Annotated in this window: 55 protein-coding genes and 1 riboswitch (1 of these 56 running past the window's edge); of the genes, 27 read left to right on the plus strand and 28 right to left on the minus strand. The window is 57.7% G+C overall.

The window, feature by feature from the left end; genetic code table 11:
- The 4 genes from galT to modE all read right to left on the minus strand — a co-directional run.
- A protein-coding gene (gene galT, locus ACJ69_RS02290) for a galactose-1-phosphate uridylyltransferase (RefSeq protein WP_059346359.1) crosses the window boundary here: on the minus strand, positions 1-262 show its 5' end (the start). 785 nt of this gene lie to the left of the window's left edge; the window shows 262 of its 1,047 coding nt (coding positions 1-262); the start codon lies at positions 260-262; its stop codon lies off the left edge, out of view.
- A gap of 9 nt (positions 263-271) precedes the next feature.
- Positions 272-1,288 (minus strand): UDP-glucose 4-epimerase GalE, encoded by a 1,017-nt coding sequence (galE, locus tag ACJ69_RS02295; RefSeq protein WP_023334950.1) that lies wholly within the window; start codon positions 1,286-1,288, stop codon positions 272-274.
- A gap of 201 nt (positions 1,289-1,489) precedes the next feature.
- On the minus strand, positions 1,490-2,962 hold the full coding sequence (gene modF / locus ACJ69_RS02300) for a molybdate ABC transporter ATP-binding protein ModF (RefSeq protein ID WP_059346360.1): 1,473 nt from the start codon (positions 2,960-2,962) through the stop codon (positions 1,490-1,492).
- Between the two features lie 67 nt (positions 2,963-3,029).
- Positions 3,030-3,818, minus strand: a complete 789-nt coding sequence (gene modE, locus ACJ69_RS02305; protein WP_054830225.1) for a molybdenum-dependent transcriptional regulator — start codon at positions 3,816-3,818, stop codon at positions 3,030-3,032.
- Between the two features lie 127 nt (positions 3,819-3,945).
- Here modE and ACJ69_RS02310 point away from each other — a divergent pair, with 127 nt between their 5' ends.
- The 4 genes from ACJ69_RS02310 (at position 3,946) to modC (ending at position 6,797) form a co-directional block, all read left to right on the plus strand.
- Complete coding sequence (locus tag ACJ69_RS02310; protein WP_023310811.1) at positions 3,946-4,095, plus strand: AcrZ family multidrug efflux pump-associated protein; 150 nt, start codon at positions 3,946-3,948, stop codon at positions 4,093-4,095.
- Between the two features lie 178 nt (positions 4,096-4,273).
- The gene (gene modA / locus ACJ69_RS02315; RefSeq protein WP_059346361.1) at positions 4,274-5,047 is read left to right on the plus strand and encodes a molybdate ABC transporter substrate-binding protein; all 774 of its coding nucleotides are present in this window, start codon (positions 4,274-4,276) and stop codon (positions 5,045-5,047) included.
- Positions 5,047-5,736: a molybdate ABC transporter permease subunit gene (modB, locus tag ACJ69_RS02320; protein ID WP_033144966.1), complete on the plus strand. Its 690-nt coding sequence runs from the start codon at positions 5,047-5,049 to the stop codon at positions 5,734-5,736. Before modA ends, modB begins: the two co-directional genes overlap by 1 nt.
- A gap of 2 nt (positions 5,737-5,738) precedes the next feature.
- Positions 5,739-6,797, plus strand: a complete 1,059-nt coding sequence (gene modC / locus ACJ69_RS02325; protein WP_045403804.1) for a molybdenum ABC transporter ATP-binding protein ModC — start codon at positions 5,739-5,741, stop codon at positions 6,795-6,797.
- Here modC and ACJ69_RS02330 read toward each other — a convergent pair whose 3' ends face one another.
- On the minus strand, positions 6,798-7,616 hold the full coding sequence (locus tag ACJ69_RS02330; RefSeq protein WP_059346362.1) for a pyridoxal phosphatase: 819 nt from the start codon (positions 7,614-7,616) through the stop codon (positions 6,798-6,800).
- A 140-nt stretch (positions 7,617-7,756) separates the two neighbouring features.
- Here ACJ69_RS02330 and pgl point away from each other — a divergent pair, with 140 nt between their 5' ends.
- Positions 7,757-8,752 (plus strand): 6-phosphogluconolactonase, encoded by a 996-nt coding sequence (gene pgl, locus ACJ69_RS02335; RefSeq protein WP_059346363.1) that lies wholly within the window; start codon positions 7,757-7,759, stop codon positions 8,750-8,752.
- Positions 8,753-8,839: 87 nt separating this feature from the next.
- Here pgl and ACJ69_RS02340 read toward each other — a convergent pair whose 3' ends face one another.
- Positions 8,840-10,123, minus strand: a complete 1,284-nt coding sequence (locus tag ACJ69_RS02340) for a putative acyl-CoA thioester hydrolase (protein WP_029741919.1) — start codon at positions 10,121-10,123, stop codon at positions 8,840-8,842.
- A gap of 226 nt (positions 10,124-10,349) precedes the next feature.
- Here ACJ69_RS02340 and hutI point away from each other — a divergent pair, with 226 nt between their 5' ends.
- From hutI to hutH, 5 genes are all read left to right on the plus strand, one after another.
- Complete coding sequence (gene hutI / locus ACJ69_RS02345; RefSeq protein WP_059346364.1) at positions 10,350-11,573, plus strand: imidazolonepropionase; 1,224 nt, start codon at positions 10,350-10,352, stop codon at positions 11,571-11,573.
- Positions 11,570-12,508: a formimidoylglutamase gene (hutG, locus tag ACJ69_RS02350; RefSeq protein ID WP_059346365.1), complete on the plus strand. Its 939-nt coding sequence runs from the start codon at positions 11,570-11,572 to the stop codon at positions 12,506-12,508. Before hutI ends, hutG begins: the two co-directional genes overlap by 4 nt.
- Positions 12,509-12,527: 19 nt before the next feature.
- The gene (locus tag ACJ69_RS02355) at positions 12,528-13,262 is read left to right on the plus strand and encodes a histidine utilization repressor (RefSeq protein ID WP_023310841.1); all 735 of its coding nucleotides are present in this window, start codon (positions 12,528-12,530) and stop codon (positions 13,260-13,262) included.
- A 127-nt stretch (positions 13,263-13,389) separates the two neighbouring features.
- Positions 13,390-15,075, plus strand: a complete 1,686-nt coding sequence (gene hutU, locus ACJ69_RS02360) for a urocanate hydratase (RefSeq protein WP_059346366.1) — start codon at positions 13,390-13,392, stop codon at positions 15,073-15,075.
- Positions 15,075-16,595: a histidine ammonia-lyase gene (gene hutH / locus ACJ69_RS02365; protein WP_059346367.1), complete on the plus strand. Its 1,521-nt coding sequence runs from the start codon at positions 15,075-15,077 to the stop codon at positions 16,593-16,595. The genes hutU and hutH overlap by 1 nt, the downstream gene beginning before the upstream one ends.
- 103 nt (positions 16,596-16,698) lie before the next feature.
- Here hutH and ACJ69_RS02370 read toward each other — a convergent pair whose 3' ends face one another.
- Both ACJ69_RS02370 and bioA read right to left on the minus strand, forming a co-directional pair.
- Complete coding sequence (locus ACJ69_RS02370) at positions 16,699-17,175, minus strand: kinase inhibitor (protein WP_029742175.1); 477 nt, start codon at positions 17,173-17,175, stop codon at positions 16,699-16,701.
- 48 nt (positions 17,176-17,223) lie between these two features.
- On the minus strand, positions 17,224-18,513 hold the full coding sequence (gene bioA / locus ACJ69_RS02375; RefSeq protein WP_032665221.1) for an adenosylmethionine--8-amino-7-oxononanoate transaminase: 1,290 nt from the start codon (positions 18,511-18,513) through the stop codon (positions 17,224-17,226).
- An 86-nt stretch (positions 18,514-18,599) separates the two neighbouring features.
- Between bioA and bioB the strand changes: the two genes are divergently transcribed.
- The 4 genes from bioB to bioD are packed head-to-tail and all read left to right on the plus strand — an operon-like array spanning position 18,600 to position 22,227.
- Entirely contained in the window at positions 18,600-19,640 is a 1,041-nt protein-coding gene (gene bioB / locus ACJ69_RS02380) for a biotin synthase BioB (protein WP_029742173.1), read from the plus strand.
- Positions 19,637-20,794 (plus strand): 8-amino-7-oxononanoate synthase, encoded by a 1,158-nt coding sequence (gene bioF, locus ACJ69_RS02385; protein WP_059346368.1) that lies wholly within the window; start codon positions 19,637-19,639, stop codon positions 20,792-20,794. Before bioB ends, bioF begins: the two co-directional genes overlap by 4 nt.
- The gene (gene bioC, locus ACJ69_RS02390) at positions 20,778-21,533 is read left to right on the plus strand and encodes a malonyl-ACP O-methyltransferase BioC (protein WP_059346369.1); all 756 of its coding nucleotides are present in this window, start codon (positions 20,778-20,780) and stop codon (positions 21,531-21,533) included. Before bioF ends, bioC begins: the two co-directional genes overlap by 17 nt.
- Entirely contained in the window at positions 21,526-22,227 is a 702-nt protein-coding gene (gene bioD, locus ACJ69_RS02395; RefSeq protein ID WP_167347070.1) for a dethiobiotin synthase, read from the plus strand. The genes bioC and bioD overlap by 8 nt, the downstream gene beginning before the upstream one ends.
- Here the strand turns inward: bioD and ACJ69_RS02400 are convergent.
- Positions 22,190-22,912 (minus strand): ABC transporter ATP-binding protein, encoded by a 723-nt coding sequence (locus ACJ69_RS02400; protein ID WP_054830221.1) that lies wholly within the window; start codon positions 22,910-22,912, stop codon positions 22,190-22,192. The genes bioD and ACJ69_RS02400 overlap by 38 nt on opposite strands.
- Positions 22,913-23,664: 752 nt before the next feature.
- Between ACJ69_RS02400 and uvrB the strand changes: the two genes are divergently transcribed.
- Positions 23,665-25,680 carry an excinuclease ABC subunit UvrB gene (uvrB, locus tag ACJ69_RS02405; RefSeq protein ID WP_059346370.1) on the plus strand — a complete coding sequence of 672 codons (2,016 nt, stop codon included), beginning with the start codon at positions 23,665-23,667 and terminating at the stop codon, positions 25,678-25,680.
- A 72-nt stretch (positions 25,681-25,752) separates the two neighbouring features.
- Here the strand turns inward: uvrB and yvcK are convergent, their stop codons facing one another.
- Positions 25,753-26,661: a uridine diphosphate-N-acetylglucosamine-binding protein YvcK gene (gene yvcK, locus ACJ69_RS02410; RefSeq protein WP_023310851.1), complete on the minus strand. Its 909-nt coding sequence runs from the start codon at positions 26,659-26,661 to the stop codon at positions 25,753-25,755.
- Between the two features lie 225 nt (positions 26,662-26,886).
- Positions 26,887-27,020: riboswitch (molybdenum cofactor riboswitch) on the plus strand.
- Here yvcK and moaA point away from each other — a divergent pair.
- From moaA to ACJ69_RS02440, 6 genes are all read left to right on the plus strand, one after another.
- Entirely contained in the window at positions 27,008-27,997 is a 990-nt protein-coding gene (gene moaA / locus ACJ69_RS02415) for a GTP 3',8-cyclase MoaA (RefSeq protein WP_059346371.1), read from the plus strand. It overlaps the preceding riboswitch by 13 nt.
- 24 nt (positions 27,998-28,021) lie before the next feature.
- Positions 28,022-28,534 (plus strand): molybdenum cofactor biosynthesis protein B, encoded by a 513-nt coding sequence (moaB, locus tag ACJ69_RS02420; protein ID WP_024908761.1) that lies wholly within the window; start codon positions 28,022-28,024, stop codon positions 28,532-28,534.
- A gap of 3 nt (positions 28,535-28,537) precedes the next feature.
- Positions 28,538-29,023, plus strand: coding sequence for a cyclic pyranopterin monophosphate synthase MoaC (gene moaC / locus ACJ69_RS02425; RefSeq protein WP_047650631.1), 486 nt, complete (start codon positions 28,538-28,540; stop codon positions 29,021-29,023).
- Positions 29,016-29,261 carry a molybdopterin synthase sulfur carrier subunit gene (gene moaD / locus ACJ69_RS02430; protein WP_023334974.1) on the plus strand — a complete coding sequence of 82 codons (246 nt, stop codon included), beginning with the start codon at positions 29,016-29,018 and terminating at the stop codon, positions 29,259-29,261. Before moaC ends, moaD begins: the two co-directional genes overlap by 8 nt.
- Before the next feature lies 1 nt (position 29,262).
- Positions 29,263-29,715, plus strand: a complete 453-nt coding sequence (gene moaE, locus ACJ69_RS02435) for a molybdopterin synthase catalytic subunit MoaE (RefSeq protein ID WP_059346372.1) — start codon at positions 29,263-29,265, stop codon at positions 29,713-29,715.
- A 64-nt stretch (positions 29,716-29,779) separates the two neighbouring features.
- Positions 29,780-30,487, plus strand: a complete 708-nt coding sequence (locus tag ACJ69_RS02440) for a Bax inhibitor-1/YccA family protein (RefSeq protein WP_029742164.1) — start codon at positions 29,780-29,782, stop codon at positions 30,485-30,487.
- 105 nt (positions 30,488-30,592) lie between these two features.
- On the opposite strand, the gene ACJ69_RS02445 is transcribed toward ACJ69_RS02440, so the two are convergent.
- The 3 genes from ACJ69_RS02445 to ACJ69_RS02455 are packed head-to-tail and all read right to left on the minus strand — an operon-like array spanning position 30,593 to position 33,551.
- Entirely contained in the window at positions 30,593-31,555 is a 963-nt protein-coding gene (locus ACJ69_RS02445) for a lysylphosphatidylglycerol synthase domain-containing protein (protein ID WP_023310857.1), read from the minus strand.
- On the minus strand, positions 31,555-32,793 hold the full coding sequence (clsB, locus tag ACJ69_RS02450; protein ID WP_047648324.1) for a cardiolipin synthase ClsB: 1,239 nt from the start codon (positions 32,791-32,793) through the stop codon (positions 31,555-31,557). The genes ACJ69_RS02445 and clsB overlap by 1 nt, the downstream gene beginning before the upstream one ends.
- Positions 32,790-33,551, minus strand: coding sequence for an endonuclease/exonuclease/phosphatase family protein (locus ACJ69_RS02455; protein WP_023334979.1), 762 nt, complete (start codon positions 33,549-33,551; stop codon positions 32,790-32,792). Before ACJ69_RS02455 ends, clsB begins: the two co-directional genes overlap by 4 nt.
- A 133-nt stretch (positions 33,552-33,684) precedes the next feature.
- On the opposite strand from ACJ69_RS02455, the gene ACJ69_RS02460 reads away from it, so the two are divergent.
- Positions 33,685-34,095: a YbhQ family protein gene (locus tag ACJ69_RS02460; RefSeq protein ID WP_014883088.1), complete on the plus strand. Its 411-nt coding sequence runs from the start codon at positions 33,685-33,687 to the stop codon at positions 34,093-34,095.
- Here ACJ69_RS02460 and ACJ69_RS02465 read toward each other — a convergent pair.
- Genes ACJ69_RS02465 through cecR form a run of 5 tightly spaced genes read right to left on the minus strand, consistent with a single transcriptional unit; the run spans position 34,057 to position 39,697 of the window.
- On the minus strand, positions 34,057-35,163 hold the full coding sequence (locus ACJ69_RS02465; RefSeq protein ID WP_023310860.1) for an ABC transporter permease: 1,107 nt from the start codon (positions 35,161-35,163) through the stop codon (positions 34,057-34,059). The two genes, ACJ69_RS02460 and ACJ69_RS02465, sit on opposite strands and share 39 nt — an antisense overlap.
- 9 nt (positions 35,164-35,172) lie before the next feature.
- Positions 35,173-36,306 (minus strand): ABC transporter permease, encoded by a 1,134-nt coding sequence (locus ACJ69_RS02470; RefSeq protein WP_059346373.1) that lies wholly within the window; start codon positions 36,304-36,306, stop codon positions 35,173-35,175.
- Positions 36,296-38,035 (minus strand): ATP-binding cassette domain-containing protein, encoded by a 1,740-nt coding sequence (locus ACJ69_RS02475; RefSeq protein WP_059346374.1) that lies wholly within the window; start codon positions 38,033-38,035, stop codon positions 36,296-36,298. The genes ACJ69_RS02470 and ACJ69_RS02475 overlap by 11 nt, the downstream gene beginning before the upstream one ends.
- Positions 38,028-39,023 carry a secretion protein HlyD gene (gene hlyD, locus ACJ69_RS02480; protein ID WP_059346375.1) on the minus strand — a complete coding sequence of 332 codons (996 nt, stop codon included), beginning with the start codon at positions 39,021-39,023 and terminating at the stop codon, positions 38,028-38,030. The genes ACJ69_RS02475 and hlyD overlap by 8 nt, the downstream gene beginning before the upstream one ends.
- Positions 39,020-39,697 carry a transcriptional regulator CecR gene (gene cecR / locus ACJ69_RS02485; protein ID WP_029739819.1) on the minus strand — a complete coding sequence of 226 codons (678 nt, stop codon included), beginning with the start codon at positions 39,695-39,697 and terminating at the stop codon, positions 39,020-39,022. Before cecR ends, hlyD begins: the two co-directional genes overlap by 4 nt.
- Positions 39,698-39,904: 207 nt before the next feature.
- Between cecR and rhlE the strand changes: the two genes are divergently transcribed.
- Together rhlE and dinG are read left to right on the plus strand one after the other, a co-directional pair.
- Entirely contained in the window at positions 39,905-41,290 is a 1,386-nt protein-coding gene (gene rhlE, locus ACJ69_RS02490) for an ATP-dependent RNA helicase RhlE (RefSeq protein ID WP_029739818.1), read from the plus strand.
- Positions 41,291-41,387: 97 nt separating this feature from the next.
- Complete coding sequence (gene dinG / locus ACJ69_RS02495) at positions 41,388-43,565, plus strand: ATP-dependent DNA helicase DinG (protein WP_059346376.1); 2,178 nt, start codon at positions 41,388-41,390, stop codon at positions 43,563-43,565.
- Here the strand turns inward: dinG and ACJ69_RS02500 are convergent.
- Genes ACJ69_RS02500 through ACJ69_RS02510 form a run of 3 tightly spaced genes read right to left on the minus strand, consistent with a single transcriptional unit; the run spans position 43,552 to position 47,281 of the window.
- On the minus strand, positions 43,552-44,055 hold the full coding sequence (locus tag ACJ69_RS02500; protein WP_054830384.1) for a fimbrial protein: 504 nt from the start codon (positions 44,053-44,055) through the stop codon (positions 43,552-43,554). The two genes, dinG and ACJ69_RS02500, sit on opposite strands and share 14 nt — an antisense overlap.
- Positions 44,052-45,047: a fimbrial protein gene (locus ACJ69_RS02505; protein WP_309487057.1), complete on the minus strand. Its 996-nt coding sequence runs from the start codon at positions 45,045-45,047 to the stop codon at positions 44,052-44,054. The genes ACJ69_RS02500 and ACJ69_RS02505 overlap by 4 nt, the downstream gene beginning before the upstream one ends.
- Positions 45,048-45,064: 17 nt before the next feature.
- Entirely contained in the window at positions 45,065-47,281 is a 2,217-nt protein-coding gene (locus tag ACJ69_RS02510) for a fimbria/pilus outer membrane usher protein (RefSeq protein ID WP_081051409.1), read from the minus strand.
- A gap of 80 nt (positions 47,282-47,361) precedes the next feature.
- Here ACJ69_RS02510 and ACJ69_RS02515 point away from each other — a divergent pair, with 80 nt between their 5' ends.
- A complete protein-coding gene (locus ACJ69_RS02515) occupies positions 47,362-48,285 on the plus strand; it encodes an IS5-like element IS903B family transposase (protein ID WP_001118619.1) in 924 nt (307 codons plus the stop codon).
- 41 nt (positions 48,286-48,326) lie between these two features.
- On the opposite strand, the gene ACJ69_RS02520 is transcribed toward ACJ69_RS02515, so the two are convergent.
- From ACJ69_RS02520 to ACJ69_RS02530, 3 genes are all read right to left on the minus strand, one after another.
- Entirely contained in the window at positions 48,327-48,674 is a 348-nt protein-coding gene (locus ACJ69_RS02520; RefSeq protein WP_081051410.1) for a FimD/PapC N-terminal domain-containing protein, read from the minus strand.
- A 25-nt stretch (positions 48,675-48,699) separates the two neighbouring features.
- Positions 48,700-49,374: a fimbrial biogenesis chaperone gene (locus tag ACJ69_RS02525; RefSeq protein ID WP_047648315.1), complete on the minus strand. Its 675-nt coding sequence runs from the start codon at positions 49,372-49,374 to the stop codon at positions 48,700-48,702.
- A gap of 68 nt (positions 49,375-49,442) precedes the next feature.
- Entirely contained in the window at positions 49,443-49,979 is a 537-nt protein-coding gene (locus ACJ69_RS02530; RefSeq protein ID WP_054830167.1) for a fimbrial protein, read from the minus strand.
- 266 nt (positions 49,980-50,245) lie between these two features.
- Here ACJ69_RS02530 and ybiB point away from each other — a divergent pair, with 266 nt between their 5' ends.
- Positions 50,246-51,208 carry a DNA-binding protein YbiB gene (gene ybiB, locus ACJ69_RS02535; protein WP_059346378.1) on the plus strand — a complete coding sequence of 321 codons (963 nt, stop codon included), beginning with the start codon at positions 50,246-50,248 and terminating at the stop codon, positions 51,206-51,208.
- A gap of 116 nt (positions 51,209-51,324) precedes the next feature.
- On the opposite strand, the gene ybiJ is transcribed toward ybiB, so the two are convergent.
- From ybiJ to mcbA, 3 genes are all read right to left on the minus strand, one after another.
- Positions 51,325-51,585 (minus strand): DUF1471 family protein YbiJ, encoded by a 261-nt coding sequence (ybiJ, locus tag ACJ69_RS02540; RefSeq protein WP_023310874.1) that lies wholly within the window; start codon positions 51,583-51,585, stop codon positions 51,325-51,327.
- A gap of 285 nt (positions 51,586-51,870) precedes the next feature.
- Positions 51,871-52,137, minus strand: a complete 267-nt coding sequence (locus ACJ69_RS02545; protein ID WP_033144995.1) for a DksA/TraR family C4-type zinc finger protein — start codon at positions 52,135-52,137, stop codon at positions 51,871-51,873.
- Positions 52,138-52,259: 122 nt separating this feature from the next.
- Entirely contained in the window at positions 52,260-52,526 is a 267-nt protein-coding gene (gene mcbA, locus ACJ69_RS02550; RefSeq protein WP_029739809.1) for a DUF1471 family periplasmic protein McbA, read from the minus strand.
- A 243-nt stretch (positions 52,527-52,769) separates the two neighbouring features.
- Here mcbA and rlmF point away from each other — a divergent pair, with 243 nt between their 5' ends.
- Complete coding sequence (rlmF, locus tag ACJ69_RS02560) at positions 52,770-53,681, plus strand: 23S rRNA (adenine(1618)-N(6))-methyltransferase RlmF (RefSeq protein ID WP_054830168.1); 912 nt, start codon at positions 52,770-52,772, stop codon at positions 53,679-53,681.
- A gap of 48 nt (positions 53,682-53,729) precedes the next feature.
- On the opposite strand, the gene ybiO is transcribed toward rlmF, so the two are convergent.
- Positions 53,730-55,943, minus strand: coding sequence for a mechanosensitive channel protein (gene ybiO / locus ACJ69_RS02565; protein ID WP_059346380.1), 2,214 nt, complete (start codon positions 55,941-55,943; stop codon positions 53,730-53,732).
- Positions 55,944-55,973 lie beyond the last annotated feature (30 nt).

Genomic DNA, 55,973 nt, shown 5'->3' on the forward strand with positions numbered 1-55,973 from the left:
CCGGCGTGTCGGTCATCAGGGCGGCAAAATCGTTGGTGAAGACGAAGGTGCCTTTGTAGTCAGGGTTTTTGTCTCCGGTGACGCGCGTGTTGCCCGGACAGAGGAAGCAGTCCGGGTCGTGCTGTGGCAGCGTCTGTTTTGCAGGCGTCTCCTGCGCCCCCTGCCAGGGGCGCTTGGCGCGATGCGGAGAAACCAAAATCCATTGCCCGCTTAACGGGTTAAAACGACGATGCGGATGATCGACGGGATTAAATTGCGTCATGACGGATCCTTAGTCCGGATAGCCTTGCGGGTGGCGTGACTGCCAGTGCCAGGTATCCTGTGCCATTTCATCAAGCGTGCGCGTCACACGCCAGTTAAGCTCTTTGTCGGCTTTGGTGGCATCGGCCCAGTAAGCAGGCAGGTCGCCATCACGACGCGGAGCGAAGTGGTAGTTCACCGGCTTACCGCAGGCTTTGCTGAAAGCGTTAACCACGTCCAGCACGCTGCTGCCGACCCCGGCGCCGAGGTTGTAAATATGTACGCCCGGTTTGTTGGCCAGCTGCTGCATGGCCGCAACGTGACCGTCGGCCAAATCCATCACGTGGATGTAGTCGCGCACGCCGGTGCCGTCTTCGGTAGGGTAGTCATTGCCAAAAATTGCCAGCGAGTCGCGGCGACCCACTGCAACCTGCGCGATATACGGCATCAGGTTGTTCGGGATGCCCTGCGGATCTTCACCCATGTCTCCAGAAGGATGCGCGCCGACCGGGTTGAAGTAGCGCAGCAGCGCGATGCTCCACTCCGGCTGCGCTTTTTGCAGGTCGGTCAGGATCTGCTCCACCATCAGCTTGCTTTTGCCGTACGGGCTTTGCGGTGTACCGGTCGGGAAGCTTTCAACGTAAGGGATTTTGGGCTGATCGCCGTAGACGGTGGCGGAGGAGCTAAAGATAAAGTTTTTGACGTTGGCCGCACGCATGGCGGAGATGAGACGCAGGGTACCATTGACGTTGTTGTCGTAATACTCAAGCGGCTTCGCAACGGATTCACCGACCGCTTTCAGACCCGCGAAGTGGATCACCGCTTCGATGGCATGGTCGTGAAGGATCTCGGTCATCAGCGCTTCGTTGCGGATGTCGCCTTCCACGAAAGTCGGTTGTTTACCGCCAAGACGTTCAATCACCGGCAGCACGCTGCGCTTACTGTTGCACAGGTTGTCGAGGATGATGACGTCGTGACCATTTTGCAGCAGTTGCACGCAGGTATGACTACCTATGTAACCGCTACCACCTGTTACCAGAACTCGCATATTTCGCTCCATTGGGCTTATGGTATGTAATAACCATAGCATAACAGAGACGCGAAAAGTGTGACATGGGATAAAATAGTGGAATCGTTTACACTCGTTTTCACACTCGCTTTTACAATGACTCCGAGCATTCTAGATCAAAGAGATAGCGATGTATTGATGCAAGTTATCTGAAAAAGAGGAGGGCAGAGCCCTCCACGGTTAATCGACGTTGCTGAGAAGGTAGCGATAACCCTCACCGTCGGGAACAAACTCCAGGCGATGCGTGATGCAGGCGGGGGCATCTTCGGCATGGTGTGAAACGAACAGCAGCTGCGTTTCACCTTCGCTAATCAGCACGTCCACAAAGCGGCGGATAAGCTGTCGATTCAGCGGATCGAGTCCCTGCAGCGGTTCGTCGAGGATCAGAAGCGTAGGGTGTTTCACCAGCGCGCGAACGATCAGGGCCAGGCGCTGCTGCCCCCACGACAGACTATGAAACGGCGCGTCAGCGACCCGGTTGTCCATGCCCAGGATATCCAGCCACTGCTGGGCCAGCTTGTGCTGTTTGTCCGACACCGCCTGATAAATACCGATGGAATCAAAATACCCGGAAAGGATCACGTTGCGTACCGTGGTACTGACCCGGTAATCCAGATGCAGGCTGCTGCTGACGTAGCCGATATGTTTTTTAATATCCCAGATGGTTTCGCCGCTGCCGCGACGCCGACCAAACAGCGTCAGATCGTTGCTATAGCCCTGCGGGTGATCGCCGGTGATAAGGCTCAGCAGCGTGGATTTTCCCGCGCCGTTAGGGCCGACAATCTGCCAGTGTTCGCCGGGATTGACCGTCCAGCTAAGACGGTTGAGGATCGGGCGATCGTCATAAGAGACAATCCCATCCCGCAGCACGATGCGCGGCTGGTGGGGATCGAGCGCATGGCGGGCCGAAGGGGCGTCAGGTTCCGGTAGGGTTATACCGTCGAGTTGTTCACTGTGCGCGAGCTGGGCAATGAGCGCCTGCTTGAGCAGCGCTGTTTTTTCACCGGTCTCGGTCAGGTTACAGTCAGCCAGTACGCCTGCGTGCTGAATAAAGTCCGGAATTTCATCGAAGCGGTTAAGCACCAAAACCAGGGTATATCCCTGCTGATTAAGCGATTCCAGCAGGGCCGCCAGCTGCGCACGGGACTGCACGTCAAGACCGTCAAACGGTTCGTCGAGGATAAGCAGCTCGGGCTCGCTCATCAGCGCCTGGCAAAGCAGCGTTTTTCGCGTCTCGCCGGTAGAAAGGTATTTAAAGCGCCGGTTCAGCAGGGCGGTGATGCCGAACCGTTCTGCCAGGCGCTGACAGCGGGCGGGATCTTTCACCTCATCCTGAATAATTTCCGCCGTCGTACGGCCGGTATCTTCTTCGCCAGGGCTGAGTAAATCGGTGTTGTTGCGCTGCCACTCGTCGCTTACCAGCTTTTGCAGTTGTTCAAATGACAGGCGCGTCAGGCGCGTAAAATCGCTCTGGTATTCGCCCTTGAGGAGGGGGAGCTCGCCGGCCAGCGCGCGGGCCAGCGCGGATTTACCGCTGCCGTTAGTGCCGACAAACGCCCAGCTTTCACCCGCGCGTATCGTCAAATCAGCAATCGTCAGCGTTCGGGTATCGCTAAGACGAAACGTGCCTTGCGAAATATGCAATGATGACATGATTTATCCCTGTTTTTGCAGCAATAGATATCAGGGATACGCACTGTCGGCGCGATTGTCAATGCGCTCAGCACAATGTGGCGATAATCACCCGGTCTGCGTTGAACCAGGCGGTAACGACAGAACCTTCTTCTAAACCTTCCGCTTCGCTAAGCGGTATCGTCGCGCAAAGCTGTTGCCCGTCTGCCAGGGTCATCAGCACTTCGCACTGCGCCTGGCCGCGTTCGATATGGCTAATTGCGCCCTGGAGCTGGTTATCGGCCGCCTTTGCGGCGTCGGGATCGCGCGTGATATTGACCCACGGCGCTTTCAGCAGCACCAGCACCTCTTTACCTTCATCGAGCTCAAGCCGCTCTGCGCTCTGCGCCGTTATTGCGGCTTTCAGACGGGTGGTGCCATCGGCAAGCAGGATCTCAATATGCTCCTGTACCTGGTGATTGTCGCGCGCCGTCACCGTACCAAACCACTGGTTGCGGGCGCTGGTTTGTAACGAGAAGCGGGAAATGGCGGCCAGCAAGCTGTCCAGCGGAACGTTATCGTCGTCGCTCAACGCGTCAAACGCCTTTTGCTGGATCTGGGCCAGCAGATCGTAAAGCTGAATAAGGCGCTGGCCATAGCGCGTCACGATCGCACCGCCGCCGCCTTTGCCGCCTGTGGCTCTGTCCACCAGCGGTTGTTCGCTCAGGGTGTTCATTTCGTTGATGGCGTCCCATGCACTTTTGTAGCTGATGCCCGCGTTTTTCGCCCCCTGGCTAATCGAGCCCGTTTGTTCTATTTGTTTAAGCAGGGCGATACGTCGCGGATCGGCGAAAAGCTTTTGCTGAAGTCGTAGAGTGAGGAGAATTTCGGCCTGCATAACAGTGTCCTGGCAAAAAGAGTATTGTGACCCAAATGGTGCAGGGCGCAAAGGGTACCGCACAAAAGGGGATGCTTTTCTCACTTGAAAAGGTAGAATGAGTCATTCACAATATCTGGAGAAAACCATGTTAGAGTTGTTGAAAAGTCTGGTATTCGCCGTGATCATGGTACCAGTAGTGATGGCCATCATCCTCGGTGCCATCTACGGCCTGGGTGAAGTGTTCAACGTCTTTTCGAACATTGGTCACAAAGACCAGGCTAAAAAGCAGCATTGATTCCCCACAAAACGCCCGGCGAGTCCGGGCGTTTTGCTCTCAAGATTTTCCCGTTTACGCCGATATTATTTAACGCATCACGCCGGTTTACCCCTTGAGCGGTACGATTAAACGCTGGGATCTCCCTGACGTTACCGTTATATTAATATGTATATAACGCTACTCACAGGAGTTACAGATGGCACGTTCATGGGTACGCCTTTTCGCAGGGGCAACGCTGACGCTTTCACTTACCGGACACGCGCTGGCGGACGAAGGTAAAATCACGGTCTTCGCCGCGGCGTCGCTGACCAACGCGCTGCAGGACATCGCGGCGGCGTATAAAAAAGAGAAAAACGTCGAGGTGGTCTCCTCTTTTGCCTCTTCCTCGACGCTGGCGCGCCAGATAGAAGCGGGCGCACCGGCGGATCTGTTCATCTCGGCTGACCAGAAGTGGATGGATTACGCGGCGGAGAAGAAATCGATTGATGAGACAACCCGCGAAACGCTGCTTGGGAATAGCCTGGTTGTCGTGGCGCCAAAAACCAGCGCGCAGGCAGACATCACCATCAATAAAGAGACCAACTGGACGAGCCTGCTGAACGGTGGCCGTCTGGCGGTGGGCGACCCGGAGCACGTTCCGGCCGGGATTTATGCCAAAGAAGCGCTGCAAAAGCTGGGTGCATGGGAGACATTGTCACCGAAGCTGGCCCCGGCGGAAGACGTGCGCGGCGCGCTGGCGCTGGTTGAGCGCAACGAAGCCCCGCTGGGCATTGTGTATGGCTCTGATGCCGTTGCCAGTAAAGGTGTAAAAGTGGTCGCAACGTTCCCGGAAGACTCCCACAAGAAAGTGGAATATCCTGTTGCGATTGTTGATGGACATAAAAATGCGGCCGTGACGGCCTTCCGCGATTACCTGAAAGGGCCGGAGGCGTCCGCAATCTTTAAACGTTATGGATTTACGACTCACTGATGATATTGACCGATCCTGAATGGCAGGCTGTTCTGCTGAGCCTAAAAGTCTCTTCCCTGGCGGTTGCGCTGAGTTTGCCCTTTGGGATCTTTTTTGCCTGGCTACTGGTTCGCTGTCAGTTTCCCGGCAAAACGCTGCTCGACAGCGTGCTGCATCTTCCGCTCGTTTTGCCGCCCGTGGTGGTCGGTTACCTGCTGCTGATTTCGATGGGGCGACGCGGTTTTATCGGCGAGAAGCTCTACGACTGGTTTGGGCTGACGTTTGCGTTTAGCTGGCGCGGTGCGGTGCTGGCGGCGGCGGTGATGTCATTCCCGCTGATGGTGAGGGCGATACGCCTCGCGCTGGAAGGCGTGGACATGAAGCTCGAACAGGCGGCCCGTACGCTGGGCGCAGGGCGCTGGCGCGTCTTTTTCACCATCACGCTCCCGCTTACGCTACCGGGCATTATTGTCGGGACGGTGCTGGCCTTTGCCCGCTCGCTGGGCGAGTTTGGCGCGACGATCACGTTTGTGTCGAACATCCCCGGCGAGACGCGAACCATCCCGTCGGCAATGTACACTCTGATTCAAACGCCGGGCGGTGAAGGCGCGGCGGCGCGGCTGTGTATTATTTCAATTGTGCTGGCGCTGGTATCGCTGATGGTGTCTGAATGGCTGGCGCGGCTCAGCCGCGAGCGGATGGGGAAATAAGCATGCTGGAACTCCATTTCACCCAGACGCTGGGAAACCATACCCTGACGCTTAACGAGACGCTGCCGGCAAGCGGTATCACCGCCATCTTTGGCGTGTCGGGGGCGGGAAAAACGTCGCTGATTAATGCCATCAGCGGCCTGACCCGCCCGCAGTCTGGCCGTATTGTCCTGAATGACCGCGTCCTGAATGACGTGGAGAACAAAATTTACCTCTCGCCGGATAAACGCCGCATCGGCTATGTTTTCCAGGACGCGCGCCTGTTCCCGCACTACAGCGTGCGCGGCAACCTGCGTTACGGCATGGCGAAAAGCATGGCCGGGCAGTTTGACAAGCTGGTGACGCTGTTAGGCATTGAGCCTCTGCTTGACAGGCTGCCATCGTCGCTCTCCGGCGGAGAAAAACAGCGTGTGGCCATTGGCCGCGCGTTGCTCACCGCCCCCGAGCTGCTGCTGCTCGACGAACCGCTGGCCTCGCTCGATATTCCGCGTAAACGCGAACTTCTGCCTTATCTACAGCGCCTGACGCGCGAAATTAATATTCCGATGCTCTACGTCAGCCATTCGCTGGATGAGATCCTCCATCTGGCCGACAGGGTGCTGGTGCTGGAAGAGGGCAGCGTGAAGGCCTTCGGCAACCTGGAAGAGGTGTGGGGCAGCAGCGTAATGCACCCGTGGCTACCCAGGGAGCAGCAGAGCAGCATCCTGAAAGTGAGCGTTCTGGAACACCATCCACACTACGCAATGACCGCCCTGGCGCTGGGCGACCAGCATCTGTGGGTCAATAAGATCGACAAACCGCTACAGTCCGCGCTGCGGATCCGCATCCAGGCGTCGGACGTCTCGCTGGTGCTGCAGCCGCCGCTGCAAACCAGTATTCGAAATATTCTGCGCGCCAAAGTCGCGGAGTGTTTTGATGATAACGGTCAGGTGGAAGTGAAGCTTGAAGTCGGCAGCAGGACGCTCTGGGCGCGCATCAGCCCGTGGGCAAGGGATGAGTTAGGGATCAAACCCGGCCTGTGGCTTTACGCGCAAATTAAGAGCGTCTCGATCACCGCCTGATTACAGCAGGTGGGTGTAAATGTACTGTGCGATGCTGTCGGTGGTGTTGTCACCAATCACCACGTTGGCGCGGGCTTTTACCGCGTCGTCGGCATTGCCCATCGCCACGCCGGTACCGGCGGCTTCCAGCATGCTGATGTCGTTGTAGTTGTCGCCGAAGGCGATCACGTCACGCATCGACCCGCCCTGTGATTCCACATACTGCGTCAGGCCCTTGCCTTTGCTGTTGCCTTTGCGGGCAATGTCCACCTGGTCATGCCAGGACCATTCGCACTCCAGACCCAGCGTTTGTTCCACGTGTTTTGCGAAGGTATTCAGTTTGGCGGTGTCTTCATCCGTCAGGGCAAATTTCCAGATGGCCTCAACGTCCTGGGCGGCCTGACGCAGGGAGGAAACCTGGGTAAAGACCGGACGCTGCGCTTCAGGCAGGGACAACGCCCAGTTGCTGGTGCGCACCACATGGCCAGTAGGGCGCTCGTACACCATCGCGTTATCCACGTACATCAGGCCGTGAACGGAATGCTCATCCAGCAGCTCGATCAGCTGCAGCGCCTGGGGAACCGGCAGCGGGTCGGAGGCTAAAACCTTTTTTGCCTGATAATCATACAAATAAGTGCCATTACAACAAATTGCAGGTGTATCTAAAGCCAGTGCCTGATAAAAAGGGTGAATGGCAACGTGATGTCGACCCGTTACGATAAGGAGTTGATATCCCACTTCCTGCGCGCGTTTAAGCGCCTCAAGGGAGGAGGGGAGAAGGGTTTTTTGCGGCGTCAGTAAGGTACCGTCTAAATCCAGAGCAATCACACGCGAGGTCATCTGTTTTCCAGGGTTAATATTGAATTTACGTTTTGATGGGATGGTACACCGAGAGGCGAACGCTTCAAAATTCCTGTCGACAATTCAGCATTCACCGTCAAAAGTTAACTACTTTCATGCGCAGTGAGGAGTGAATATTCATGAAACAAACCGTTTATACCGCCAGTCCTGAAAGCCAGCAGATCCACGTCTGGCGTTTAAATACCGAAGGGACACTCACGCTGGTTCAGGTTGTTGACGTGCCAGGCCAGGTGCAACCGATGGTCATCAGCCCGGATAAACGTTTCTTGTACGTGGGTGTGCGCCCGGAGTTCCGCGTGCTGGCCTATCGCATTTCTCCGGACGATGGCGCGCTGACGTACACTGCCGAAGCACCACTGCCGGGCAGCCCAACCCATATCTCGACCGATCGTAAAGGCAACTTTGTCTTCAGCGGCTCTTATAACGCGGGCTGCGTCAGCGTAACGCGTCTGGAAGATGGCATTCCGATCGAAACCGTGGATGTGGTGGAAGGGCTTGAAGGCTGCCACTCGGCGAATATCACGCCGGATAACCGCACGCTGTGGGTGCCTGCGCTGAAGCAGGATCGTATCTGCCTGTTCACCCTGAGCGACGATGGTCACCTGGTGGCGCAGAATCCTGCCGAAGTGACCACCGTTGAAGGCGCCGGTCCGCGCCATATGGTCTTCCATCCGAACCAGCAGTACGCCTACGTGGTCAATGAGCTGAACAGCTCTGTGGACGTATGGGAGCTGAAAGATCCAAACGGTCAGATTGAGTGCGTGCAGACGCTGGACATGATGCCGTCTGATTTCTCCGATACCCGCTGGGCGGCGGATATCCACATTACGCCAAATGGCCGCCATCTGTACGCCTGCGACCGTACCTCCAGCCTGATTACCGTCTTTAGCGTCTCTGAAGACGGCAGCGTGCTGGCGATTGAAGGGTTCCAGCCAACGGAAACCCAGCCGCGCGGCTTTAATATCGATCACAGCGGTAAATACCTGATTGCGGCGGGGCAGAAATCCCACCATATCGCGCTGTATGAAATTAAAGGCGAGCAGGGGCTGCTGGAAGAGAAAGGGCGTTATGCCGTAGGCCAGGGGCCAATGTGGGTCGTGGTAAACGCTCACTAAGCGGCTAAAAATAAAAAACCTCGCGAATGCGAGGTTTTTTTATCTCTGTAAGCCGGGTAAGGCGAAGCCGCCACCCGGCAAAACAGCTTACTGCTTCGGCTCAGCAACCACTTTGCTACCCAGACCGCGGTTGTTGTATTCCCACATGCGGTTGAAGTTAGCGTCGTTCAGGTTGCGCTGCACGTTCCCTTTATCATCCACCGCACCGGTATTGCCGGAGAATGGACGTTTGGAGATCGCGGCATCAGCCCACGGCTTCGCCATGTTGAAGCCTTCGTTGATCACGCTGTCGCGAATCACGACCTGGCCGTTGGTCGCAGAGTCCACGTCCAGGGAGCGTCCCAGCTGCGCTACGCCGTCACCGGCAGCATTAAAGCGGCTGTTCACGGCCAGGAAGCCGTAGAAGAGGTTAGACTGGGTTGCCGGAGCAAACACGTAACCTTCCTGCTGAGTGCGTGAGTTCACCACGCGGAAATCGGTATTATCAAACACCACCGCGCCGCGACCGGACACCAGATCCACGTCACCTTCAACGTAGCTGTTGGTCACCAGGGTACGGGTCAGGCGGTTGTTCTGCAGGGTATTCTGCACGCCGCTGTTGGTCACGAAGAAGGTGTTCTGACGACCCAGAATATTGACGTTGTTAATCTGCACCTGATCGCCATCGCTACGCAGCGCAACGGCCTGGTGGTTACCTGCATCAACGCTGTCGCCCAGGGTATTCTGAATGGTCAGGTTCTGCAGCTGCAGACCGTTATTCTGAGACCAGAACACCGCCGAGCACATCACGCCAATGGTGGCGGAACGCTTGCTCTGGCAGTTATCAAACATATACCACGCCGGTTTACCCGGCATATATTTACCGGCCGGGTTCACCAGGTGACGCCAGGTGTTGCTGTCGATTTCGGAATCAATCGCCAGGCCAATTTTTACGTCGATCGCTTTTTCGCCCAGACCGTAAAGCGTAATGCTGCCAGGGGCCGCCGGAACATACACGGTGCCTTCATATTCACCCGGCAGGATCGCGATGTACTGGCGAGACGCGCTGTGTTTAGTGATGGCCGCATCAACCGCAGCCTGAATAGAGGTATGCGTTACGCCCTGCGCACCCGCCGGGCCAACCACGAAGTCAGGCTGTTTAGGCAGGTTAATAGAAGACGGTGTCCACGGCGCAGCGTTAGGATCCATCGCCGAGAAGTAGTGCGCACGATCGAAGTTCTTCGCTTCATCAGCGGACAAAATCGGGCGGGAGGCGGTACCGGGCGCAACCTGCTCAGATGGACGCTGATCCGGTGGTGTTGAACTGCATGCGGATAAGGTCACTCCAAAGGCGAGTGCTAACGCCAGACGGGAAATCCTGGAAATGTTCAAGGTAGAGCTCCTGGGTATGCAAGTCTTAAACGGGATAGACGAAATAGCCTGCTTTTTTATACTAAGTTGAGCGAAACGGGAAGATAAAAAGGGTAAAAGTTGCATTTTTAGCCCAGCAGCGGCAGGTAAGTGATCACAAATAAATAACATTTTCAGTCAAGGCGGTTGACAGTAGACGGTGGATGCAAATAAATGTCTATACAACCTAAGACAAGTGGAATGCCCCATGCAGCAGATTCATCCCGACGATGTAATATGGCGAAATGCGCGACTGGCTACGATGGCGCCGGACGTACCTGCGCCTTATGGACTGAAAGAGCAACACGCCCTGGTCGTGCGCGGCCACACTGTTCTGGCCGCGATCCCTGAATCTGACATTCCTTCCGGACACCGACACTGTGTCGATCTTCAGGGACGTCTGGTCACGCCTGGCCTGATTGACTGCCATACCCACCTGGTGTTTGGAGGCGACCGCGCGGCGGAGTGGGAGCTGCGTCTGAACGGCGTCTCTTATCAAACAATCAGCGCCCAGGGGGGCGGGATTAACGCTACCGTGACGGCGACGCGCACCAGCTCAGCCGAAACCTTGCTGAAACTGGCGCAGCAGCGGCTCCAGCGTCTAATGAATGAAGGCGTGACGACCGTTGAAATCAAATCGGGATACGGGCTCAACGCCGAGACCGAAGAGAAGATGCTGCAGGTTGCCCGCCAGCTGGGCCGCAATAATCCGATCGATATCAGCCCAACGCTGCTGGCGGCCCATGCGGTTCCGCCGGAATACCGGCAGGATCCGGATGCCTACCTCACGCTGGTCTGTGAGCAGATACTGCCCACGCTGTGGCAAAAAGAGTTATATGAAGCAGTCGACGTGTTTTGTGAAAACGTCGGCTTTACCCCGTCGCAAACCGAGCGCCTCTTCAAGGCCGCCGCCGCGCTGGGTATCCCGGTGAAAGGGCATGTCGAACAGCTGTCGAATCAGGGCGGCGCGGCGCTGGTCAGCCAGTACAAGGGCCTTTCCGCCGATCATATTGAATATCTCGACGACGCAGGCGTTCAGGCGATGGCGGAAAGCGGCACGGTTGCCGTCCTGTTGCCGGGTGCGTTCTATTTTCTTCAGGAGCGCCAGCGCCCGCCGGTTGAACGGCTCAGAAAACAGGGCGTGCCGATGGCGGTCGCCACCGACTATAACCCCGGCACCAGCCCGTTTGCGAGCCTGCACCTGGCGATGAACATGGCCTGCGTCCAGTTTGGCCTGACGCCTGAAGAGGCCTGGGCTGGCGTCACGCGGCATGCCGCGCAGGCGCTGGGCCGTGGCGCAACCCACGGGCAGCTGCGGGCAGGGTTTGTCGCCGATTTTATCGTCTGGGATGCTCATCATCCGGTTGAGATGGTCTACGAGCCGGGACGCAACCCGCTTTATCAACGTATTTTCCGTGGGGAGGCAGTATGAGGTTATGGCGGCCCGTAGCCGAAACCGTCTGGCAGGGGCGCGACGACAGTGCCGAGGCCAGCAGTGCAAAGCGCATTTTCCAGACGATAAAGCAGCAGGGCCAGTTCACGCCGCTTGCATCCGGCATCGCGCTGATAGGCTTTGAATGTGATGAAGGGGTAAAACGCAATCAGGGCAGGCCCGGCGCCGTGCAGGCACCGGATATGCTGCGAAAAGCGCTGGCAAATATGGCAAGCCATCAGGGGCATGACCGGCTGGCGGATATGGGCTCGGTGTACGTTGAAGGCGGCGAGCTGGAAGCGGCACAGCAGGCGTTAAGCGATGCCGTCACGGCCTGTCAGCAGTCCGGGATGCGCACGCTGGTGTTTGGCGGCGGTCACGAAACCGCCTGGGCGCACGGTCGCGGCGTGCTGGACGCCTTCCCGAACGAGCGGGTTGTCATTATCAACCTTGATGCCCATCTCGATCTGCGCAAGGCCGACCGGGCCACATCCGGCACCCCGTTTCGCCAGCTGGCGCGCTACTGCGATGAGCGCGGGCGAGAATTTCACTATGCCTGCTTTGGCGTGAGCCGGGCGGCGAACACGCTGGCGCTGTGGGATGAGGCCGAACGCCTGAACGTCACGCTGGTGGAAGATCTCCATTTCAGGCGCGATGCGCTATCCGCCCTGGCAAGGGTGCTGGCGCAGGCCGATCGTATCTATCTGACGATCGATCTGGACGTCCTGCCCGCCAGCGAAATGCCTGCCGTGTCCGCACCGGCTGCGTTAGGCATACCGGCGCTGGATCTTCTCCCGGTTATCGAACAAATCTGCCGTAGCGGTAAGCTACAGGCCGCCGATCTGGTAGAGTTTAACCCGCAGTACGATCGGGACGGGCAGGGCGCTAAGCTCGCCGCCCGCCTGGCCTGGCAAATTGCTCACTGGTGGGCATAACACTATTCAAGGAGTCACGATGTTTTCACGCTCACCTCTGCCGCAGTCGAGCCCTCCCGCGCCTTTCTATGAAAAGGTGAAGCAGGCAATTAGCGAAAAAATCGCTACCGGCGTCTGGCGCCCGCACGATCGCATTCCCTCGGAGGCCGAGCTGGTGGCGCAGTTTGGTTTTAGCCGGATGACCGTCAACCGGGCGCTGCGCGAGCTGACTGACGAAGGGCTTCTGGTGCGCCTGCAGGGCGTGGGGACGTTTGTGGCGGAACCGAAAGGACAATCTGCCCTGTTTGAAATCCGCAGCATTGCGGACGAGATAGCCGCGCGTAATCATCAGCACCGCTGTGAGGTGCTGGTGCTCGAAGAGACCCAGGCCAGCGCCGAGCAGGCCACAGAGCTTAACGTCAAGGAGGGAAGCCGCATTTTCCACTCCGTGATGGTGCATTTCGAAAACGACATTCCGGTGCAGATTGAAGATCGCTGCGTTAACGCTGAGCGGATACCGGACTATCTGAACCAGGATTACACCCAGACCACGCCGCATGCTTATCTCTCGCTCGTCGCACCGCTGACGGAAGGGGAGCACATTGTGGAGGCCGTGCGCGCCACGCCGCAGGAGTGTGAAAGGCTACGCATTAAAGAGCACGATCCATGCCTGCTGATCCGCCGTCGGACCTGGTCCTCGTCGCACATTGTGTCGCATGCCCGGCTGCTTTTCCCGGGGAATCGCTACCGGCTGCAGGGCCACTTCATGTCATAAGTTTTATAAGCGTGATCGCTAACGCAATATAACAAAATTGTATCTTTTTTGTTAAATCTGACCTTGTGTGTGCTTGTCTATACAAGTATATCTAAATGCATCATCTGTCCCCTATGAGGAGCACACAATGTCGTCAGGTAAATACCGCCAGCAGGACGTCCGCGCCGCGCGCGGCACCACGCTTACCGCCAAAAGCTGGCTCACCGAAGCCCCGTTGCGCATGTTGATGAACAACCTCGACCCTGAGGTGGCGGAAAACCCCCACGAGCTGGTGGTCTACGGCGGCATAGGCCGCGCCGCGCGCAACTGGGAATGCTATGACGCAATTGTAAAATCCCTGAGCGAACTCGAACACGACGAAACCCTGCTGGTGCAGTCCGGCAAGCCGGTGGGCGTGTTCAAAACGCACAAAAACGCGCCGCGCGTGCTGATCGCTAACTCTAACCTCGTGCCGCACTGGGCCACCTGGGAACACTTCAACGAACTGGACGCAAAAGGGCTGGCGATGTATGGCCAGATGACCGCGGGTAGCTGGATCTACATCGGCAGCCAGGGGATCGTGCAGGGCACCTATGAAACCTTCGTGGAAGCCGGTCGCCAGCACTATAACGGCTCGCTGAAAGGCCGCTGGGTATTGACCGCGGGTCTTGGCGGCATGGGCGGCGCGCAGCCGCTGGCCGCCACGCTTGCCGGCGCGTGCTCGCTGAACATTGAGTGCCAGCAGAGCAGAATTGATTTCCGTCTGCGCACCCGCTACGTCGATGAGCAGGCAACCGATCTGGACGATGCGCTGGCGCGCATCAAAAAATACACCTCCGAAGGCAAAGCGGTGTCGATTGCCCTGTGCGGCAACGCGGCGGACATTCTCCCGCAGCTCGTCGCCCGCGGCGTGCGTCCGGATCTGGTCACCGACCAGACCAGCGCCCATGACCCGCTGCACGGTTACCTGCCAAAAGGCTGGACGTGGGAAGAATATCAGCAAAAAGCGGAAACCGACCCGGAAGGCACGGTGCTTGCCGCGAAACGCGCCATGGCCGAACACGTCTCCGCCATGCTGGGCTTTAGCCAGATGGGCATTCCGACCTTTGACTACGGCAACAACATCCGCCAGATGGCGAAAGAGATGGGCGTGAATAACGCGTTCGACTTCCCGGGCTTCGTTCCTGCCTATATTCGCCCGCTGTTCTGCCGCGGTATCGGTCCGTTCCGCTGGGTTGCCCTGTCCGGTGACCCGGAGGATATCTACAAAACCGACGCCAAAGTGAAGGAGATCGTCGCCGATGACGAACACCTGCATCACTGGCTGGACATGGCCCGCGAGCGCATTAACTTCCAGGGCCTGCCGGCGCGTATCTGCTGGGTAGGGCTGGAGTGGCGTCAAAAACTCGGCCTCGCCTTCAACGAAATGGTGCGCAGCGGTGAAGTCTCCGCGCCGATCGTCATCGGCCGCGACCACCTGGATTCCGGCTCCGTCGCCAGCCCGAACCGCGAAACCGAAGCCATGCGCGACGGCTCGGATGCGGTCTCCGACTGGCCGCTGCTGAACGCTCTGCTGAATACCGCCAGCGGCGCGACCTGGGTGTCGCTGCACCACGGCGGCGGCGTGGGGATGGGCTTCTCCCAGCATTCCGGGATGGTCATCGTCTGCGACGGAACCGATGAAGCCGCCGCGCGTATCGCTCGCGTGCTGCACAACGACCCGGCCACCGGCGTGATGCGTCACGCGGATGCGGGTTACGAAATTGCCATTGACTGTGCCAAAGAGCAGGGCCTTAACCTGCCGATGATCCCTGCCACACAAGGAAAGCATTAATGAACGCATTAACACTCACTCCCGGCTCGCTGACGCTCAAGCAGCTGCGTAACGTCTGGCGTAAACCGGTCACCCTTTCGCTGGATGAAAGCGCCCACGCCGCCATTAACGACAGCGTCGCCTGCGTCGAAGCCATCGTTGCTGAAGGGCGAACCGCCTACGGGATTAACACCGGCTTTGGCCTGCTGGCGCAGACCCGCATCGCGACGCACGATCTGGAAAACTTACAGCGTTCGCTGGTGCTGTCGCATGCCGCTGGCGTGGGTCAGCCGCTGGACGATGAGATTGTCCGTCTGATGATGGTCCTCAAAATCAACAGCCTGGCGCGCGGTTTCTCCGGCATTCGCCTGAGCGTGATTCAGGCGCTGATGGCCCTGGTCAATGCGGAAGTCTATCCGTGGATCCCGGCAAAAGGTTCCGTCGGCGCATCCGGCGATCTTGCGCCGCTGGCGCACATGTCGCTGCTGCTGCTGGGCGAAGGCAAAGCGCGCTGGCAGGGCGAGTGGCTTCCTGCGAAAGAGGCGCTGAAAAAAGCCGGGTTAAACCCGATCACCCTGGCGGCGAAAGAGGGGCTTGCGCTGCTGAACGGCACGCAGGCATCGACCGCTTTCGCGCTGCGCGGCCTGTTTGAAGCGGAAGATCTGTTTGCCTCGGCGGTAGTATGCGGTGCGCTGACCACCGAAGCCGTGCTGGGCTCGCGTCGCCCGTTCGATGCCCGCATCCACGAGGTGCGCGGTCAGCGCGGGCAGATTGATGCCGCCGCGATGTACCGTCACGTGCTTACCGACACCAGCGAAATTGCCGATTCACACCATAACTGCGAAAAGGTGCAGGATCCGTATTCCCTGCGCTGTCAGCCGCAGGTGATGGGCGCGTGCCTGACGCAACTGCGCCAGGCGGCAGAGGTGCTGCTGGTGGAGGCCAACGCGGTGTCCGACAACCCGCTGGTGTTCGCCCAGGAAAACGAGGTGGTCTCCGGGGGCAACTTCCACGCCGAGCCGGTGGCAATGGCGGCGGATAATATCGCCCTGGCGATTGCCGAAGTCGGCGCGTTGTCCGAGCGCCGTATTGCGCTGATGATGGATAAACATATGTCCCAGCTGCCGCCGTTCCTGGTGCGTAACGGCGGGGTCAACTCGGGCTTTATGATTGCCCAGGTGACCGCGGCGGCGCTGGCGAGCGAGAACAAAGCCCTGTCGCACCCGCACAGCGTGGACAGCCTGCCAACGTCAGCGAACCAGGAAGATCACGTTTCGATGGCACCGGCTGCCGGACGTCGTCTGTGGGAAATGGCCTCCAACACCCGCGGCGTGCTGGCGGTGGAATGGCTGGCGGCATGTCAGGGTGTCGATCTGCGTGAAGGGCTAAAATCCAGCCCGCTGCTGGAGCAGGCGCGTCATGCGCTGCGCGAGCATGTATCGCACTACGATGACGACCGCTTCTTTGCGCCGGATATTGATAAGGCGATGCAGCTTCTGGAAGAGGGAAGCCTTGTAGGACTGTTACCTTCGGTGCTGTGATTTTTACCCTCACCCTAACCCTCTCCCACTGGGAGAGGGAATTGCCCGGTTTTCTCCCTCTCCCTGTGGGAGAGGGCCGCGGTGAGGGCATCAGCCCGCACTATTATGAATACATCGCCGTAATCGACGCGCTGCCCAGCGAATGGAAATGCACGTTAAACCCTACCATCGCGCCGCTCGCCCCTTCATCGACCTCAATCTTCTCCACATCCAGCGCGTGCACCGTGAAGATATAGCGGTGGGTTTCCCCTTTTGGCGGCGCCGCGCCGCCGTAGCCCGCTTTACCAAAATCGGTGCGCGTCTGAAGGGCGCCTTCAGGCAGGGCAACCAGGTCTGAACCGGAGCCCTGCGGCAGGACGCGCGTGTCGGCAGGCAGGTTCGCCACAATCCAGTGCCACCAGCCGGAGCCGGTAGGCGCATCCGGGTCGTAGCAGGTTACGACAAAGCTTTTGGTTCCGGCCGGAACCTCGTCCCACGCCAGGTGTGGGGAGATATTGTCTCCCTGATACCCCATGCCGTTGAATACGTGGCGCTCCGGCAGTTTTTCACCGTCGCGCAGATCTTTACTGATGATTTTCATACGGTTTACCCTCGTTGATCGCTCGTCCAGCAAGTGTAATGCATAGGGTTACATCGTGAAATGCGCGGGAATGTTAACGGCTGTTACAACCGCGTCGGTTAATTTACGCAGCTGCTCCGGCGTAATGCTGTACGGCGGCATCAGGTAGATAAGCTTGCCGAAAGGCCGCACCCAGACGCCCTGCTCAACGAAGAAGCGCTGCAGCGCCGCCATATTCACCGGATGGGTGGTTTCAATCACGCCGATGGCGCCCAGCACGCGCACGTCTGCCACGAAATTCGCGCCCGAGGCGGCGCTCAGCTCGTCTTTCAGCTGCGCCTCAATCGCCGCAACCTGCGTCTGCCACTCGCCGCTCTCCAGAATGGCCAGGCTTTCGCTTGCGACGGCGCAGGCCAGCGGATTACCCATAAACGTCGGGCCGTGCATAAAGCAGCCCGCCTCGCCGTCGCTGATGGTGTCGGCAACCTGACGGGTCGTGAGCGTGGCGGAGAGCGTCATGGTGCCGCCGGTCAGCGCCTTGCCCAGACACAGAATATCCGGCGCAATGCCTGCATGCTCGCAGGCAAACAGCCTGCCGGTGCGGCCAAAGCCGGTGGCGATCTCATCGGCAATCAGCAGAATGCCCTCGCGGTCGCACATCCTGCGAATACGTCTCAGCCATTCCGGATGGTACATCCGCATTCCGCCTGCGCCCTGCACAATCGGCTCGAGGATCACCGCGGCGATTTCATGGCGATGCGCCGCCATCAGCCGGGCGAAACCTACCATGTCCATCTCGTTCCACTCGCCGTCGAAACGGCTCTGCGGGGCAGGGGCAAACAGGTTTTCCGGCAGATAGCCTTTCCACAGGCTGTGCATCGAGTTGTCCGGATCGCACACCGACATCGCCCCGAAGGTATCCCCGTGATAGCCGTTGCGGAAGGTGAGGAACCGCTGGCGCGTTTCGCCCTTCGCGTGCCAGTACTGCAGCGCCATTTTCATCGCCACTTCCACCGCCACGGAGCCGGAATCGGCCAGGAACACGCACTCCAGCGATTCAGGCGTCATTGCCACCAGACGACGGCATAAATCCACCGCGGGCTGATGGGTGATTCCGCCAAACATCACGTGCGACATCTGGTCAATCTGGGCCTTCATCGCCGCATTCAGGCGCGGGTGGTTGTACCCGTGAATGGCCGCCCACCACGAAGACATCCCGTCAACGAGCTGTTCGCCGCTGGCGAGGTGCAGCTCGCAGCCGTGGGCCGAGGCCACCGGATAAACGGGAAGAGGGCGGGTAGTGGAAGTGTAAGGGTGCCAGATATGCTGCTTGTCGAAGGCGAGATCGTCCTGGGTCATAATCGACTTGTAAACCATTTTGAAAAGTTTTAGGTTTACGAGTATAAACCGAACCGAAAATTAACAAAACCCTTTGGAGAAGCCCGATGGCTCACCACGCACGCTGGACGATGTCGCAAGTCACTGAATTATTCAATAAACCTTTCCTTGAGCTGATGTTCGAAGCCCAACAGGTGCATCGTCAGCACTTCGATCCGCGCCATGTTCAGGTCAGCACGCTGCTGTCGATCAAAACCGGCGCCTGTCCGGAAGACTGCAAATATTGCCCGCAGAGTGCGCGCTACAAAACCGGCCTGGAATCTGAACGGCTGATGGAGGTGGAGCAGGTGCTCGACTCGGCGCGGAAGGCGAAAAACGCCGGCTCGACCCGCTTCTGCATGGGCGCGGCGTGGAAGAACCCGCACGATCGCGACATGCCGTATCTGGAGCAGATGGTGAAGGGCGTGAAGGAGATGGGCCTCGAAGCCTGTATGACGCTCGGCACGCTGAACGACGAGCAGGCGCAGCGCCTCTCCGCCGCAGGGCTGGACTACTACAACCATAACCTCGACACCTCGCCGGAATTTTACGGCAACATCATCACCACGCGGACCTATCAGGAGCGTCTGGACACGCTGGATAAAGTGCGTGACGCGGGGATCAAGGTCTGCTCGGGCGGTATTGTCGGCTTAGGCGAAACGGTGAAAGACCGCGCGGGCCTGCTGCTGCAGCTGGCGAACCTGCCGACCCCGCCGGAAAGCGTGCCGATCAACATGCTGGTGAAGGTTAAGGGCACGCCGATGGCGGACAACGACGACGTGGATGCGTTTGATTTTATCCGCACCATCGCGGTGGCGCGCATCATGATGCCGACCTCTTTCGTGCGCCTCTCCGCCGGTCGCGAGCAGATGAACGAGCAGACCCAGGCGATGTGCTTTATGGCCGGAGCCAACTCCATCTTCTACGGCTGCAAGCTGCTGACCACGCCGAACCCGGAAGAGGACAAAGACGTTCAGCTGTTCCGCAAGCTGGGGCTTAACCCGCATCAGACCGAGGTGCTGACGGGCGATAACGAGCAACAGCAGCAGCTGGAGCAGCAGATTTTCAACGCCGACACCGACCAGTTCTACAACGCGGCAGCCGTATGACCTGGCAGGCGCGCATTAATACCGCGCTGGACGAACGCCGGGCGGCAGAGGCGTTTCGCGTTCGCAGAGTGGTGGAAAACGGCGCGGGCCGTTTTCTTACCCGCGAGGGGCGGCAGTTTTGTAATTTCTCCAGCAACGACTATCTCGGGCTGAGCCAGCATCCGTCCATCATCCGCGCCTGGCAGCAGGGTGCGGAGCGGTTTGGCGTGGGCAGCGGCGGCTCGGGACACGTCAGCGGATACACCACGGCGCATCAGGCGCTGGAAGAAGCGCTTGCCGACTGGCTCGGCTACCCGCGCGCGCTGCTGTTCATCTCCGGCTTTGCCGCCAATCAGGCGGTCATTACCGCCCTGATGGGAAAAGAGGACCGCATTGTCGCTGACCGCCTGAGCCACGCCTCGCTGCTGGAGGCGGCAAATTTAAGCCCGGCGCAGCTGCGCCGCTTTGCCCATAACGATGCGGGGCAGCTCGCCGCGCTGCTGGATAAACCCTGCGACGGACAGCAGCTGGCGGTCACCGAAGGGGTGTTCAGCATGGACGGCGACAGCGCGCCGCTTGCCGCGCTGCACGAGGCCGCAAAGCGGCAAAACGCCTGGCTGCTGGTTGACGATGCCCACGGCATTGGCGTAATGGGCGACGAAGGTCGCGGCAGCGCGTATCAGCAAAACGTGAAGCCGGAGCTGCTGATCGTCACCTTCGGCAAAGGCTTTGGCGTCAGCGGCGCCGCCGTGCTGTGCAGCGATTCCGTCGCCGACTATCTGCTGCAGTTTGCCCGACACCTGATCTATAGCACCAGCATGCCCCCGGCGCAGGCCGTGGCGCTGTCTGCGTCGCTGGCGGTGATCCGCAGCGCAGAAGGGAATGAACGTCGTCAGCGGCTGGCGGAGCATATCTCCCGCTTCCGCCAGGGGCTAGCGGCGCTGCCCTTCCACAGCCCCGATTCGCAAAGCGCCATCCAGCCGGTGATTGTCGGCGAAAACGGTCGCGCGCTGGCGCTGGCACAGGCGCTGCGCGAGCGCGGCATGTGGGTGACCGCCATTCGCCCGCCAACGGTCCCGCCGGGTACCGCGCGGCTGCGTTTAACCCTGACGGCGGCGCATGAGGCACGGGATATCCAGACGCTGCTGGAGGTGCTCCATGATGCCGGTAAATAAACAGGCCGTTGCGGCGGCATTTGGCCGGGCCGCGCAGAGCTATTCGCAGCACGATGAGCTGCAGCGTCAGAGCGCGGAGGGGCTTCTGGCCGCGCTTGGCGAGAACCATTTTCCGCAGGTGCTGGACGCCGGCTGTGGTCCCGGCAGCAACAGCCGCTACTGGCGCGGGGCGGGAAGCCAGGTCACGGCTATCGACCTCTCAGAGCAGATGCTCGACGAGGCGCGTCAGCGACAGGCCGCGCACCATTATCTGCTGGCCGATATCGAGGCGATCCCGCTGGCGGATGCGCAGTTCGATCTGGTCTGGAGTCATCTGGCGGTCCAGTGGTGCAGCAGCCTGCCGCAGGCCTTACGCGAGCTTTATCGCGTGGCGCGACCGGGCGGGAAGGTGGCCTTTACCACCCTGCTGGAAAGTTCGCTGCCGGAGCTGAATCAGGCGTGGAAAGCGGTGGATGAGCAGCCGCACGCTAACCGCTTTTTATCGCATGACCAGGTGACGCAGGCGCTGGCAGGCTGGCGCTACCGCAGCACGGTGCAGACCATCACCCTCAATTTTAGCGATGCGTTCAGCGCGATGCGCTCGCTGAAGGGCATCGGGGCCACGCACCTGCATGCCGGACGGGAGAAAAAACCGCTGACCCGGGGCCAGCTGCAGCGTCTGGAGCTGGCCTGGCCGCAGCAGCGGGGACATTTCCCGCTTTCTTATCAACTTTTTCATGGGATTATCGAACGTGAGTGAACGTTATTTTGTCACCGGAACGGATACGGAAGTGGGCAAAACGGTGGCCAGCTCGGCGCTGCTGCAGGCGGCACGACTGATCGGAAAAAACACCGCCGGGTATAAGCCGGTTGCTTCCGGCAGCGAGATGACGGTGGAAGGGTTACGCAACACCGACGCGCTGGCGCTCCAGCGTAACAGCACGTGTGAGCTTGCCTATTCAGCGGTCAATCCGTACACCTTTGCCGAGCCGACCTCGCCGCACATCATCAGCGCTGACGAAGGTCGTCCGATTGATTTCACCGTGCTGTCAGCCGGGTTACGGACGCTGGAAAGCCAGGCCGACTGGGTGCTGGTGGAAGGCGCAGGCGGCTGGTTTACGCCGCTTTCGGACACGCAGACGTTTGCTGACTGGGTGCAGGCCGAGCAGCTTCCGGTCATTCTGGTCGTCGGCGTCAGGCTGGGCTGTATCAATCACGCCATGTTGACCGCGCAGGCCGTGCAGCAGGCCGGGCTGCGTCTGGCGGGCTGGATAGCCAACGACGTGGTTGCGCCGGGGAAACGACACCAGGAGTATCTGGCGACGCTCAGGCGCGTACTTCCCGCCCCGTGCCTCGGGGAAATTCCCTGGCTTGCAGACGGCGCGGAAAATGCCGACACCGGACGTTATCTCGATCTCAGCGTCTTGCTTCCCGCGACATCCAGTGCGCGATAAGCTCGTCATCCAGTTCGTTAACGTGGCCCTGCGCCACGTTACGCCCGCGATAAAGCATACAGAAACGGTCCGCAACGCGGCGGATAAACGACAGCTGCTGCTCCGCTAGCAGTACCGTCATACCTAACTCCCGGTTTAAGCGCACCAGCAGCTGCCCCAGCCTCTGGGCGAAGCTGTGTCCTGCGCCGTGCAGGGGCTCATCGAGGATCAGCAGGTGCGGACGGTTCACCAGCGCATTAGCCAGCGCCAGCTGGTACTGGTCGTCCGGAGAGAGCGTGTTGGCGCGGGCCTGCCGCAACGCGTAGAGCGCCGGAAACAGGTCGTAAACGTCACTTTTTGCTTCCGGGTTGGGTTTACCCATCGCCCGCATGGCGATATGCAGATTCTCCTCAATCGTTAGCTGGGAGAAGATCCGCCTGTCCTGCGGGACATAGCCTATCCCTGGTCTTGAGCGCTGTTCTGGCGGCAGGTTAAGCAAGTCGCGCGGCGGCGCGCCCGCCTCGTGCCAGATGATGCTGCCGCTTTCAACGGGCACTCTCCCGGCGATGCAATTCATGAGGGTGGTTTTCCCCATCCCCGGCAGGCCAACGACGCCAGTACACATCCCTTGCGGAAAATCCAAATTCACGTTCCATAGCGTATGTTGGCTTCCGTAAAACTGATTCACAGCACGCAGACTCAACATCTTTTTCTCCTTAAAAATGTGTGTAGGTGAGGCTCGTGTTTGAATCTGCAAAACCCCTGCCAGAAACGGAAAAGTGTTCAAATAAACGGCTTTTTTAGGAATAAATCACCGGAAAGCGGTTTATAAAAAACCGGATTGCACATCGACGGTGCTGGAGGTGGTGAGTTGTGGTGCAGAACCCAAAATGATGAAAATGTGAGCAAGATCCCATCGGTTGGTTATGAATGACGCAACTGTTAATCATCAAAAAATAGCTATAAAATTTTTTTACTGCCGTCTCGTGGGAAAAACCGGGAATTTGCCGAGCGCCAGTCTGCATGGGCTGGAAGCAGTTATCCACTATTCCTGTGGATAACCATGTGCATTAGAGTTAGAAAACACGCGATAAGCGAGAGAAGACGCGGCTTACGCCCAAATTGGCGCGAAACGCGGCTTTAGAAAATATCGTTTATTATTTAATTGCTTAGATAAAAGCAATTCCCGTCATGAAAGTGTCACCGGTTGCCACAAAACTATCATTACCTGGCTTGACAAATGTTAAAAAAGAAAAAGTTCTGGGGATAACCTGACCTGACTGGTGTTTTATATTGTCACAGTCCAAATTTTGGCCGTTATCCCACTAATCATTCAGGCGCTATGCTAAATATCCTGACATGATACTGGTTTTTCATCCAGTGTTTTTTACTGGCATTCCTGGCAACAACGAGTAAAATTACTCACCTGCCGCTTATAACGTCATCAGGTTGTCGCCCATGAGTAAACCGTTCAAATTGAATTCTGCTTTCCGTCCATCTGGCGATCAGCCTGAGGCGATCCGTCGTCTGGAAGAGGGGCTGGAAGATGGGCTGGCGCACCAGACGCTGCTGGGGGTAACCGGCTCGGGTAAAACCTTCACCATCGCCAACGTGATTGCGGATCTCCAGCGCCCAACGATGGTGCTGGCGCCCAATAAAACCCTGGCCGCACAGCTTTACGGCGAGATGAAAGAGTTCTTCCCGGAAAATGCGGTGGAGTATTTCGTCTCCTATTACGATTACTACCAGCCTGAAGCCTACGTACCGAGCTCTGACACCTTCATCGAGAAGGATGCCTCGGTGAACCAACACATCGAGCAGATGCGTCTGTCGGCCACTAAGGCGCTTCTGGAGCGTCGCGACGTGGTCGTCGTTGCGTCGGTTTCCGCGATCTACGGTCTGGGCGATCCGGATCTCTATCTCAAGATGATGTTGCACCTGACGCAGGGGATGATCATCGACCAGCGCGCCATCGTTCGTCGTCTGGCGGAGCTGCAGTACGCCCGTAACGATCAGGCGTTCCAGCGCGGGACGTTCCGCGTACGCGGTGAGGTGATCGACATCTTCCCGGCGGAATCGGACGATATGGCGCTGCGCGTCGAGCTGTTTGACGAAGAGGTTGAACGCCTGTCGCTCTTCGACCCGCTGACCGGACACGTTGAGTCGGTGATCCAGCGCTTTACCATCTACCCGAAAACGCACTACGTGACGCCGCGCGAGCGTATCGTGCAGGCGATGGAAGAGATCAAAGTGGAGCTGGCCGAGCGCCGTAAGGTGCTGCTGGCGAACAATAAGCTGCTGGAAGAGCAGCGCCTCAGCCAGCGCACCCAGTTCGACCTTGAGATGATGAACGAGCTGGGCTACTGCTCCGGCATTGAAAACTACTCGCGCTTCCTCTCCGGACGCGGGCCGGGCGAGCCGCCGCCGACGCTGTTTGATTACCTGCCGGCAGACGGTTTGCTGGTAATCGACGAATCCCACGTCACGATCCCGCAGATCGGCGGGATGTACCGCGGCGACCGGGCGCGTAAAGAGACGCTGGTGGAGTACGGGTTCCGACTGCCGTCGGCGCTGGATAACCGCCCGATGAAATTTGAAGAGTTTGAGGCGCTCGCGCCGCAAACCATCTACGTCTCGGCCACGCCGGGCAACTACGAGCTGGAGAAATCCGGTGTAGACGTTGTCGATCAGGTTGTGCGTCCGACCGGGTTGCTCGACCCGATTATTGAAGTTCGTCCGGTGGCCACGCAGGTGGACGATCTGCTCTCAGAGATCCGCGCTCGTTCCGCTATCAACGAGCGCGTGCTGGTGACCACGCTCACCAAGCGCATGGCGGAAGACCTCACCGAGTATCTCGAAGAGCACGGCGAGAAGGTGCGCTATCTGCACTCGGATATCGACACCGTGGAGCGCATGGAGATTATCCGCGATCTGCGTCTGGGCGAGTTTGACGTGCTGGTGGGGATCAACCTGCTGCGAGAAGGTCTGGATATGCCGGAAGTCTCGCTGGTGGCGATTCTGGATGCGGACAAAGAGGGCTTCCTGCGTTCTGAACGCTCCCTGATCCAGACCATCGGCCGTGCGGCGCGTAACGTCAACGGTAAAGCGATTCTGTACGGTGACAAAATCACCCCGTCGATGGCGAAAGCGATTGGCGAAACGGAGCGCCGCCGCGAGAAACAGCAGCGCTACAACGAAGAGCACGGCATCACGCCGCAGGGGCTGAACAAGAAGGTGGTGGATATTCTGGCGCTGGGTCAGAACATTGCCAAAACCAAAGCGAAAGGTCGCGGCAAGGCGCGTTCAGTGGTGGAAGAAGATACCGTCGTGCTGACGCCGAAAGCGCTGCAGCAGAAAATCCACGAGCTGGAAGGGCAGATGATGCAGCACGCGCAGAACCTGGAGTTCGAAGAGGCGGCGCAAATCCGCGACCAGCTACATCAGCTGCGGGATCTTTTCATCGCGGCATCGTGAGTAAAGCAATGTTTTCTCCCTCTCCCTGTGGGAGAGGGCCGGGGTGAGAGCAACAGGCCGCACAAAATGAACCTAACCCAGCGCCTGAATCGCCTTCTCCAGCGCCTCGCGCAGCAGGTGACGGTCATGGCGATATTTAATATCACTCGCTTCCAGCGGCTCCTGCACCACCACGCGGTCGCCAATACCCGACACATCCACCTTCGGCCCCACCACGACGCCGTCGATGATTTTTTTACCGACGTACTGCTCCATTAATTCAAGCTTGTCTGCCAGCGACAGGCTCGCCGCCGCCGGGCTCAGTTCACGTCCCAGGTTACCGATGTAAACCATCGGGGCAGGGGTGCGGCGCAGCGCCTGCGCCAGCTCTTTTACGAGTAGAATTGGCATCAGGCTGGTGTAAAAACTGCCCGGGCCGATCAGGATAAGATCCGCTTCCCCAATGGCCTCCACCGCTTCTCGCGTGGCGGGTACGCTCGGGTAGGTCATTAACTCCGTGGGCGGCAGGATGAGCTGGTCAATATTCACCTCGCCGTAAACTTCATGCCCTTCGGCATCGATCGCCATCAAGTCAACCGGTTGTTCGGACATGGGGATCAGGAATGCGTCCACTTTGAGCAGATTACGGATTAAGTTGATGGCTTCCAGAGGCCTTACGCTCAGGTGATCGAGCGCCTTTAACATCAGATTTCCGAGGTTATGCCCGGAAAGTTCGCCATTACCGCCAAAACGGTACTCAAACATCGCCGACGCGACGCTTGGCTCGGTAATTAACTGGTTCAGACAGTTGCGCATGTCTCCCCAGGCAATGCCGCCTTCGGCACGACGAATGCGCCCGGTTGAGCCGCCGTTGTCGGTGGTGGTCACTATCCCTGTCAGCCTTGAGCCGAGTGACGACAAAGAGGACATAACCCGGCCTAAGCCGTGTCCTCCGCCAAGAGCGACCACTCGGTCAAGATCCGCAAAAGTGCGATTGCGCATACGTATTCCTTATCACGTTCGATCGCGTAACAGTAACCTAACTACCCCTAAAAGACGATGCCTCACCCGATGCAAAATGACGTATATCAATGTGAAAATGCGGTTTTTAGGTATTCTGTAGCGAAAATGCAGGATCGATTCGCTATATAGATAATTATATAGCGTGAAGCGATAATGGCGTCGTCAGAATTTCCGCGCTACTATCGCCCTAACCACGTTTTCAAAATTGAAAACATACACTCTAGCCTTTGTGCCTGTGTCGAAAGATATGGCGCTCTGGCCGTGGCGAATTTGCCACCAGGGTACAGAAAGAAATGACTGTGCCTCCCGATCTGGAAAGGTGTACATGGCTTCACAACTTACTGATGCTTTCGCGCGTAAGTTTTATTACTTACGTCTGTCGATTACCGATGTGTGCAACTTCCGTTGCACCTACTGCCTGCCCGATGGCTACAAACCGGGCAGCGTCACCAATAACGGCTTTCTCTCCGTGGATGAAGTGCGCCGCGTCACGCGCGCCTTCTCTGAGCTCGGCACCGAAAAAGTGCGTCTGACCGGCGGCGAACCCTCTCTGCGCCGTGATTTTCCCGACATCATTGCCGCCGTGCGTGAAAACGAACGTATCCGCCAGATTGCCGTGACCACTAACGGTTACCGCATGGCGCGTGACGTGGCGAACTGGCGCGATGCGGGGCTGACGGCGATCAACGTCAGCGTCGATAGCCTGGACGCCCGTCAGTTCCACGCTATTACCGGCCAGGATAAATTCCAGCAGGTTATGGACGGCATCGACGCGGCATTTGCGGCCGGGTTCGAGAAGGTCAAAGTCAACACGGTGCTGATGCGTGATGTGAACCATCATCAGCTCGATACCTTCCTGGCGTGGATCAAATCCCGCCCTATACAGCTGCGTTTTATCGAGCTGATGGAAACCGGCGAGGGCAGCGAGCTGTTCCGTCGCCATCACATCTCCGGCATGGTGCTGCGCGACGCGCTGCTGAGACGCGGCTGGATCCACCAGATCCGCCAGCGCAGCGACGGCCCGGCGCAGGTCTTCTGCCACCCGGATTACGAAGGTGAGATAGGGCTTATCATGCCCTATGAGAAAGACTTCTGCGCCAGCTGCAACCGCCTGCGCGTCTCCTCCGTTGGCAAGCTCCATCTTTGCCTGTTCGGCGACGGCGGCGTAGATCTTCGCGATCTGCTGGAAGACGATGCGCAGCAGGACGCGCTTGAAGCACGCATTTCTGAAGCTCTGACGCATAAAAAACAGACCCACTTCCTGCATCAGGGCAATACCGGTATTACTCAGAACCTGTCCTACATCGGCGGGTAATCAGGCTTAAGAAGGAATCAGAAGATGAGTCAGGTAAGCGCAGAATTTATCCCGACACGCATTGCTATCCTTACCGTTTCCGATCGCCGCGGCGAAGAGGATGATACCTCCGGCCACTGGCTGCGCGAGGCGGCCCATGACGCGGGGCATCACATCGTCGATAAAGCGATAGTGAAGGAGAACCGCTACGCCATTCGCGCGCAGGTTTCGCAGTGGATTGCGAGCGATGAGGTGCAGGTGGTGCTGATCACCGGCGGCACCGGTTTTACCGCAGGCGATCAGGCCCCCGAAGCGCTGATCCCGCTGTTCGACCGCGAGGTAGAAGGCTTCGGCGAGGTGTTCCGCATGCTCTCCTTTGAAGAGATTGGTACCTCCACGCTCCAGTCGCGCGCGGTGGCTGGGGTGGCTAACAAAACCCTGATTTTCGCCATGCCGGGCTCGACCAAAGCCTGCCGCACCGCGTGGGAAAATATCATCGCCCCGCAGCTGGACGCCCGTACCCGTCCGTGTAATTTCCATCCCCATTTAAAGAAATAAGCTATGTCACAACTGACCCACATTAACGCCGCCGGTGAAGCGCATATGGTGGACGTCTCCGCCAAAGCCGAAACGGTGCGCGAGGCGCGCGCGGAAGCGTTTGTCACTATGCTGCCGGAAACGCTGGCGATGATTATCGACGGCAGCCACCATAAGGGCGACGTCTTTGCCACCGCGCGCATCGCCGGTATTCAGGCCGCCAAACGGACCTGGGAGCTCATTCCGCTGTGCCATCCGCTGATGCTGAGCAAGGTGGAAGTGAACCTGCAGGCGCAGCCGGAGCACAATCGGGTGCGGATTGAATCGCTGTGCCGCTTAACCGGCAAAACCGGCGTGGAGATGGAGGCGCTGACGGCGGCCTCAGTTGCCGCACTGACTATCTACGACATGTGCAAAGCGGTGCAGAAAGATATGGTGATTGGCCCGGTTCGCCTGCTGGCAAAAAGCGGCGGCAAATCCGGTGATTTTAAGGTGGATAGCCATGATTAAGGTGCTCTTTTTTGCGCAGGTGCGCGAGCTGGTGAATACCGACAGCCTGACGCTGGATGCGTCCTTCGAAAACGTCGCCGCCCTGCGCGCGCATCTGGCGGCACAAAGCGACCGCTGGGCGCTGGCGCTGGACGAAGGCAAGCTGCTGGCCGCCGTTAACCAAACGCTGGTGGAGTTCACCCATCCGCTGAAAGAAGGCGATGAAGTGGCCTTCTTCCCGCCAGTAACGGGGGGCTAAGATGGCTGAAACCCGAATTCTGGTGAGCCCCGAGCGTTTTAACGTAGGGACAGAATACAGCTGGCTGGCGGAACGCGATGAAGACGGCGCGGTTGTCACCTTCACCGGCAAAGTGCGCAACCACAACCTCGGCGACAGCGTGAAGGCACTGACGCTGGAGCACTATCCGGGGATGACCGAGAAATCACTGACGGAGATTGTCGACGAGGCGCGAGGCCGCTGGCCGCTTGGCCGCGTCACGGTTATTCACCGCATCGGCGAGATGTGGCCTGGCGAGGAGATTGTCTTCGTCGGGGTGACCAGCGCGCACCGCGGCAGCGCGTTTGCGGCAGGGGAGTTCATTATGGATTACCTCAAAACCAAAGCGCCGTTCTGGAAGCGCGAAGCCACGCCAGAAGGTGACCGATGGGTAGAATCTCGCGACAGCGATAAACAAGCTGCCAGCCGTTGGTAGTCGGTTTACGTGGATGTGTTAATCTTAACGTGTGTGTCTACTTAATCTTAATCAGGAGTGAATCATGGACCGATTTCCGCGTTCCGATTCAATAGTACAGCAGACCCGTAGCGGCCTGCAGACGTATATGGCTCAGGTGTACGGCTGGATGACGGTTGGCCTGCTGCTTACCGCGTTTATCGCGTGGTATGCGGCGAACACGCCTGAACTGATGATGTTTATCTTCTCCAGCAAAATCACCTTCTTTGGGCTGATTATCGCGCAGCTGGCGCTGGTGTTTGTGCTGTCGGGTCTGGTGCAAAAGCTCAGTGCCGGAATGGCGACCACGCTGTTTATGCTCTATTCGGCGCTAACGGGGCTGACGCTTTCCAGTATTTTCATCGTCTACACCTACTCTTCCATCGCCAGCACCTTTGTGGTGACCGGCGGGATGTTCGGCGTGATGAGCCTCTACGGTTACACCACGAAGCGCGATCTGAGCGGTTTAGGCAGCATGCTGTTTATGGGGCTGATTGGGATTGTGCTGGCGTCGCTGGTAAACCTGTGGCTGAAGAGCGACGCGCTGATGTGGGCTGTGACCTACATCGGGGTGGTGATCTTCGTTGGGTTGACGGCGTATGACACCCAGAAGCTGAAAAACATCGGCGAGCAGATCGACGTACGCGACAGTTCAAACCTGCGCAAATACGCGATTCTGGGCGCGCTGACGCTGTATCTGGACTTCATCAACCTGTTCCTGATGCTGCTGCGTATTTTCGGCAACCGTCGTTAAGGTTATTTTGCCGGGTGGCGGTGCGGTCTGGTGCCCTCACCCTGACCCTCTCCCACGGGAGAGGGAATAAACACTAAAAACGGCAACAAGGTTGCCGTTTTGCTTTTATTTCGCTAAGGCCTTCTCGTTCTTCGCTCTCAGCTTTTTCGCCCGACTCTCCAGCACCAGATAACAGACCGTTGCCAGCGCCAGCGGCAGGAAGTAATACAGCATGCGGTACGCCAGCAGGGCCGCGATAATCGTTCCCTGAGAGACATGCTCCCCGGCCAGCAGGGCGATAAATACCGCTTCCAGCACGCCGATCCCCGCCGGAATATGCACAATCACGCCCGCAATGCTGCTCACCAGCAGCACGCCCAGCACGAAGAAGTAGTTCACGTCCTCGCCAATCAGCAGCCAGATAATGGCCCCCATCGCCATCCAGTTGGCGCTGGAGACTGCCATCTGCAGCACCGCAAACTTCCACGAGGGCAATACCAGCTTTTGCCCCTTGATGGTCATATGGCGGCGTTTGGCAAAGGCGCAGGCCCACAGATACACGGCGATAATCAGCAGCAGTACGATGCCCAGAATGCGCAGCGTGGCCTCATCGATATACCAGTGCGCGGGCAGCTGCACTACGCCGATGGTGAAGATCACCCCGCCGAGCAGAATATAGCCCAGCCAGTTGGTGGTGATGCTTAACGAGAAAATGCGCGTGATGGTCCCGCCCGGCAGGCCGAGCCGCGAATAAAGGCGATATCGCATGCCGATGCCGCCGACCCAGGTGCTCAGCGTCAGGTTAAAGGCGTAGCAGATAAACGACACCAGCATAACCTGACGTTTGGCCAGCTTGTGGCCGCAGTAAGCGCGGCCCAGCAGGTCATAGCAGCCGTACATCAGGTAGCTGACAATAACTAACCCCACAGCGCCCAGCAGCACCATCCGGTTATAGTTGCGGATGACTTTCCACACCTCTTCCCAGTCAACTTTCTGCGCGTAGACCACCAGCAGAACCGCGACCGCAATAAAAAACAGCCAGGTCAGGATCTTTTTTGCCAGCCGCCAGCGCGGATGCGATTTCGACATCAGGGTTTGCCTCCGTCTTCCGCTTCAATACGGTCCTGGGTTTCCATTTCCGGTTGTACCGGCGGATCCACCTGCGCAAGCTTAGGCGTATGCGCTGGCAGCCAGCCGACCATGGCCGGGAAATGGCGTAGAAAGTGGAACACCACCACGCTGATGCCCAAGTTCCACCAGGTGCGTTTAGGGACCATGGATTCGTCCACGCGCACGCTGTCGTTAACGATTAGCGCCTGCAGGTTATCCCGCAGGGTCTGGTTAAACTGGCGATCGTGAATGATCAGGTTAGCCTCGAGATTGAGCGATAAGCTCAGCGGATCGAGATTACTGGAACCCACGGTTGCCCAGTGATCGTCCATCAGCGCTACTTTGCCGTGCAGCGGTCGGCGTCGATATTCGTAGATCTGTACGCCGCCCTTCACCAGATAGTTATACAGCAGCCGCGCGCCGACTTTGACTATCGGCATATCCGGCTCGCCCTGCACAATCAGCTTCACGCGTACCCCGCGTCGGGCCGCATTGCGCATGGCGTGCAGCAGACGGTAGCCCGGGAAAAAGTAGGCGTTGGCGATGATGACCTCGCGCTTCGCGTTGGCGAGCATCTTGAGATAATGACGTTCAATGTCGTCCCGGTGCTCGCCGTTATCCCGCCAGACGAAAAGGGCCTGCGCTTCGCCGGGCTTCCGGTTCTCTTCCGGGCGATGGCGGCGTCTCCACCAGCGGCGAACGGCCTCTTTCCCCGGCAGGTTCTCCAGTTCAAACAGCAAAATGTCCTGCACCACCGGGCCTTCAATGCGAATCGCGTAGTCCTGCTTCGCTTCCGGGCCGTAGTCGGACATATGCTCAGCGGAATAGTTAATGCCGCCGACAAACGCCACCGTCTCGTCCACCACCACAATTTTGCGGTGCATCCGGCGGAAAAGATTGGTACGCATGCCGAACAGGCGAGGGCCGGGATCGTAGTAGCGGAACACCACGCCCGCGGAGGTCAACTCATTCACAAACGCATCGCTGAGATCCGGCGAACCATAGCCATCAAGCAGCACTTCAATTTTGACGCCGCGCCGGGCGGCGCGCAGCAGCACGCTGTGCAACTGCTTGCCGACGTTATCTTCGAACCAGATAAAGGTTTCGAGGATCACCTTCTGCTGCGCGTTATCAATTGCCTTAAACACGGCCGGGTAGTACTCGTCCCCATTGACCAGCAGCGTGATCCGGTTGCCTTCCTGCCAGGAACATTTCATAGGTGGATCTCCGCGCTGAGCGGGGCGTGGTCGGAAAGATGTCGCCAGTTAAGGAGCGCCAGGGCGGTCGGGCTGCTGGCGTGGGCATTTTTCACGTAGATGCGGTCAAGCCGAAGCAGCGGGAAACGGACCGGGAAGGTGCGCGCAGGCCTGCCGTTGGCGCGAGTAAAAATCTCCTCCAGTCCGGCATCCACCTTCAACGGATGGTTTGCCCGCTGTCGCCAGTCGTTGAAATCGCCCGCCACGACCACCGGTTCACCTTCGGGAAGGGCGTTGGCCCATTCGGCCAGCATTTTCAGCTGCGCCTGACGATGGGCTTCGCGAAGGCCCAGATGAACACAGCCGACATGTACGGGTCGCTCGAGGTCGGGCGGCGTAATGCGGCAGTAAAGCAGGCCGCGTTTTTCGCTTTCCCCGACGGAAACGTCGCGGTTTTCGTAATGTTCAATGGGGTAGCGGGACAGCACCGCGTTTCCGTGATGCCCTTCCGGGTAGACCGCGTTGCGGCCGTAGGCGTAATCACTCCACATGGTGTCGGCCAGAAATTCATAGTGCGGCGTGTCGGGCCAGTTCTCAAAGTGGAGCGGATGCACTTCGTGTGCGCCCATCACCTCCTGCAGGCAGACAATATCCGCGCTGACGGTGCGAACCGCGTCGCGCAGCTCCGGTAAAATGAAGCGGCGATTAAATGCTGTGAAGCCCTTATGAATGTTTATCGTCAGCACCTTAAGCGAGAAATGCTGCATTTTTTGAGTCATAAGCTCCTTCCTGAGTGACTATCCCAATGAAAATAAAGTGTAGTCGGCGTCACAAAAAGATGCGGCGTTACGGAATTTTCCGTAAAGTGCGGTAGTCTGATTAAGCAGAGAAAAATCCTTCAGGAGAGAAGCCATGAAGTGGCAACAACGTGTTCGTGTCGCAACTGGCCTGAGTTGCTGGCAGATAATGTTGCATTTACTGGTCGTGGCCGTACTGGTGATGGGCTGGATGAGCGGCACGCTGGTGCGTGTTGGCCTGGGGCTATGCGTCCTTTATGGCGTCACCGTACTGTCGATGCTGTTCTTACAGCGCCACCACGAAGCGCGCTGGCGCGAGGTGGGTGATGTGCTCGAAGAGCTCACCACCACATGGTATTTTGGTGCGGCGATGATTGTGCTTTGGCTGCTGTCGCGCGTGCTGCAAAACAACCTGCTGCTGGCCCTGGCGGGTCTGGCAATCCTCGCAGGGCCTGCGGTCGTCTCGCTGCTGACCAAAGAGAAAAAGCTACGCAATGTTGCGTCTAAACATCGCGTACGCCACTGAGCCCGTCGTGGCCGCAATCACCAGTAGCGGCCACAAACTTCCCCAGACAATATCCAGACTCGCATCCTTCAGATAGATTTGCTTGGTGATGTCCGTAAAGTGCCGAATCGGGTTTACCCACGTCAGATCCTGTAGCCACACCGGCATGTTCTCGACGGGTGAAACATACCCCGAGAGCAAAATCGCGGGCATCATAAAGACGAACACCCCAATAAACGCCTGCTGCTGCGTCGAGCAGAGCGCCGAGATCAGCAGTCCAAACCCCACCAGCGACAGCCCGTAAATCACCATCGTGAAGTAAAACAGCGCCAGCGAACCGGCGAACGGGATCTGGTAGGCCCAAATCCCCACACCCAGCACGATGGTGGCCTGGAACGTCGCGACGATCAGCGCCGGGACCGCTTTGCCGACGAAAATTTGCCAGGTGGCGAGCGGGGAGACCAGCAGCTGGTCCAGCGTGCCCTGTTCGCGCTCGCGGGCGACGGAAAGGGAAGTCACGATCATCACCCCGATGGTGGTGATCATGGCGATCAGCGACGGCACCACGAACCACTTGTAGTCCAGGTTCGGGTTGTACCAGTTGCGCACCACCAGCTCGCTGTTGTTGGGCTTCGGTTTGCCCTCCATCAGCTCCTGCTGATAATCCTTCACCACCTGCTGCAGATAGTTGGCCGCTATCTGGGCGCTGTTGGAGTTACGACCGTCGAGAATCAGCTGCATAGGTGCGGTCTGGAAGGTATCCAGATTGCGGGAGAAATCCGCCGGGAACCGCACCAGCAGCAGCGCTTTTTGCGTGTCGATGGTGGGCTGGATCTCCTGCGGGCTTTTCAGCAGCAGGATGTGGGTAAAGGCCTTCGCGCGGGCAAAACGCTGCGTTAGCTCGACGGAATGCTTGCCGTTGTCTTCGTTGTAAATGGCAATGGTGGCGTTGGTCACCTCAAGTGTGGCGGCAAACGGGAACAGTAAAACCTGGATCAGCACCGGCAAGACCAGAATGGCGCGGGTTTGCGGCTCGCGCAGCAGGGATTGCAGCTCTTTGCGTATCAACGTCCATAATCGGTGAAACATGTTCGCTCCTTAATCCAGTCGCCGTTTGGTTTTCATCCACGTCAACCCGATAAACATCGCCGCTGACGCCATTAAAAACAGCGTGTTGACGATCAGCACCACCGGAATATTCCCCGCCAGGAACAGGCTTTGCAGCGTGCTCACGAAGTAGCGCGCCGGAATAACATAGGTCACGGCGCGGATCACCGCAGGCATACTGTCTATCTGGAAGATAAACCCGGACAGCATAATCGACGGTAAAAAGGCGGCGTTGAGGGCCACCTGCGCGGCGTTGAACTGGTTGCGGGTGATGGTGGAGATGAGCAGCCCCATGCCCAGCGTGCTGAGTAAAAACAGGCTGGTGATAAAAAACAGCACCACCAGCGAGCCGCGATACGGCACGCCGAGGATAAAGACCGAGACAAGCATACAGAGCAGCATCGCCAGCATGCCGAGGAAATAGTAGGGGATGAGCTTGCACAGCAGCAGCTCGACGCGCGTCACTTCGGTAGAGAGCAGCGCCTCCATGGTCCCGCGCTCCCACTCGCGGGCGATCACCAGCGAGGTCAGGATCGCGCCGATTACCGTCATGATAATCGTCACCGCGCCTGGGATAATAAAGTGCTGGCTGATGGCGGCGGGGTTAAACCAGTAGCGCGTCTGCACGTCGATCAGCGGTTTAAATTCTTCACCCCGATCTTCCGCGCGCTGCATCTGCCAGAGCTGCCAGATCCCCTCCGCGTAGCCCTGTACGAAGTTGGCGGTGTTCGGCTCGCTGCCGTCGGTAATCACCTGGATCGGCGCATCGGCATTCGCCCGCGCCATATTGGCGGCAAAATCCACCGAAATGACGATCAGACCGCGAATTTTCCCGGCCTGCATTTTCTGGATCAACTCCTGCCTGTTATCGCTGATGGTGGCGTCAATGTAGGGTGAACCGGTCATGGCGTGAGTAAAGTCCAGCGCATCTTCACTCTGCTGCTCCAGCAAAATCCCGACCCGCAGCTTGCTGGAGTCCAGGTTAATGCCGTAGCCAAAGATAAACAGCAGCAGCAGGGGGATCACTACCGCAATCAGCCAGCTGCTGGGGTCACGCACGATCTGCCGCGTCTCTTTAACGCACAGCGCGCGCACCCTGCGCCAGGAAATGGCATTACTGCGCATGGGCATTCTCCTTATCCCAGTCGTGGATGAGGGTGATAAACGCCTGCTCCATGGTCGGGTCCGGGACCTCAGCGTCGGCGGCCTGGTTTTTCAGGTCGTCCGGGGTACCGTGGGCAATCAGCTTGCCGCGATACACCAGCCCGATGCGGTCGCAGTACTCCGCCTCGTCCATGAAGTGGGTGGTCACCATCACGGTCACCCCTTTTTCCACCATGCTGTTGATGTGCAGCCAGAACTCGCGGCGGGTAATGGGATCAACGCCCGAGGTCGGTTCATCCAGAAACAGAATATCCGGCTCGTGCATCAGCGAGCAGGCCAGCGCCAGCCGCTGCTTAAAGCCGAGCGGCAGCTCGTCGGTGGCGTGGGAGGCGATGTTAGTTAAGGCGAAGGCGTCGCTCATGCGGCGAATTTTTTCGTTCTGCGCCCGCCCGCGCAGGCCGTACACGCCGGAGAAAAAGCGCAGATTCTGCTCGACCGTCAGGTTGCCGTATAGCGAAAACTTCTGCGCCATATACCCGAGATGCTGGCGCGCCTTGCCGGAGCTGACCTTCAGGTCCATATCCAGCACCAGCGCCTTGCCGGACGTCGGCACCAGCAGGCCGCACATCATCTTGAAGGTGGTCGATTTTCCCGCGCCGTTCGGCCCGAGCAGGCCAAAAATCTCGCCGCGTTTAACCGCGAAATTGACGTTGTCGGTGGCGGCGAAATCCCCGAACTTTTTGGTGAGCGATTTGGCTTCAATCACCGTTTCGCCCGGCGTGCCTTCCACCGTATGCAGAATGGCGGCAAGCGGCGACTCTGACGTACCCGCGCCGCCCAGCAGGTCGATAAACGCGTCCTCAAAGCGCGGTGCGGTCTCTTCTATCTCGACCTCAGGCATCCCTTGCGCCTGGCGAATATCGTCGACGGTGGCCTCTTTTTTGAGGATCACCCGTACCGAGCGGCCCTGGATCATCCCGTCGCTGACCTGCGGCAGCCTGAGCACCCGCTGCAGCAGCCTGCGGTTGGACTCCTGCGGGCTGTGCAGCAGGAAGCTGCGTCCGGCCATGCTCTGCGTCAGCGTCGTCGGCTCGCCCTGATAAAGCAGTTCGCCTTCGTTCATCAGCAGCACGTCCCGGCACTGTTCCGCTTCGTCGAGGTAGGAGGTGCTCCAGAGGATCAGCATTCCGTCGCCCGCCAGCTCGTGCACCATCTGCCACAGTTCGCGGCGCGAAATGGGGTCTACGCCGACGCCGGGCTCATCCAGCAGCAGCACTTTCGGCTCGCCGACCAGCGTGCAGGCCAGCCCCAGCTTCTGCTTCATCCCGCCGGAGAGCTTGCCCGCCAGCCTGTCGGTGAACGGGCCGAGGGAGGTAAACTCCAGCAGACGCGCGAAGGTTTTCTGTCGGGTTTCGCCGGTGACGCTGCGCAGGTCGGCGTACAGGTTCAGGTTTTCCATCACCGTCAGGTCTTCATACAGGCCAAACTTCTGCGGCATATAGCCGAGCATGGCGTGGAGCGCGCCGTCATCCTCGATCGGGTCAAGACCGAGCACGCTGGCCGTGCCTTCGTCCGGCTTGAGCAACCCCGCCAGCATCCGCATCAGCGTGGTTTTCCCCGCACCGTCCGGACCGACCAGCCCGGTCACGTAGCCTTTCTGGATAGTGCAGTTCAGCGGCGCGACGGCCGGTTTGTCCATTCCCGCGAAGCGTTTAACCAGATTGTTGAGCTGAATAACCGCGTCATTCATGTCGTTCCCCGCTGTCTACTTTTACGGTGACGGGCATGCCCTGACGCAGCGCGTCGTCCGCATCGGTCACGATGATGCGCAGGCGATACACGAGGTCGGTACGCAGGTCCGGTGTTTCAACGGTTTTCGGCGTGAATTCGGCGGTAGGGGAGACAAAGCCCACTTTGCCGTGATACGGCTTGTCCGGGCGACCGTCGGTATAAAGCAGCAGTTCGCGGCCCGGCTGCATCTGGCCAAGGTTTGGCTCGTCAACGTAGGCGCGTACCCAGACCGGGCGGGTCAGGGAGAGCGTTAAGACGGTGCTGCCCGCGCTGAGCATGCTGCCCGGCTCCACGGCGCGGGTCATCAGCATGCCGTCAGACGGCGCGATTAAGGTGGTGTCGTGCAGATCAAGCTCTGCCTGGGCCAGCTGCGCCTGCGCCTGTTCAAGGCTGGCCTTCGCCTGGGCGATATCCTGCGGGCGGTTACCGGTGTGGTACTGGCTTAATTTATCCTGCGCGGACTTCAGCGTGGCCTGCGCCTGGTCGCGGGACGAGCGCGCATTTTCCAGATCGTTGGCGGAAATGGTACGGCTTTTCCACAATCCCTGCTGGCGCGCGTAGAAGTTCTGCGCGTAGTCATAGGCGGCTTGCGCCTGCTTAACTGCGGCGGCGGCCTGAGCGATCTCTTCGTCGCGATAGCCTGCCAGCATCAGGTCATACTGCGCCTGGGCGACGGACACGCCCGCTTTGGCCTGCATCAGCGCATTCTCATAGGGCGCTTTATCCAGCATCCCCAGCGTCTGCCCGCTTTTGATGGCATCGCCTTCGTCAACGCTCAGCGAGGCGAGACGTCCGCCCACGCGGAAGCTCATGTTCACCGTACGAATATCCACGTTACCGTACAGCGTCAGGCCTTTATCCTGATGGCTCTGATACCACAGCCATCCACCGACTCCGGCAGCAAGCAAAACAACAACCACCAGAATGATGGCGACAGGTTTTTTCATGACTTCAGGCTCCTTTGCGTTAAGCCTTGCAGGATCAGATCGACGTGACAGGCGATGACCTGGCCAATCTGCGCGGCTTTATCCTCATCAAATTGTGTCCAGCCGGTGCGTAACAGGATGGTTTCCCTGCCCAGACGGAAGGCAAGGATTTCACCCAGCAGGGCGTGGGTATGCAAAATTGTCTCAGTATCACCGGCATCCCGACCGGTGTAGGCGGCGATCAGCCGGGTCAGATGCGAGTGCATTGGCTCAATCACCCGATCGTGTACACGCTGGTAGGCGACGGTCGGGGAGAGCTGCTCCCGGGAGATAAACTTGCTCAGGTTGAGCGTATCGTCGTGCGTCAGCAGGCGGATCATATCGTGGCAGGCATTGAGAATAAGCTGGCGAACGGCGGCGCGGTCGGGAGACGGCTGGCCGAGCAGCGCGGTGGCTTCCTCAACGTGCGGGTGAAACTGCGTGCCGATAAAATCGGCGATCCACTCGGCGCAGGCGAGGTATAAATCCTCTTTTGAGCCAAAATAGTAGGTAATCGCCGCAATGTTCTGCCCGGCCAGCGCGGCAATATCGCGCGTGGTTGCATGCAGCCCGTACTCACCAAACTGCGCCAGCGCGGCGGCGATAAGCTGATTTTTGGCCTGTTCACCTTTGGTTGTTGTGGGTGTCGTATTCATGGCGGCATTAAGAATTAATCAATCGATTTATTAAGATTATGCCTGATTCCTGCTTTCGTCGAGGAAACGCTGAGGGATATTTTATGCGCCACGTCACAAAAGCTGCTACACTCCGCTCCTTCGCGACATTGTGGTTTTTGTCCTCCCCTATTCGTTATATCTCCCTGAAAACTACACCTGTGATGGTCGGGGCGGTTCGGAGTTTTTATGTCTTTTGATTCCCTTGGCCTGAACCCGGAAATTCTGCGCGCGATCGCAGAACAGGGCTACGTTGAGCCAACCCCAATCCAGCAGCAGGCGATCCCCGCCGTTCTTCAGGGCCGTGACCTGATGGCGAGCGCCCAGACCGGTACCGGCAAAACCGCGGGCTTTACCCTGCCGCTGTTAGAGCTGCTGGTAAAAAACCAGCCGCACGCCAAAGGCCGTCGTCCGGTGCGTGCCCTGATCCTGACCCCAACCCGCGAGCTGGCGGCGCAGATTGGTGAGAACGTGCGTGACTATAGCCGCTATCTCAACATTCGCTCGCTGGTGGTTTTCGGTGGCGTCAGCATCAACCCGCAGATGATGAAGCTGCGCGGCGGCGTGGACGTGCTGATAGCAACGCCGGGCCGTCTGCTGGATCTCGAACACCAGAACGCGGTGAAGCTCGATGGCATCGAAATTCTGGTGCTGGACGAAGCCGACCGCATGCTCGACATGGGCTTCATCCACGATATTCGTCGCGTGCTGGCCAAGCTGCCCGCGCGTCGTCAGAACCTGCTCTTCTCCGCGACCTTCTCCGACGAGATCAAGGCGCTGGCGGAAAAGCTGCTGCATAACCCGCTGGAAGTGGAGGTGGCGCGCCGCAACACCGCCTCCGAGCAGGTGACGCAGCACGTTCACTTTGTGGATAAAAAGCGCAAGCGGGAACTGCTCTCCCAGATGATCGGCCAGGGCAACTGGCAGCAGGTGCTGGTCTTTACCCGCACCAAGCACGGCGCCAACCACCTGGCGGAACAGCTGAATAAAGACGGCATCCGCAGCGCCGCCATTCACGGTAACAAGAGCCAGGGCGCGCGTACCCGTGCGCTGGCGGACTTCAAATCCGGCGACATCCGCGTGCTGGTGGCGACCGACATCGCTGCCCGTGGCCTCGACATTGAAGAGCTGCCGCACGTGGTGAACTACGAGCTGCCAAACGTGCCGGAAGATTACGTTCACCGTATCGGCCGTACCGGCCGCGCGGCGGCAACCGGTGAAGCGCTCTCTCTGGTCTGCGTGGACGAGCACAAGCTGCTGCGCGACATTGAGCGCCTCCTGAAGAAAGAGATCCCGCGCATCGAAACCCCGGGTTATGAAGTGGATCCGTCGATCAAAGCCGAGCCGATTCAGAACGGTCGTCAGGGCGGCGGTGGACGCGGTCAGGGCGGCGGCGGTCGCGGTCAGCAGCCGCGTCGTGCCGAAGGCGGCGCGCCGAAATCATCCGGCAAACCGCCGCGTCGTAACAACGACAGCAAACCGGCGGGTGAAAACCCGTGGCGCAGCGGCGAAGGGAAACCGGCAGGGGAAGGGCAGCGTCGACGCCGCCCGCGCAAGCCTGCTAACCCGCAGTAATCTGGAAGCCCGGTCGTAAAGCCGGGCTTTTCTTTTTGCGGCAGCGAAGAGAAAGTGCCACAATAGTGGCTGTTTATACAGTGTTTCAGGTTTTCCGATGGCTTTAACCGCTGCGCTCAAGGCGCAAATTGGCGCATGGTATAAGGCGCTACAGCAGCAGATCCCCGACTTTATCCCCCGAGCGCCGCAGCGGCAGATGATTGCTGACGTGGCAAAAACGCTCGCCGGGGACGACGGGCGACATCTGGCGATTGAAGCCCCGACCGGCGTCGGGAAAACCCTGTCGTATCTCATTCCCGGCATCGCGATTGCGCGGGAAGAGGACAAAACGCTGGTGGTCAGCACCGCCAACGTGGCCTTGCAGGACCAGATCTTCAGCAAGGATTTACCTCTGCTGCGCAAAATCATCCCCGACCTGCGGTTTACGGCAGCCTTTGGGCGCGGGCGTTACGTGTGCCCGCGTAACCTGGCGGCGCTGGCCAGCAGCGAGCCGAATCAGCAGGATCTGCTCGCGTTTCTGGATGACGAGCTAACGCCAAACAATAAGGCCGAGCAGGAGCAGTGTGCAAAACTTAAAGCCGAGCTCGACGGCTATAAGTGGGACGGCCTGCGGGATCACACCAGCCAGGCCATCAGCGACGACCTGTGGCGCAGGCTCAGCACCGACAAAGCCAGCTGCCTGAACCGCAACTGTCACTATTACCGCGAGTGCCCGTTCTTTGTCGCCCGGCGCGAAATTCAGGAGGCGGAGGTGGTTGTGGCAAACCACGCGCTGGTGATGGCGGCGCTCGAGAGCGAAGCGGTGCTGCCAGAGCCTAAAAACCTGCTGCTGGTGCTTGATGAAGGCCATCATCTGCCGGACGTGGCGCGTGACGCGCTGGAGATGAGCGCCGAAATCACTGCTCCGTGGTTCCGCCTGCAGCTGGATCTCTTCTGTAAGCTGGTGGCGACCTGTATGGAGCAGTTCCGCCCGAAAACCACGCCGCCGCTGGCGGTGCCGGAGCGGCTGAGCGACCACTGTGAAGAGGTCTACGGCCTGATTGCCTCGCTCAATAACATTTTGAATCTTTATCTTCCGGCAACCCAGGAAGCTGAACACCGCTTTGCGATGGGAGAGCTACCGGAAGAGGTGATGGCGATCTGCCAGCAGCTGGCGAAGCATCTGGAAAAGCTGCGCGGGCTGGCGGAGATGTTCTTAAACGATCTCAGCGAGAAAACCGGCTCGCATGACGTGGTGCGTCTGCACCGCGTTCTGCTGCAGATGAACCGCGCGCTGGGGATGTTCGAAGCGCAAAGCAAGCTCTGGCGGCTGGCCTCGATGGCGCAGGCGTCCGGCGCGCCGGTCACCAAATGGGCGACCCGCGACGTGCGGGACGGGCAGGTGCACCTCTTTTTCCACTGCGTGGGCATCCGCGTGGCCGATCAGCTGGAAAAGCTGATCTGGCGCAGCGTGCCGCACGTGGTTGTCACCTCTGCCACGCTGCGCTCCCTGAACAGTTTTTCTCGTTTGCAGGAGATGAGCGGGCTCAAAGAGAAAGCGGGCGACCGTTTCGTGGCGCTGGACTCGCCGTTTAACCACTGCGAGCAGGGCAAGCTGGTCATTCCGCGCATGAAATTTGAGCCGCTCATCGACAACGAGGAGCAGCACATCGCGGAAATGGCGGCCTACTTCCGCGAGCAGGTCGAGAGTAAAAAGTACCCCGGTATGCTGGTGCTGTTTGCCAGCGGGCGGGCGATGCAGCGCTTCCTCGAACACGTCACCGATCTGCGTTTACTCCTGCTGGTGCAGGGGGATCAGCCGCGCTACCGGCTGGTGGAAACCCACCGCAAGCGCATTGATAACGGCGAGCGCAGCGTGCTGGTGGGGTTGCAGTCGTTTGCTGAAGGTCTGGATTTGAAAGGCGACTACCTGACGCAGGTGCACATCCATAAAATCGCCTTCCCGCCTATCGACAGCCCGGTGGTGATCACCGAGGGGGAGTGGCTGAAAAGCCTCAACCGCTATCCGTTTGAAGTGCAGAGTTTGCCTGCGGCGTCGTTTAACCTGATTCAGCAGGTCGGGCGCTTGATTCGTAGCCACGGCTGTTGGGGCGAGGTGGTGATTTATGACAAACGTCTGCTCACCAAAAATTACGGCCAACGCCTCCTGAACGCGCTGCCGATCTTTCCGATTGAACAGCCAGAGGTACCTGAGGTAAAAAAACGCCCGGCAACACTGACTTCCGGGCGTAAGAAAAGCCTCCGTGCTAAGGGGCGCGGTCCTACTGGTAAATGAAGGTCACCTGCACCACGCTGCTAAACGTTCCTGCCGTGACCGGCAATGAGGTGGCGTAATAGCGGGCGGCCAGCGGGAAATCCGCCGTGTGATTGTCCTGGTTGATCAACACGCTGAAGCTGGCGTCCGGGGCAAGCGAGATCTGATCCTGCGGGTCGGCAAGCTCCAGCGCCAGTCCTTTCGCGGTTCCGGTGCTGGCGAATTTCGTCGGATGAATACTGTCTGGCTGACCGTGAAAGGTTGCCGTGGCCAGCACGGAAGTGGTTGGACATTTCGACAGGGTTAAGTCGAATGAATTCCATTGTCCGGTATCGCCTACATTCTTAAAATCCCCGGTATTCGCTTTGCCCAGATTGACCGTCAGGTTCTGGCTGGCGCTGTCTACCTGGCAGGCGTTGGCGTAAATGTTTCCGCGAATATCGAGCTGAATCTCTTCCGCCGGGCTCTGGCTGGCCACTCCAAGGAGTAAAAGGGCTAATAAGGTTTTCATTTGTAGGCCACCGTAATGGTTGCGACGGCATTCGCCGTTCCGGGCGTCACCTCCGAGCTGGTTTGTTCGTAAGAGACGCTGAAGGGATATTGCGAGCGGATATTGGCATAGGCGGTAAAGGTATTCATATATTGCCCGAAAACAGGTATCTGACCGTTAAAGAGCATTCTCACCCCCACGCCGGTCGCCACGCCGTTTTCCGGCGTTAATTTGATTACGCCAGGAAAATTCGGTTCATAGCCATTGGCGCTGGCGATCATCATTTCCGGCTGTACATCCTGATCGCAGAGCATGTCGATATTGAATACCGACTGGGAGACCAGGGTTCCCGGACCGGTAAAACGGCTCACCGGAAAATCCCCCAGCGTGACGGTCAGAGATTTGGGTGATACGGTGCAGGTAACTGCTTTAACCACCACGTTACCTGAGTAGGAGAGGGTATTTGGATAACTCAAGCTTTCTATTTGCTCAACACCAAAGCCAAATTGGGTATTACTGGATGTGAGCGTACCGGCGGTTACCACCTCGCTGGTTTTCACCAGTTCCAGCGAGACGTCGAAGCTAAACGCAAATGAACCATCGCTACCCGTCGAATCAGACACTTGACCCACGGAAGACTTAGTTGTGCAGATTTGGTCTGCTGCTCCCATCACACGCTCCCCTTTACTATTTCGGAGCGACACGCCGATCCCGGCAACACCCGACTCATAAACACCAGGGATATTGGGAGTCTCTCTACCCAGGCCGTGGTAACAGGCAATGATCTGACGACCTGCGTCTTCGGCTGTATAGCACCCCCCCGCAATGTGAGCCGAACGTTCCGTTCCCGGGATGGTCTCTCCCACGGGAAGGCTGGTAGGTACTGAAATAGACGCTAACGATAGCAGCGCTGGTAAATTTGGTGAGACACAGTTGGCCTTTGCATGCGGCATAAAGAGTGCTGCCGTCGCCAGAACTACAAGTAAGAAAAACGATTTTGCTATCTGCATCATGATCGGTCCGGTGTTAATCAGTGACACTGCGCGGCAGCGTTAATAATGTTGGTGTCATCCTTGTCTTGCATCAGGGCGTAATCGGCGACGCAATGTTCGCTCGCCTCCTTGCCCCAGGAAACGAAAAGGCGTCCGTGCTGCGGCAGTCCGGTGAGATACACCAGGCCGTCGTTACCGACGATAAATTCACTGCTCTTGTCTTCCGTGGTGACCGTTGCGCCGAAGGGCAGCGGTTTGTCTTTCCAGGCCAGCGTCATTAAGACGCGGTTGCCCACGCGAGTATCGAAGCTGGCGCGAACTATCGCGCCGCGTGTTGGTGTTACCGTCTGCGAGGCGTGTGTCACGTCGGCATCTTCTGGCAGCGTCTCGGTATCCAGCGAAATTGGGTTGTGGCGCCACGGAGTGACAAAGGGCACCAGCGTATAGCCGCGATAGTCCGTTTCCACGCCCGTCTGGTTGGCAATGTGCGTGCCATGTGTTCCCGGCGCTTTAATCAGCACCACGGTTTCGCCCAGGGTCTGACCAAAGGTGACGCCGTCAGAGTGGGCGACGATGCCGCCCTGGATCCCGGCGTTAACGGTATGCTGATGGCTGTCCTGGCTTACGCCGCCTTGCACTTCACCGTAGGTGCCTTTGTAATCCGCATTCATACTGGTAGAGGTGTTGTTATTGGCGCTGTCCAGTCCCTGCTGAACGTTCCAGCTCAGCTTGTCTCCCTCCAGCGCGGTACCATTCAGGCCCAGGTTGTGGGTGCTGCCGTCTTTACTGTTGTTCAGGCTGTAGTTTGCCCAGGTGTTAGGCAGCCAGCGGTCGAGCGGAACCGACACGTTGAGGCCGATTTGTCGGTCATAGCTGATGGATTTACCGTCCTCGTCCATGTCGTCGTTGTTTTTATTGACGCTGTAGCTCAGGCTATAGCTCACGCCGTGCCAGCTATTGTTGTAGTTAACGCTCAGGGAGGTCATATCCTGACTCTGGCTCCAGTAACTCTCTTTCACCAGGCTTAGCGTCACCGAACCCCACTTGTCGCCCAGCGTCTGGTCGATGGTGGCCTCCGCCCGTGCGCGGCGCTGCTGTGGAGCGGACCAGTCGTTTGCACTGGTCCAGGACTCCATGGTGTCCTGCAGGGTGTAAAAGCCTTTGCTGTTGTAGCGATAACCCGCCAGCGAAAAGTGAGTGCCGGTCGCGGTAATATTTTTGCTGTAGCGCAGACGAAGAGATTGCCCTTTGCTGGTTTTGCGCTTTTTCAGTAACGCTTTGGCGCGGGTAACGTCTAAGGAGAACGCGCCGAGGTCACCAAAATTTTTCCCTGCGCCGAGCGCGGCGGAGTGGTAATGCGAACTCTGCTGCGTACCGCCGTAAACGGTGACGCCGTGTGACAGACCATAGATGGCGCTGCCCTGGGCGAAAGGGGTCTTCTCAATCTCTTTATCGTATGAACGGTAGCGCCCTGCAGCGATGCTGTACTTAAGGTGTTTTTCACGCTGCAGCACCGGCACGGAGGCAAACGGCACCACGAAATGACTCTCGCTGCCGTCGGTCTCTTTTACCGTGACGTTCAGATCGCCGCTGCTGCCGGTGGGGTAGAGATCGTTAATCTCAAACGCGCCGGGGGCGACGGTGTTTTGATAGATAACGTAGCCATTCTGGCGAACCACCACCTGGGCGTTACTGTGCGCCGTACCGCGTACCACCGGGGCATACCCGCGCTCGCTGTCGGGCAGCATGTCGCTTTCGGTAGCCATCTGTGCGCCAGTGTAAGAGACACTGTCGAAAACGTCGGCCTGGGTGCTGCTCTGTCCCACGGTCAGCTCGCTCTTCAGCCCCACGATATCGCGCTGGGCATAGGTATAGACCGGGTTCAGCTTGCCGTCGTCCTGACCGCCATCCGAATTGTGGTTCCAGGTGCTGTAATTACGCACGCGCCAGGCACCGGTGTTAAAACCGGGTCGCAGGTTAATAAACTGGCTGCTGTTGTCCGCTTTCCCATGCTGGCGGGCATGGCTTTGGCTGGCGTTAACGCTATAGTTCAGGATGCCCGCTGTGATCCCTTCGTCATACTCTTTCGGATCGATGTAGCCGCGAGGCACCTGGCCCAGCGCCGACTGGGGAATACTCAGCAGTAGTTGCTGGTTTTTGATGCGGAAAGTCGCCGAGGCCGAAGGGATCGCGCTGAGATCCGCGCATTCCCCTTTTGCCGCCAGCTTTGGATAATCTTTGGTTTTGATGCCCAGATGGGCTTTGTTGAATAAATCGAACTTTTGCTGAGTTGAAGGATCAGATCACGCATCTTCCCGACAACGCAGACCGTTCCGTGGCAAAGCAAAAGTTCAAAATCACCAACTGGCCCACCTACAATAAAGCCCTCATCAACCGTGGCTCCATAACTTTCTGGCTGGATGATGAAGCTATTCAGGCCTGGTATGAGTCAGCAACACCTTCTTCACGAGGCAGACCTCAGCGCTATTCTGACCTTGCCATCACGACTGTGCTGGTCATTAAACGCGTATTCAGGCTGACCCTGCGCGCTGCGCAGGGCTTTATTGATTCCATTTTTTCTCTGATGAACGTTCCGCTACGCTGCCCGGATTACAGCTGTGTCAGCAGGCGGGCAAAGTCGGTTAATGTCAGTTTCAAAACGCCCACCCGGGGTGAAATCGCACACCTGGTAATTGATTCCACCGGGCTGAAGGTCTTCGGTGAAGGCGAGTGGAAAGTCAAAAAGCATGGCCAGGAACGCCGCCGTATCTGGCGTAAGCTGCATCTCGCCGTTGACAGTAAAACACATGAAATCATCTGCGCTGACCTGTCGCTGAACAACGTTACGGACTCAGAGGCCTTCCCCGGGTTAATCCGGCAAACCCACCGGAAAATCAGGTCAGCCGCCGCCGATGGCGCTTACGATACCCGGCTATGTCACGATGAACTGCGGCGTAAGAAAATCAGCGCGCTTATCCCTCCCCGAAAAGGTGCGGGTTACTGGCCCGGTGAATATGCAGACCGTAACCGTGCAGTGGCTAATCAGCGAATGACCGGGAGTAATGCGCGGTGGAAATGGACAACAGATTACAATCGTCGCTCGATAGCGGAAACGGCGATGTACCGGGTAAAACAGCTGTTCGGGGGTTCACTGACGCTGCGTGACTACGATGGTCAGGTTGCGGAGGCTATGGCCCTGGTACGAGCGCTGAACAAAATGACGAAAGCAGGTATGCCTGAAAGCGTGCGTATTGCCTGAAAACACAACCCGCTACGGGGGAGACTTACCCGAAATCTGATTTATTCAACAAAGCCGCCCAGATGCGTTAATTCATCCAGACTCAGGCAAGGCTGCAGAGAATCATCTCCCTGCGCATCTTTTTGTAATGTAAAAAGGACGTCACGGGTGTCGATTTTATTGTTATTGACGAACATCGTGACCTGATATTTGCCTGGCGCCTGACCGGGACCATTTTCATAAACAGAGAGATCGGTCTTTGCCTGCTCTGGATTATCAATATCCAGCAGGGCAGGGTTAAAATAATCATCAGCGTGGGCCTGCAGCGCGCAGCATGTCACCGCTACCCCACAAAAAGTGGGCAGCATTTCATGCAGTCGACGTAATAGCGGCTTAGTTGTGGTGTACATGATTATCCAGGCGTCGAATAGAGTATTAACGAACGGATGCAGACCAGGTTTTACTGATGCTTCCGTAATCGTTAATGACCGACCAGCTCACGGTGTTACCGCTCATATTTGCCGGAAGGGCAAAGCGGGTAGAGGTATCTGGCACAGCCCAGGTCGCTTTTGCCACTTTTTGGCCGTTCAGCGTTACGCTCTGGAAATTCATATAGAAAGGCGTAGGGTTGTTGACCACCAGATCATTACCTTCGCGGTGCCATTCCAGTTTATCTGCCACTTCTTCGGGTTTGCCTTTAATCGATGCAGGGCGATACAGCAATTTAATACGGGTATTGATGGCTATCTGTAATGTATTAACGCCCTCTTCATGACTTGAAGAAGGAATGGCTTTAATATTTAACCAGTACAAAGACTCGCGATCTTCTGGCATATTTCCGCCGGTGCGCACCACACGTAATACGTTATCTTCTTTAGCGTTCAGACGGAACAGAGGCGGGGTAATCAGAAATGGCGCTTTATCATCTTTTTTTAAACCGGTATCTACCCAGGACTGTACCAGATAGTTAATTTCATCCGGGTTGGAAATCCCAATCGAGGACTCTTTTTTCTCTCCCTGATAAACCAGTCGGGTGCCATTAATAATCACACCTGCATGGGCTGTTACTGCGGTCAGTAAAAGTGCGCTTAATAAATAACTGTGTCGCATAAATCTGTCTCAAAGAAAGAGGAGATATTAACCTTCACGTGAAGGAGAATATCTCCGTATTGATCGTATCAGTTATAAATAACTGTAAAAGTAGACGCTGAGTTAGCCTGGCCGGCAGTGATCGATTCCTGAGTCTGAATATAACGTGCGCCAAACTCCAGATGATTTACCGTCGTGCCAGCAGCTAAAGGATACTGCTTTGAAGGCGTATATAAACTGACTGGCTGGTCGGAAGAATCAACCAGCTGAATCGCCACGCCAGTTGCAGTCGCAGCACCCGGGGTCAAGGCCAGCGTGGTGTTATTATCCGCATCTGGCGTACCACCGAAATTGATGGCTGCAGACGTGACCGTTTCCGGGCAGTCTTTTAACTGAATATCAAATTTCGTTAAGGTGCTGGTAGAGCCTGCGCCAGTAAATGTTGTTTTGGAGACTTTGCCCAGCGCAACATTCAGCGGACTGCTTATGCCGTTAACCACCTGACAGGCGGAATCGATAATTTCACCTGTGAAGTTAATTTGCCCCTCACCGGTGGATGCCGCGAAAGAAGATGCAGAGCATCCCAAAGCGGCAGTAATGAATAAACCTAAAGTGATTTTTTTCATATTTAAACCTGTATGTTTCTCCTTTCGACCTTTGCATCCCGCATTATTCGAAGTTATGTCTCAACTACTCACCGCTGGCTATTTAATCAGAAAACTCAGGCAGGGAAAGGTCCCGCGCGGCTTACAAATAATTCAATTAATTCTTGCAAAATACTTTTTCTTACCAAAACAATTGATTATAAAAAACCGCAGGGTGGGCAAAAAAACTAACAGCGGCGTTATCATCAGGGCTATATTGTTGATAACCTGCTGTAAGGAGAAATGTCGTGGATTATCGTAAAATTATCAAAGAGGTAGGGCGCGGGAAAAATCATGCCCGCGATCTGGACCATGAAACCGCGCGTGCGCTTTATACCCGCATGCTGGAGGGCGACGTCCCCGACCTGGAGATGGGGGGCATTCTGATCGCGCTGCGTATCAAAGGCGAAGGTGAAGCGGAGATGCGCGGCTTCTATGAAGCTATGCAGGCGCAAACGCTGCGCTTAACGCCGCCGGTGGCAAAACCGATGCCGATCGTGATCCCGAGCTACAACGGCGCGCGCAAGCAGGCAAACTTAACCCCGCTGCTCGCTATCCTGTTACACAAGCTGGGGTTCCCGGTGGTGGTGCACGGCGTCAGCGAAGATCCCACCCGCGTTCTGACGGAGACCATTTTCGGGATGCTGGGCATCGAGCCTACGCGTCATGCCGGCCAGGCGCAGGCGAAGCTGGATGGCCATCAGCCTGTTTATATCCCGGTCGGCACGCTCTGCCCGCCGCTGGAAAAGCAGCTCGATATGCGCTGGCGCATGGGGGTGCGCAACAGCGCACACACGCTGGCGAAACTGGCTACGCCGTTTGGCGAAGATGCCGCCCTGCGTCTTTCCAGCGTTTCGCATCCGGAATACGTGGCGCGCGTGGGGCAGTTCTTTGAGGCTATTGGCGGAAGGGCGTTACTGATGCACGGCACGGAGGGTGAGGTTTATGCGAACCCGCAGCGCTGCCCGCAGGTGATGCTGATTGATTCTGCCGGAACGCGTGCCGTTCTGGAACGCGGGGAAGAGAATGCCGGTGTGATACTGCCTGAGGCAAAAGATCCCCATACTACAGCCCACTGGATTGAGCAGTGCCTTGCCGGAAATGTTCCTGTTCCGCATTCGATCAAGCTGCAGATGGCCTGCTGTTTGCTGGCAACCGGAGAAGTGGAATCCGTCCAGGCCGGGCTTGAACGCGTGGCGCAGGCGTTTTAGACAAAAAAAAGCCCGTCCAGTGGCGGACGGGCAAGCAAGGGTAACAACAACAGGGTCAATGAGGGTGGAGCAGCTCACCAGAGGGTATGGCGAGGGTACAGCATTCGTTCAGTCGATTATTTGTAGATAACCGCGGTACCGCTCAGCTTGTTATTGCCGTTAGCGGAGGTAATGGTGTATCCGCTTGCACCGGCAGCAGCGGCTTTCTCAGCCAGTTTGGCTTCCAGGCCGTCCAGAGTGGTTGCGCCATCAGCACTTACCACACCGACTTTGTTCATGTTCTGTGCCTGAGTAGAAGAGACAGGCTCGACAGCGAAAGCGCCGAAAGACAGAGCGGACAGGGCAACAGCAGCTACAGCATATTTGATGGTTTTCATAATTAATCTCTCGCAGGTGTTTCTGTTAAGGGGACGATGTTCCGTCGATGTGATAAGTATCACGGTTTTTTGCGAGTGATAAAATCGAAGAGAATTGACGTGGTTGCTCAAAAAAATTGAATGACAAATAACTTATTGAATATTAATAAATTCAAAGCACCCCTTTACACTTCTTGCGGATGCGCTTTACAGAAGCGATACGAAGGGCACGTTTTGCTACGCGTCTGGCTAAAAACCGTGAGCGTAAAGGAACGCGCGCGCTCGGTTAGCTTTGGTAAAGCAAAGTCAACGTAACTGGCTGTCTTTCGAACCTCTGCGATTATATCCCGAGTGTGATGAATTTTTTGAATCTTTATGCTGCTGGCAGGTAATGCAAAGCCGTACGCCGGGAATGGCTTTTCGGCGCGCCTCCGGAATGGGTTCTCCGCATTCTTCGCATTCCGTTAAGCTTTCGCCGCGCGGAATTTCACCGCGGGCACGCGCAACCGCATCTTCAATTGTACTGTTGATCTGTTCGTTAACAGCGTCGTCATTTGCCCAGCCGGAAGCCATAGCGTCCTCCTGAAATTGGTTTAGGCCATACGTTTACTATGGGGTTAAAAAATGAACAATCAAGGCGAAGGGAGAAGAGAACTGCACCCGTTGGGCAGATGCAGTCTTGCGGAAGAGACAGGTTATTTATAAATGGTCGCAGTGCCGTACATATGGTCATCTCCGCCAGCGGAGTTCACTACGAATCCTTTTGCACCTTCCTGACGGGCTTTTTCGGCGAGCTTAGCCTGCAGATCGTCAAGGTTACTGGCACGGCTTACCGAAACGGTGCCTGCAGGACGTAGCTGGCTCGTATCGGTACTCTGGGTGAGTGACTGAACGGCCATGGCAGAGAAGGACGCGGTCGCCAGGGCGGCTGCGATAACAGCAAGGGTCAGGTACTTTTTCATAATCACATCCTCATGAGGAAACAACAGGTGATTCCCTTTAAGTTTAGAAGCCTGACTAGTGTGACTTAGCGCAAATATTTGATGATGATCTGCTTATTTTTTGAACAATGTAGATTGGCAATTCGCTGACGGATCATAAACATAAAGGTATTTGATTTATGGCTAGTTTTTGAGCGTCGCAGAGAAAGATTTACCGTTGGGCCTGCAAAGGGTATCTTACGCCGCTGTTTAAAGGAGAATGCCATGACTGCCCAAAAGCCGGGATTGCACCCGCGAAATCGCCACCGCAGCCGCTACGACATGAACGCGTTATGCCTGAGCTGCCCGCCGCTGCAGGACTATCTTGTTCAGACCCCAGCGGGTGAGCCCTCGGTCAACTTTGCTGACCCGCAGGCGGTTAAAATGCTGAACAAAGCCCTGCTGGCGCATTTTTACGGTGTGGCTCACTGGGATATTCCGGAAGGCTTTCTCTGTCCACCTGTGCCGGGCCGCGCTGACTACGTTCATCACCTTGCCGACCTTCTTGCCGAAGGCAATGAGGGTGTCGTTCCACAGCAGGCCACCATTCTGGATATTGGCACCGGGGCGAACCTGATTTACCCGCTGATCGGTGCGCATGAATATCAGTGGCGCTTTACCGGAAGCGAAATCGGTGACGAGGCCTTTGCCAGCGCCCAGGCGATTATCAGCGCTAACCCAGGATTAAGTCGCGCCATTCGCCTGCGTCGTCAGAAAGACGCGGCGTCGATCTTCAACGGCATTATTCACAAAAACGAAAGCTATGACGCCACGATGTGCAATCCGCCGTTCCATGATTCGGCGGCATCGGCCCGTGCGGGCAGCGAGCGCAAGCGCCGTAACCTGGGCCAGGCTGAAGACGCCGCGCTGAACTTCGGCGGACAGCAGCATGAGCTCTGGTGTGAAGGGGGCGAAGTGGCGTTTATCCTTCGCATGATTTCGGAAAGCGAACAGTTTGGCCGTCAGGTGAAGTGGTTCACGACGCTGGTTTCCCGCGGGGATAACCTGCCGCCGCTCTACCGGGCGCTGACCGAAGCGGGCGCCGTAAAAGTGGTGAAAAAAGAGATGGCGCAGGGCCAGAAACAGAGCCGCTTTATCGCCTGGACGTTTATGGACAATCACAAACGTCGCAAATAGCACTCCGTCGTAGGCCGGGTAAGGCGAGGCCGCCACCCGGCAACCAGGTTACAGCGTCGGCTCCTGCGGAGGGAGCGGCGATGCGGGCGGCGGCAATACCTGATAGGTCTGCACGGGCATCCGCACGTTCGCCAGATCAAAGTGTTTCTTCACCATGCTGTCGAGGGCAAAGCGCACCGTCCATTGCTTCAGCGGCTGGGTGGTGAACGACACGCGCAGGGTAAACGCCGTGTTCGTCAGCCCGACGATGCCGGCAAATGACGGCTCTCCGATCACCAGCCCGCGAATATCCTCCATCTCCATCAGTTCTTCTACCGCATCGCGCAGCGCCTGCTTCGCTTTATCTGCATCCTCGTGGCGATCCACATCGTAGTTCGCCACAACGGAACCAATCCCGCGCACAAAGTTGGCGAAGGTGGTAATCGAAGACCAGGGAATGATGTGGTAAGCCCCGGTGTCCTGACGCACGCCAACCGAACGGATGGACATCCTCTCCACGGTGCCGGTTAAAGGCCCGATGGTCACCAGATCGCCCGTGTTCATCCCGTTTTCAAACTGAATGAAGATGCCGGTAATAATATCCTTCACCAGCGTTTGTGAGCCGAAGGAGATAGCCAGCCCCAGGGCACCGGCACCCGCCAGCAGCGGGGCGATATTCACGCCGATTTCCGACAGCACGATCATGATGGTGATGGTGCTGATAATCACCGCCAGCGCGTTGCGGAACAGGGTTAACAGCGTTCTTGCCCGCGCGCTGGGCAGGGGCCTGCCGTGAATATCTGAGACCAGGCGGTTCTCAATAAGGCTCGCCAGCAGCGTCCAGCCGACGGCGGAGAAGAACAAAATCAGCGCGATGCGAATCAGGATATCGACCGTTTTTTCACCCGCACCGTTGTGCAGCCAGTTCCAGAAATCAAACAGGCTCCACGCATTCAGAAGCAGCATAATCGCCACGCAGACGGTGAGAATGCGCGCCACTTTGAGCGATACCGACATCCAGCCGTTTACCCGCTTTTGCAGTTCCGGGTAATTACGCTGCACCTGCGGCGACAGGGTGATGGTTTTCGAGATCCAGCGCGACAGCAGCCCCGACACAAAGGCCGCAATGCCAATAATGGCCAGGCTTTTGAACGTCGCCCCCATCATAAATTTCAGGCTATTGCCCGGGTCAAACAGCGAAAAGAAGCACAGTACGATGAAGTAAGCGCTTGCAAGCCAGTGCCACACCAGGGCGAACGCGCGAATAAAGAGGCTAAAGAAGGAGAGGGAGCGATCGGCCAGATTCAGCAGGCTTTGGGTAATGGTTTTTTTATTGTTGAAGATAAGGTACAGCGACCAGACGGTAATGCAGATCATGATCAGCACGTTTGCCAGCGCGCCAAACTGGACGTTCACCTGGTTGGAGATGATCGGCACGGCAACCAGCAGGCCGTAGCCAATCAGCCCGCTGAGCACGCTCAGACGCAGCGCCCAGTACTTCGCGCTCGCATCCCGAATGGAGAAGGGACGCAGCTCCGGCACGTGCGGACAAAAGAGTAACCTCAGCAGCGCCTTGAAGAACTCAATCAGGGCAAAGGCATTAAGGAAAAGCGACTGCTGGAAGGCGATGGTTTTGTTGCCTGCATTCAGCCTGTCGGCCAGCATCTGGCCTAAAAACAGCGTCAACGCCAGCAGCAGTAAATCGATGATAAACGCTGAGGCTATCATCAACGGCAGGTGCAGCCAGCTGCTTTTCTGCTGATTCTTCCTGCGTCCCCATTGCCCCATTTTGCGGTACAGCGGCCACGCGCACAGGCGCACCAGCCAGTAAAAAAGAAATACCGCACCCGCCAGCATCAGGAACTGCGTGGCGGCGGCAGTAAACGTTTGCGGGTTAAATGCCTTATGCGGTGAGCCAATCAGGTTGCGGTAAAGCTGAGCGAAGCGTGAGGAGAGCGCTTCCCCATAGTGGCGGCTCACGTCGGTGACGTTTTCCAGCACCGTTTTTTGCTCCTCAACCTGCGGAGGGGTGAGGGTTGGCACCGACTCCTGCGGCGGCGTGGCGGCGGCTTTGCGCAGCTGACCAATGAGCTCCTGTCGGGAAGTGTCGTTTTCAAGGACGTCGGCAAGCGCACCGTAGGCGGCTTTTTTCTGTTCAACATCGGGTTCCGGAGGCGGCGTACTTTGCTGGGTAGCGGTGTTTCCGGTGGTCACTCCGGGGATCGCGACGGCGAACGATGGCGCACTAAACAGGCTTATCAACAGCAACAGGATCCACGGCACGGCGTCCTCCGGTGAAAATGTCGAACAAAA

Source organism: Enterobacter asburiae (genome assembly GCF_001521715.1).
GTDB classification, from domain to species: Bacteria; Pseudomonadota; Gammaproteobacteria; order Enterobacterales; family Enterobacteriaceae; genus Enterobacter; species Enterobacter asburiae.

Coding starts and splice junctions, on each gene's coding strand:
- ACJ69_RS02445 (WP_023310857.1), bottom strand. CDS start 31,555: ATGTCGAAATCGCATCCGCGCTGGCGGCTGGCAAAAAAGATCCTGACC.
- pgl (WP_059346363.1), top strand. CDS start 7,757: ATGAAACAAACCGTTTATACCGCCAGTCCTGAAAGCCAGCAGATCCAC.
- dinG (WP_059346376.1), top strand. CDS start 41,388: ATGGCTTTAACCGCTGCGCTCAAGGCGCAAATTGGCGCATGGTATAAG.
- uvrB (WP_059346370.1), top strand. CDS start 23,665: ATGAGTAAACCGTTCAAATTGAATTCTGCTTTCCGTCCATCTGGCGAT.
- hutU (WP_059346366.1), top strand. CDS start 13,390: ATGTCGTCAGGTAAATACCGCCAGCAGGACGTCCGCGCCGCGCGCGGC.
- ACJ69_RS02330 (WP_059346362.1), bottom strand. CDS start 7,616: ATGACCTCGCGTGTGATTGCTCTGGATTTAGACGGTACCTTACTGACG.
- bioB (WP_029742173.1), top strand. CDS start 18,600: ATGGCTCACCACGCACGCTGGACGATGTCGCAAGTCACTGAATTATTC.
- hutH (WP_059346367.1), top strand. CDS start 15,075: ATGAACGCATTAACACTCACTCCCGGCTCGCTGACGCTCAAGCAGCTG.
- ACJ69_RS02500 (WP_054830384.1), bottom strand. CDS start 44,055: ATGAAAACCTTATTAGCCCTTTTACTCCTTGGAGTGGCCAGCCAGAGC.
- ACJ69_RS02455 (WP_023334979.1), bottom strand. CDS start 33,551: ATGACTCAAAAAATGCAGCATTTCTCGCTTAAGGTGCTGACGATAAAC.
- moaE (WP_059346372.1), top strand. CDS start 29,263: ATGGCTGAAACCCGAATTCTGGTGAGCCCCGAGCGTTTTAACGTAGGG.
- ACJ69_RS02505 (WP_309487057.1), bottom strand. CDS start 45,047: ATGATGCAGATAGCAAAATCGTTTTTCTTACTTGTAGTTCTGGCGACG.
- ACJ69_RS02465 (WP_023310860.1), bottom strand. CDS start 35,163: ATGTTTCACCGATTATGGACGTTGATACGCAAAGAGCTGCAATCCCTG.
- ACJ69_RS02545 (WP_033144995.1), bottom strand. CDS start 52,137: ATGGCTTCCGGCTGGGCAAATGACGACGCTGTTAACGAACAGATCAAC.
- clsB (WP_047648324.1), bottom strand. CDS start 32,793: ATGAAATGTTCCTGGCAGGAAGGCAACCGGATCACGCTGCTGGTCAAT.
- ACJ69_RS02525 (WP_047648315.1), bottom strand. CDS start 49,374: ATGCGACACAGTTATTTATTAAGCGCACTTTTACTGACCGCAGTAACA.
- modF (WP_059346360.1), bottom strand. CDS start 2,962: ATGTCATCATTGCATATTTCGCAAGGCACGTTTCGTCTTAGCGATACC.
- ACJ69_RS02530 (WP_054830167.1), bottom strand. CDS start 49,979: ATGAAAAAAATCACTTTAGGTTTATTCATTACTGCCGCTTTGGGATGC.
- ACJ69_RS02355 (WP_023310841.1), top strand. CDS start 12,528: ATGTTTTCACGCTCACCTCTGCCGCAGTCGAGCCCTCCCGCGCCTTTC.
- hutI (WP_059346364.1), top strand. CDS start 10,350: ATGCAGCAGATTCATCCCGACGATGTAATATGGCGAAATGCGCGACTG.
- moaC (WP_047650631.1), top strand. CDS start 28,538: ATGTCACAACTGACCCACATTAACGCCGCCGGTGAAGCGCATATGGTG.
- ACJ69_RS02475 (WP_059346374.1), bottom strand. CDS start 38,035: ATGAATGACGCGGTTATTCAGCTCAACAATCTGGTTAAACGCTTCGCG.
- modA (WP_059346361.1), top strand. CDS start 4,274: ATGGCACGTTCATGGGTACGCCTTTTCGCAGGGGCAACGCTGACGCTT.
- modB (WP_033144966.1), top strand. CDS start 5,047: ATGATATTGACCGATCCTGAATGGCAGGCTGTTCTGCTGAGCCTAAAA.
- yvcK (WP_023310851.1), bottom strand. CDS start 26,661: ATGCGCAATCGCACTTTTGCGGATCTTGACCGAGTGGTCGCTCTTGGC.
- ACJ69_RS02370 (WP_029742175.1), bottom strand. CDS start 17,175: ATGAAAATCATCAGTAAAGATCTGCGCGACGGTGAAAAACTGCCGGAG.
- modE (WP_054830225.1), bottom strand. CDS start 3,818: ATGCAGGCCGAAATTCTCCTCACTCTACGACTTCAGCAAAAGCTTTTC.
- bioA (WP_032665221.1), bottom strand. CDS start 18,513: ATGACCCAGGACGATCTCGCCTTCGACAAGCAGCATATCTGGCACCCT.
- rhlE (WP_029739818.1), top strand. CDS start 39,905: ATGTCTTTTGATTCCCTTGGCCTGAACCCGGAAATTCTGCGCGCGATC.
- ACJ69_RS02470 (WP_059346373.1), bottom strand. CDS start 36,306: ATGCGCAGTAATGCCATTTCCTGGCGCAGGGTGCGCGCGCTGTGCGTT.
- modC (WP_045403804.1), top strand. CDS start 5,739: ATGCTGGAACTCCATTTCACCCAGACGCTGGGAAACCATACCCTGACG.
- galE (WP_023334950.1), bottom strand. CDS start 1,288: ATGCGAGTTCTGGTAACAGGTGGTAGCGGTTACATAGGTAGTCATACC.
- moaD (WP_023334974.1), top strand. CDS start 29,016: ATGATTAAGGTGCTCTTTTTTGCGCAGGTGCGCGAGCTGGTGAATACC.
- ACJ69_RS02440 (WP_029742164.1), top strand. CDS start 29,780: ATGGACCGATTTCCGCGTTCCGATTCAATAGTACAGCAGACCCGTAGC.
- rlmF (WP_054830168.1), top strand. CDS start 52,770: ATGACTGCCCAAAAGCCGGGATTGCACCCGCGAAATCGCCACCGCAGC.
- ybiJ (WP_023310874.1), bottom strand. CDS start 51,585: ATGAAAACCATCAAATATGCTGTAGCTGCTGTTGCCCTGTCCGCTCTG.
- ACJ69_RS02310 (WP_023310811.1), top strand. CDS start 3,946: ATGTTAGAGTTGTTGAAAAGTCTGGTATTCGCCGTGATCATGGTACCA.
- ACJ69_RS02400 (WP_054830221.1), bottom strand. CDS start 22,912: ATGTTGAGTCTGCGTGCTGTGAATCAGTTTTACGGAAGCCAACATACG.
- hlyD (WP_059346375.1), bottom strand. CDS start 39,023: ATGAAAAAACCTGTCGCCATCATTCTGGTGGTTGTTGTTTTGCTTGCT.
- cecR (WP_029739819.1), bottom strand. CDS start 39,697: ATGAATACGACACCCACAACAACCAAAGGTGAACAGGCCAAAAATCAG.
- mcbA (WP_029739809.1), bottom strand. CDS start 52,526: ATGAAAAAGTACCTGACCCTTGCTGTTATCGCAGCCGCCCTGGCGACC.
- bioC (WP_059346369.1), top strand. CDS start 20,778: ATGATGCCGGTAAATAAACAGGCCGTTGCGGCGGCATTTGGCCGGGCC.
- bioF (WP_059346368.1), top strand. CDS start 19,637: ATGACCTGGCAGGCGCGCATTAATACCGCGCTGGACGAACGCCGGGCG.
- ACJ69_RS02460 (WP_014883088.1), top strand. CDS start 33,685: ATGAAGTGGCAACAACGTGTTCGTGTCGCAACTGGCCTGAGTTGCTGG.
- ACJ69_RS02520 (WP_081051410.1), bottom strand. CDS start 48,674: ATGTACACCACAACTAAGCCGCTATTACGTCGACTGCATGAAATGCTG.
- moaB (WP_024908761.1), top strand. CDS start 28,022: ATGAGTCAGGTAAGCGCAGAATTTATCCCGACACGCATTGCTATCCTT.
- hutG (WP_059346365.1), top strand. CDS start 11,570: ATGAGGTTATGGCGGCCCGTAGCCGAAACCGTCTGGCAGGGGCGCGAC.
- moaA (WP_059346371.1), top strand. CDS start 27,008: ATGGCTTCACAACTTACTGATGCTTTCGCGCGTAAGTTTTATTACTTA.